Below are 52,797 nucleotides of genomic sequence, written 5' to 3'. Positions count from 1 at the left end.
CGCGCACGGCCTTGCCGTTATCCCAGGTTTCAGTGACAGCCAGCACTTCGAGATTCTGCTCGATGCGATCGGCGATCTTCAGCAGGATGTTCGAGCGATCCTGGACCGAGGTGCGGCCCCAGGCATCGGCGGCGGCATGGGCAGCGTCCAGGGCTTTTTCGACATCTTCGGCAGTGGAGCGCGGGAATTCGGCGATGGGCTGGCCATTCACCGGCGAGGTATTGGTGAAGTACTGGCCTTTGACTGGCGCGACAAACTCGCCGCCGATGTAGTTGCCGTAGCGAGACTTGAAGGAAACGATGGCGCCGGGGGTACCGGGTTGTGCGTAACGCATAGTGTTTCTCCTGGCTCTTGTTCTACTGGGGAGGACGCTTGCTGGCGTTTGTCTACTCAGAGCAAGGGCTGGGCCAGAGTGCTGGAAATGCCGATTTAGAGGGGTTGCTTGCTGGTGTTCAAGCGTGTGCGGATGATGTCTGTGGCAGGTCCGGTACAAGGGTGAGTGACACTTTGTCACGTATCTGACACAGCTCATGACCGATGGGTCGAGCAGCCATTGCAAAGCAACCTACGCTGGAGGATGCTGCGGCGATGCGGGTGCCTCGCCAAGGCCCGGGCTGCCTCCCGGAAGTCCGCACTGGAGAAGAACAACAATGCAGAACCCTCTCAGCCGTCACGCGCAGCAAGTGCTGACCGTGGCAGGGGGCAAGGCACAGGCCAGCGGACCTGCTGCCGATCCCTCGATCGCTCGCTCCTGGCTGCGTTGCCTGGAGGACTACCACCTCGATCCGGCCCTTCCCATGGCGCCGACGGTGCTGGAGCACGCGCGCATGCTCGAATGCCGCGAGCGGCTGCAGCAGGTGCTGGAGATCGCCAACGGCGAGATGAACAACCTCTACCGGCAGCTCTCCGGTGCCGGCCATGCCGTGCTGCTGACCGATTCACGCGGGGTCATCCTCAATTGCGTCACTGCCAGCGCTGAGCGTCCGACTTTCGAGCGCGCCGGCCTCTGGCTTGGCGCTGATTGGAGTGAAGCCAGCGAAGGCACCAACGGCATCGGCACCTGTGTGGTCGAACGCCAGGCGCTGACCATCCACCAGGACGAACATTTCCGCAGCCGCCACACCGGCCTGACCTGTTCCGCCAGTCCGGTGTTCGATCCACAGGGCGACCTGCTCGCCGTGCTCGATGTCTCGTCCGCACGCCATGACGTCTCGCGCCAGAGCCAGTTCCACACCATGGCCCTGGTCAACCTCTCGGCGAAGATGATCGAGAGTTGCTACTTCCTGCGTCGCTACGAGGGCGAGTGGCTGCTGCGCTTTCACCTGCAAGCCGAATATGTCGGCCTGTTCAGCGAGGGGTTGGTGGCCTTCGATGGCGGAGGCCGCATTCGCGCAGTGAACCAAAGCGCCATCAATCTGCTGGGCTCGTCCCGTGAGCGTCTGCTCGGCGAACCGGTGGAAGCCTTCTTCGATTGCCGCCTGGACGAACTGCTTGGGCGGGCCACGCCGCAGCCTGCCACCAGTTGGCCCCTGCGTACGCGCAACGGCCGTGCACTGTTCGCCGCACTGCGCGGCCAGCCGCGCAGCCTGCCCAAGCCTGTCCCGTTGGCACCGGCGAAGCCTGCACTTTCTGGCATCTGCCTGGGTGATGCCGCGTTGCAGACCGACTTCCGCCGAGCCCTGCGCGTTTATGAACGCGATGTGCCGCTGCTGATCAGTGGCGAAACCGGCTCCGGCAAGGAAGCTTTCGCCCGTGCGCTGCACCTGGCCAGTTCGCGCGCCGAAAAGCCTTTCGTTGCGCTGAACTGTGCGGCGATCCCGGAAACCCTGATCGAGAGCGAACTGTTCGGCTATCGCGGCGGCAGCTTCACCGGCGCGCGCAAGGAAGGCATGCGCGGCAAGCTGCAGCAGGCCGACGGTGGCACGCTGTTCCTCGACGAAATCGGCGATATGCCCCTGGCTCTGCAGACCCGCCTGCTACGCGTGCTGGAAGAGCGTCAGGTGGTGCCCATCGGCGGTGAGGCCCAGGCTGTGGATGTACGCATCATCAGCGCCACTCACCGAGAGCTCGAGGTGTGCGTGCAAGATGGCGCGTTCCGCGAGGACCTCTACTACCGCCTCAACGGCCTGGTACTCAACCTGCCGCCACTGCGCGAGCGCAGTGACAAGCCCGAACTGCTGCAACACCTGCTGGCCGAAGAAGCTCGCGGCCAGCGAGTCCGCGTTGACGACGAGGCTCTCCAGGCACTGCTGGACTACCACTGGCCGGGTAACGTGCGGCAACTGCGCAACGTACTGCGGACCCTCGCGGCCCTCTGCGAGGACGGCGTGATCCACCTCACCGATCTGCCCCGCGAGATCCTCCGCGCCACGTCTCCGGCCGTTCCTGTCGAACCGCCGGCAAACCCCCTGGACGACGCCGAGCGCACCGCCTTGCTCAGTGCCCTGGACAGCCAGCGCTGGCACATGACCCGCACGGCCGAGCAACTCGGCATTAGCCGCAACACCCTCTATCGCAAGCTGCGCAAGCACTCGATCGCGACGCGGGGGTAATGGCTGGGGGGAGCGAGTGCTTCGCGATATGGACCGCAGGTCTGCCCGCCGGCCCTCTCCCCAGCCCTCTCCCGCACGCGGGGGAGGAGGCTATCCGGGCAGGCCCGCAGGCCGCTCTTTGTGGGGGCGAATTCATTCGCCAAGCGGCCCGTAGGGGCACCAATCCATGGTCGATACGAAAGCCGATTTCCGGGGGACTCCGGATTTCGTATCCCCTCCTGTCCTGTCAGTACACGCCACCTGCTCCGATCACAGGCGCGGAAGCTCCCTTGAAAGCACCCGCCAGGCTCTGCAGACCGCGCATCAGGATGGTGGTGTCCACCCCCACCGCAACGAAGGCCGCGCCCAGTTCGATGTAGCGGCGCGCCAGCGCCTGGTCTGCGGAGAGGATGCCGGCGGCCTTGCCGGCTTTCTGGATGCGCAGGATCGCGTCTTCGATAGCAGCCTGCACTTCGGGGTGGCCGGGGTTGCCGCGATGGCCCATGGCGGCGGAGAGGTCGGCCGGTCCGATGAACACGCCATCCACGCCTTCGATCGCCGCAATGACGTCGAGGTTGGCCAGGCCGTCGAGATTTTCGATCTGCACCAGCAGGCACATTTGCTCGTCAGCATGCTCCAGATAGCCGGGGATGCTGTTCCAGCGCGAGGCTCGGGCCAGGGCACTGCCCACACCACGAATGCCGTTGGGCGGATAACGCATGGCACGCACCAGTTCTGCTGCTTGCTCGGCGGACTCGACCATCGGCACCAGCAGGGTCTGGGCGCCGATATCCAGCAGTTGCTTGATCAGTACCGCATCACCGATGGGTGGTCGGATGATCGGCTGGGATGGGTAGGGCGCGATGGCCTGCAACTGGGCCAGCAGGCTGCGCAGGTCGTTGGGTGCGTGTTCGCCGTCGACCAGCAGCCAATCGAAACCGGCGTTGGCCGCCAACTCGGCGCAGTAGGCGTCGGCCAGGCCTAGCCAGAGGCCGATCTGCGGCTGGCCGGATTGCAGGCGTTGCTTGAAGGTATTGATCGGCAGGTTCATGGGCACTCCTTGTTAGGGCGCCAGCTGTAGGAGCCAGCTTGCTGGCGAATGCTCCGTGCTCGGGACTTTCGCGAGCAAGCTCGCTCCTACAAGGGCGTGCGTGGCTCAGACAAACCGGCAGGCGATGGAGCCGAGCTGGTCGTAGTCGACGTGGAAGGTGTCGTCGGGGTTGGCCGACACCGGGCGCGCTCAGCACCTTTGTAGGCGCGCGGGGGGACGCCGAGTTCTTGCTCGCGAAGCTCTTGAACGGTGCCGTTCGCCAGCGAGCTGGCTCCTACAGGGGTACAACCGCTGACGCGGTTTCCAGCCAGGTATCAGAAACAGCCCAGCGGGTGGGTCTGTAGGAGCGAGCTTGCTCGCGAAGCTCTTGAGCGGTGCTGTTCACCAGCGCGCTGGCTCCTACGGACCGAGCAGCCCCCCTCCGGGAAGGGGGAGACACGCTACTGCGCAATCCGCTCCTTGAGCATCCGCGGTACCGCCCGCACGCCGGGCTGGTAGCGCTCCTGCTCCACCGCCGCCAGGGCCAGGCGCAGGACCTGATCGGCGATCAGTTCGTGCTGCTGGTACATGGAGTTCACCGGTAGCGGCAGGAAATCCAGCAACTGCGTATCGCCGAAAGTGCCCACCCGCAGTTGGTTCGGCCAGTCCCCGCGTTCACGCAGCACATCCAGCACGCCTGCCAGCAGCACGTAGGCCGTGGTGATCAGCACATCCGGCAGCTGATCCATGCGCTCCAGCAGGTCGTGCATCAGCCGGCGGCCGCACTCACGGCTGAACTCTTCACCATGCTCCATCGTCACCTTGCAATCGAGTCCGGCAACCGCCTCGCGGAAGCCGGCGCTGCGCTCGGCGCTGGTGACCAGTTCGGGCCGCGCGCCGAGCAGGGCGATATGCCGGGGCGCCGGGTGCAGCAGGCTGCGGGTCAGTTGCAGGCAGGCCTCGCGGTCGTCGCTGACCACCGAGCTGAAATGCTGCGGGTCCAATTCGCGGTCGACAGCGATCACCGGCAGTCCTTCGTCCTGCAGTCGGCGAATACTGTCGTCATCAGGCGGCAGGCAGCTGGCGACGATCAGCGCATCGCAGCGGCGCGAGCGGAACAGCTTGAGCAGCTGGCGCTCGCTTTCCGGCTCGTCGTCCGAGCTGGCGATCAGCAGTTGATAACCGCGGGCTCGGGCGCCCTGTTCGAGCAGCTTGGCCAGGCGCGCATAACTGGGGTTTTCCAGGTCCGGCAGGATGAAACCGAGGGTGCGTGTCTGTCGGCTGCGCAGCCCGGCCGCCTGGGGGTTTGGCTTGAAACCGTGCTCGTCGACCACTGCCTGCACACGCTCCACGGTCGCCGGGCTGATGCGCTTCTGCTCGGCCTTGCCGTTGATCACATAGCTGGCCGTGGTCACCGAGACGCCGGCCAGGCGAGCGATATCGCTGAGTTTCAAGTTCGCGGCTCCTGTTATGCGTATGTGTTTCATCGGGCGGGCTTCAAGAAACGAAGATTATCGAGTAACGTGCCCACTGAGTTTAGTGAAACGATTCAGCAAGTGTTCTGTCTACGCTTTAATCGATCGCCGCGACGATTGGTGATGACACGCTGAAGGCTTGGCGATAACGACAAGAAGGGCTCAAGGCCCGTGTGAGGTGATGCAATGCTCGAACTGACCGCAGGACAGGTCTCCATGGGACTGTCGGCGCCGGACAAGGCCGCTGCACTGCAAATGCTGGCCGGACAGCTCGAGGGGGATGGGCTGGTCGCGCCCGGATACCTGGCCGGGCTGCAGGCTCGCGAGGGGCAGGGCTCCACCTACCTGGGCCAGGGCATCGCCATCCCCCATGGTACCCCGCAGACCCGCGACCTGGTCCATCGTACCGGGGTGCGCCTGATGCAATTCCCCGAAGGCGTGGATTGGGGCGATGGCCAGATTGTCTACCTGGCCATTGGCATTGCCGCCAAATCCGACGAACACCTGCGCCTCCTGCAGATCCTTACCCGTGCCTTGGGCGAGGCCGACCTCGGCAGCGAACTGCGCCGCGCGCAGGGCCCGGAAGAAGTGCTCAAGCTGCTGCAGAGTGCCCCTCAGGAACTGGCCCTGGACGACCAACTGATTGGCCTTGCCGTGCCAGCCGAGGATTACGACGAACTGGTGCTGCAAGGTGCCCGCCTGCTGCGCCGGGCCGATTGCGTTGGCAGTGGCTTTGCCGCCGCCATGCTGCAGGGTGATCCATTGCCCCTGGGCGAGGGCCTGTGGTGGCTGCACAGCGACCAGGCCGTACAGCGCCCCGGTCTTGCCTATCTGACGCCCGACAAACCATTGCGCTACCTGGACCAGCCGCTCAACGGCCTGTTCTGCCTGGCCAGCCTGGGTGACGCACACTTGGCGTTGCTGGAGCGCCTCTGCGCTTTGCTGATCGAAGGCCGTGGCCGCGAACTGGCGCGCGCCACGCAGCGCCGCGCGGTGCTTGAAGCCCTCGGCGGCGAGGTCCAGCCCGACTGGCCGAGCTTGCGCCTGCCACTGGCCAATGCTCATGGCCTGCACGCCCGCCCCGCGAAGGAACTGGTTCAGCTAGCCAAGGCCTTCGAAGGCGACATTCGCGTGCGGGTGGCTGATAGCGGCGTGCCTGCGGTGTCGGCCAAGAGCCTGAGTAAGCTGCTGAGCCTCGGCGTTCGCCGTGGCCAGGTGCTCGAGATCCTCGCCGATCCCGGTATCGCCGAGCAGGCGCTGCCGGCCTTGAAGGCCGCCATCGAACAAGGCTTGGGTGAGGAGGTGGAGCCGCTGCCCGTGGGTGAGGCGCAGGCTCAGGAGCCCGAAGCGGAATCCGTGCCGGTGCAGGCGCCCCCGGCAGGCAGTCAGTTGCAAGCCGTACCGGCCGCACCGGGCATCGCCATCGGCCCGGCCCACATTCATGTGCGCAAGGAACTGGACTTCCCGCTGCGCGGCGAATCGCCGACCGTCGAGCGTGAGCGCCTGCAGCAGGCCCTGGCCCACGTGCGCGGGGATATCGAGGCGCTGGTGCTGCGCAGTGAGGTCAAGGCCATCCGCGAAATCTTCATCACCCACCTGGAAATGCTTGCCGACCCGGACCTTGGCGACGAGGTGGAGACCCGCCTGAAGCAAGGTGAAAGTGCGGCCGCCGCCTGGATGACGGTGATCGAAAGCGCTGCCGCCCAACAGGAAAGCCTGCACGATGCGCTGCTCGCCGAACGCGCCGCCGACCTGCGTGACATCGGTCGCCGGGTGCTTGGCCAGCTCTGCTGCGTGGAGGAAGTGGCGGAGCCGGACGAGCCCTACATCCTGATCATGGACGAGATGGCCCCGTCCGACGTGGCGCGACTGGATCGCAACCGCGTCGCCGGCATCCTCACGGCCCGTGGTGGCGCCACCTCCCACAGCGCTATCGTCGCCCGTGCCCTGGGCATTCCGGCGCTGGTTGGTGCCGGCGCTGGCGTACTGCTGCTGGCGCCTCAGACCCCGTTGCTGCTCGACGGCCAACGCGGTCGTCTGGTGGTCGCGCCAGATGCGGAACAGCGTGAGCGCGCACAGCAGGAACAGGAAAACCGCCAGCGGCGCCTGCACCTGGCCGAGGCCCACAAGCTGGAGCCGGCCACCACTCGCGATGGTCACGTGGTGGAGATCTGCGCCAACCTGGGCGACAGCAACGGCGCCGCCAAGGCCGTGGCCCATGGCGCCGAAGGTGTCGGCCTGCTGCGTACCGAATTCATCTTCATGGCCCATCCGCAGGCGCCGGACCTGGCGACCCAAGAGGCTGAGTACCGTCGCGTATTCGACGCCCTCGACGGCCGCCCGCTGGTGGCCCGTACCCTGGATGTGGGCGGTGACAAACCCTTGCCCTACTGGCCGGTGCCGGAAGAGGAAAACCCCTTCCTCGGTGTGCGTGGCGTGCGCCTCACCCTGCAACGCCCGCATCTGATGGAAACCCAGCTGCGTGCGCTACTGCGCGCCAGTGATGGGCGACCGCTGCGCATCATGTTCCCAATGGTCGGCAACATCGATGAGTGGCGCCAGGCCCGCGACATGACCCTGGCCCTGGTCGCGGAGATTCCCCAGGCCGATCTGCAGCTGGGCATCATGGTCGAGGTGCCCTCGGCGGCGCTGATCGCCCCGGCGCTGGCCCGCGAAGTGGATTTCTTCAGCATTGGCACCAACGACCTGACCCAGTACTGCCTGGCCATCGACCGTGGCCATCCGACCCTTTCCGCCCAGGCCGACGGCTTGCATCCGGCGGTTCTGCACCTGATCGACATGACCGTGCGCGCCGCCCATGCCCAAGGTAAATGGGTGGGCGTGTGCGGGGAGCTGGCGGGCGACCCGCTGGCCGTGCCCTTGCTGGTGGGCCTTGGCGTGAATGAGTTGAGCCTGTCCGCTGGCGGTATCGCCGAGGTCAAGGCGCGGGTGCGCGAGATCAGCCGCACCGCCGCCCGGGAACTGGCCGCAAGCGCCCTGGCCCTGGACAGCGCAGCAGCCGTGCGCGCTCTGGCGGAGCGCTTCTGATGGCACGCATCCTCACCCTTACCCTGAACCCGGCGCTTGATCTGACTCTGCGCCTGGAGCGTCTCGAACCTGGACAGGTCAATCGCAGCCTGGCCCAGGTCAGCCATGCCGCCGGCAAGGGCCTGAATGTCGCCCAGGTGCTGGCGGACCTCGGCCACCGCCTCAGCGTGGCTGGCTTCCTCGGCGCGGATAACCCGGAAGCCTTCGAGGCGCTGTTCGCTCGCCGTGGCTTCGTCGATGGTTTCGTCCGCGTCCCCGGCGAGACCCGCAGCAACATCAAGCTCGCCGAGCGCGATGGCCGCATCACCGATATCAACGGGCCCGGACCGCACGTGAGCGAGCGGGCCCAGGTCGAGCTGCTCGACCGTCTCGACCAACTCGCCCCTGGCCATGACGTCGCCGTGTTGGCGGGGAGCCTGCCTGGCGGCGTCGACCCCGCCTGGTTCGGCGAGTTGCTGCGCCGACTCAAGCGGCACGGATTGAAGGTCGCCCTGGACAGCAGCGGCGAGGCCTTGCGAGCCGGCCTGCTGGTGACGCCCTGGCTGGTCAAACCGAACACCGACGAGCTGGCCGAAATCTGTGGCCGCCCGCTGGAGGCCGGCGATGCGTTGGCCGCCGAGGCTGCGCACCTGCAGGCGCTGGGCATCGATCAGGTGGTGATCTCCCAAGGCGCCCGGGGCGTGTCCTGGTTCGGCCCCGATCTGGCGCTCCAGGCGCTGCCGCCCAAGGTTACCGTGGTCAGCACCGTCGGGGCCGGCGACACGCTGCTGGCGGGCATGGTCCATGGCCTGCTCAGCAGTTGGTCGGCCACGCACACCCTGCGCCACGCCACCGCCATCGCGGCCCAGGCGGTCACCCAGGTCGGCTTCGGCCTGGGCGACGCGGTGCAACTGCAACAGCTCGAAAGCGCCGTGCAGGTCCAGGCGCTCGCAGAACAACAAGAGGTGCCTCGATGAAACTTGCCATTGTCACTGCCTGCCCCAACGGCATGGTCACCAGCGTGCTCTGCGCGCGGTTGCTGGATGCAGCCGCCCAGCGCCTGGGCTGGAGCACCAGCGTCGAAGTCTTCGATCCGCAGCATCCGGAGAACCAGCTTCCCGCTGCCACCCTCGAAGCGGCGGACTGGATCCTCGTCGTACGAAGCGGTGACATCGATCTCAGCCGCTTCAGCGGCAAACGGATATTCCTTGCGACGCCATCCGAGGCCCTGCGCGACAGCGAGGCCTTCTTGCTGCGCGGTGCTGTCGAGGCGCGGGTGCAACAGGTCGAGCCCTTACCCGTACAGGCGGTCAGCACGCCGGCCGGCGCCACGCCCAAGGTGGTGGCGGTGACGGCCTGTCCAACCGGTGTGGCGCATACCTTCATGGCAGCCGAAGCGCTTAAGCAGGCTGCCCAGCGCCTGGGTTACGAGCTCAAGGTGGAAACCCAGGGCTCGGTGGGCGCCCGCGACCCGCTTGCGCCGGAGGCCATCGCTGCCGCTGACGTCGTGCTCCTGGCGACCGATATCGAAGTCGACACCGCACGCTTCGTCGGCAAGCGCGTGTTCCGTTGCGGAACTGGCGTGGCCCTCAAACAGGCCGAAGCCACACTCAAGCGTGCACTGACCGAAGGCCAGGTGCTGGAAGGCAAGGCGAGTGCAGAGGGCTCGACCGGCAAGGCCAAGGCTGAACCGAAAGGCGCCTACAAGCACCTGCTCACCGGCGTGTCCTACATGCTGCCGATGGTGGTGGCGGGCGGCTTGCTGATCGCACTGTCGTTCGTATTCGGCATCGAGGCGTTCAAGGAAGAAGGCACCCTGGCCGCTGTGCTGATGCAGATCGGCGGCGACGCCGCGTTCAAACTGATGGTGCCTTTGCTGGCGGGCTACATTGCCTATTCGATCGCCGACCGCCCCGGCTTGGCACCGGGCATGATCGGCGGGCTGCTTGCCAGCACCCTCGGCGCCGGTTTCATCGGCGGCATCATCGCCGGCTTCCTCGCCGGCTATTCGGCGCGGGCGATCAACCGCTGGGCCAAGCTGCCGCCAAGTGTCGAGGCGCTCAAGCCAATCCTCATCATCCCGTTGCTGTCGAGCCTGTTCACCGGGCTGGTGATGATCTACGTGGTCGGCAAGCCCGTGGCCGGCATGCTCGCCAGCCTGACGGCGTTCCTCGACAACATGGGCACCTCCAATGCCATTCTCCTCGGCCTGCTACTGGGCGGAATGATGTGCGTCGACCTCGGCGGGCCAATCAACAAGGCCGCCTATGCCTTCTCCGTCGGCCTGCTCGCCTCGCAAAGCTACGCGCCGATGGCCGCCACCATGGCAGCGGGCATGGTGCCGCCCATCGGCATGGGCATCGCCACGCTGCTGATGCGCCGCAAGTTCGCCCAAAGCGAGCGGGAGGCCGGCAAGGCGGCGCTGGTGCTGGGGCTGTGTTTCATCTCCGAGGGCGCCATTCCCTTCGCCGCCAAGGACCCGCTGCGCGTGATCCCGGCCGCGATTGCCGGTGGCGCGCTGACCGGGGCACTGTCAATGTACTTCGGCTGCAAACTGATGGCGCCCCACGGCGGGCTGTTCGTCATGCTCATCCCCAACGCGATCAACCACGCGCTGTATTACCTGCTGGCGATAGTCGCCGGCAGCCTGCTCACCGGGCTGCTCTATGCCGTGCTCAAACGCGGAGCTGAACAGGAGGTGGTGCTGGAGGGTGGACGGGTGGCCTGACTTCACTTGCCAAAGAACCCCCCCGCGGTCAGGGACCATTGGGGGTTATGGGGTAAATGGTGCCGAGGCTGCTGATCTATCTGGGCCGTCCGCTCACTGCTTCTCCACCTTTTTCGTGCGCTTGCCCACCTGCCCAGCGGTGGGTAGATGCAGGTACGCCATCACGCTTTCGGTCAACTCCTGGGCCAGTTTCACTGCCTCCTTGTTGCGCGCCATGACGCCTGCCACCAAGCCTTCGATCAAGGCGAGCACGGCGATATTGGAGCTGGTCAGTACCGGGTGATCGGCTGGGGCGAACAGTACGTGTTCGGCAATGTTGCTGAGTGGCGATGCGGGTGAGTCGGTGATCGCCAGCACCTTGGCGCCACGCTCCTTGGCGAAGCGCGCCAGCTGCAGGGTGTCGAGCGAATAGCGCGGCAGCGAGATGGCCAGCAGTACGTCCTGGTCGGTAATCGCGGCCAGGCGGTAGGCGGCGTTTTCGTTGCCGCCTTCCATGCTGATGGCGGTTGCATCGGCACAGAATGGCATCAGCGTGCCGGCGGCCAGACCGGCCATATAGGCGCTGTTGCCAAAGCCGAGGACGTAGATCCTGCGTGCGGTGATCAGGCTGGCGACGAACGCCTCGAAGGTCGCTGCGGGGTTGTTGGCGCCGGCTGTGCCGAGGTTGCGGCTGGCGATCTGAATCTGCTCATGCAACCCGAATTCGCCACCGGCGCGTTGCTCCAGCTCGTTGCGCAGCTTGTCGACCGGGGAAACCATCTGCTGCAGGGTGGTCACCAGTTCGGTCTTCAAGCCGGTATAGCCACCCAAGTCCATCACTTTGGCCAGGCGATTGACCGCCGAAGGCGAAGTGGCGGTTTGCTGGGCCAGCTCCTCGATCGTCAGGGTCGCCGCCTTCAGCGGATGGCGCAGGATGAAATCGGCGACCTTGCGCAGTGACGGTTGCAAGTTCGGCGCCATTTCCGTCAGTTTGCGCATCACAGGTGCGGCGTAGACCGTTGCATTCTTGGGTGCTGTAGGCATGGTGTTCAGCGCTTCTTCAAGTGTCTGGGAGGCGCAAGCGTCCGGCTTGGCTGGCCTGCATGAGTCTGGCTGAAGTGTATCCGAAGCCGGCCGTACAGATCCCGGCAAAGCCAGCGTGGCTGCTTGGCCGTGCACGCAACGTCCGGGGTTCGGAGCCTGCTTGCCGACGATCGGCAGATCATCCCCCGGCAAGCAGGTGGCCGCGCGTCAGTCACGTCCGGCCTAGCGCTACTTCAGGCTGCCGGCGAGAAACCGCTGCAGGCGTTCGGACTGCGGGTTGGCCAGTATCTGGCGCGGGCAGCCGCTTTCTTCGACGCGGCCTTGATGAAGGAACATCAGCTGATTGGAGACCTCGCGCGCGAAACCCATTTCATGGGTCACTACGACCATGGTGCGGCCCTCCTGCGCCAGGTCCTGCATCACTTTAAGCACTTCGCCGACCAGCTCCGGGTCCAGCGCCGAAGTGGGTTCGTCGAACAGCATCACCTCCGGCTCCATGGCCAGCGCACGGGCCATCGCCACGCGCTGCTGCTCGCCGCCGGACATGTGTGCCGGGTAGGCATCCTTGCGGTGCGACACACCAACCTTGGCCAGGTAATGCTCGGCTTTCTCGATGGCCTCCTTCTTCGGCACACCGAGCACATGGACAGGCGCTTCGATGACATTCTCCAGGGCACTCATGTGCGACCACAGATTGAAGTGCTGGAACACCATCGCCAGACGCGAGCGCATGCGCTGCAGTTGCTTGGGATCAGAAGCCTTTAGACCACCATCCTTGTTCGCCACCAGCTTCAGCTCTTCGCCATTAAGCAGAATCTTGCCGCCATGGGGCTGCTCCAGCATGTTGATGCAGCGCAGGAAGGTGCTCTTGCCGGAGCCACTCGAGCCGATGATGCTGATGACGTCACCGGCCTTGGCCGCCAGGGACACGCCCTTGAGCACTTGGTGGTTGCCATAGCGTTTGTGCAGGTTGTCGATTTCGAGTCTGTACATGGGTGCATACCTCGTGAAGTCAGTCGCTGAGCAGGCGACCGTGGCGAATAGGAATGGAGCCGGCGACTTTGGCCAGCCATAGGCCGGGCTGGGCAAAACGCAGACGCTCGCGGGCATAGAGGATGCCGTCGGTGCTGGCTCGCACCACGCTGTGGCGGTCGCTCAGCGGATCGATCACTTCAAACAAGGGGTCGCCCACCTTGACCCGTGCACCCAGCGGTTGCAGGAAGCTCACCACTCCCGGATGCGGCGCACAGGCGTACTGCGCCCCGGCAAATGGCGTGGCTTCGCAGCAGCTCTCCGGTGCGGTAGGCCAGTCACCCTCGATCAGCCCCTGTTCGGCGAGAAACGCCAGGATGGCGGCGGCACTGGCCTCGGCCTGCGCCCGGTCGGTATCGGCCATGCCACGCAATTCGAGGGTGGTAGCCATGCAGGCTGGCGGAATATTCGCGCTCGGGAAGCGTTCGGCCAGGCGCAGCCAGGGCACCGAGCAGGCTTCATCGAAGGGGGTGCCACCGTAGTTTTCGGCCAGCAGCGCGGCACCGGCATGCAGGCGTGCGGCCAGGCTCCGCAGGCTTGGCCAGTGCTGGGGCAGGGCATAGAGCAGCATGATCGACTCGAAATCGCAGTGCAGGTCGAGCACGACATCGGCGTCGCAGGCATGTTGCAGCAGCAGGCGACGCAGGCCGTCCAGCTCCGAACCGGCCGGCGGCAGGGTGGCGAGGACTTCTCCCATCAGGCGGCGGATCAGCGCGACGTTGGCGGCTGCATCACTACCCACCCGGCCCTCAAGCAGAGGGGCTAGCAGTTCGTCCAGCTCCGGGAAATCGCGGTTGAAGTTCCTGCCGCTGCCGAACTCGAAGCGGCCCTGGTGGGTCGCCTGGATCATCTGGCCGAGGCCGATGGGATTGGCCACCGGCACCAGTTCGACCACCCCGGTCAGACGGCCTTGCTCTTCCAGTTCGCCGAGGTGGCGCTTGAGTTCCACAGCCACGCGCATGCCCGGCAACTCGTCGGCATGCAGCGCGGCCTGGATATAGGCCTTGCGTGGTCCGCTGCCAAAACGGAACAGCGACAGGCTCCGCTCGCTGCCCGGGCTGCTCCAGGGCAGGACGTATTGAATGTGCTTCATGCGGTTGTCCCTTAATGCTTGCGCGGTGCCAGATACGCCAGCCAGCGGCGCTCGGCCAGCTTGAACAGACGCACCAGGATGAAGGTCAGTGCCAGGTAGAAAACGCCGGCGGTGATGAAGGCCTCGAACGGCATATAGAAGCGCGCGTTGACCGTTCGCGCAGCGCCGGTGATATCGATCAGGGTGACGATCGACGCCAGGCTGGTGGTGTGCAGCATCATGATCGCTTCATTGCTGTACTGCGGCAGCGACCGGCGCAAGGCTGAGGGCAGGAGGATGCGGCGGTATAGGGTGAAGCGCGACATGCCAGTGGCCTTGGCCGCCTCGATCTCGCCATGGGGCGTGGCCCTGAGGCTGCCGGCGACGATTTCCGCGGTGTAGGCGCTGGTGTTGATGGCAAAGGCCAGGCAGGCGCAGAAGGTGGCGTTGGACAGGTAGGGCCACAGCGCACTTTCGCGTACGGACTCGAACTGCGCTAGGCCGTAGTAGATGAGAAACAGCTGCACCAGCATCGGCGTGCCGCGGATCACATAGGTGTAGAACCAGGCTGGGAAGTTCACCAGCGGCTGCCGGGACACCCGCATCAGCCCCAGCGGTATCGCCAGCGCCAGGCCGAACGCCAGGGAGATGAGGAGGATCGACAGGGTTACCCATACGCCACCGAAGTAGAGTGGCAGGCTTGCCCAGATCACGTTGAAGTCGAAGATCATGTGTTCGCCCCCGTGCTCACAGCTCAGCGGCTTTTACGCCGACCGAATAGTGTTTTTCCAGGCAGCGCAGGGCCAGCAGGGACACGCTGGTGAGCACCAGATAGAGCGCCGCGACCGCCAGGAACCAGGTAAAGGGTTGATGGGTTGCATCCGCCGCGTTCCTGGCCTTGAACATCATGTCCTGCAGGCCGATCACCGAGAGCAGCGCGGTGGACTTGATCAGCACCAGCCAGTTGTTGGTGAAGCCGGGAATTGCGAAACGGATCATCTGCGGCACCTGGATACGCAGAAACACCTGCATGGCCCCCATGCCGTATGCCGCGCCGGCTTCCCTCTGCCCTTTGGGGATCGCCATGAAGGCGCCGCGGAAGGTTTCCGAGAGGTAGGCGCCGAAGATGAAGCCCAGGGTGCAGACGCCGGCAATGAAGGGATTGATGTCGACGTACTGGGAATGGCCGAGCAACGGCGCCACGCGATTCACCAGGTCCTGGCCGCCATAGAAGATCAGCAGGATCAGGACCAGGTCGGGGAGGCCGCGAACGACGGTCGCATAACCTTCGCCGAGCATTGCCAGCCACTTCAGCGGTGACAGGCGAAAGGCCGTGCCAATAAGGCCCAGGACAATTGCCAGCGCCATGGCGTTCATGGCCAGGCTCTGGGTCAGCCAGGCGCCATCGAGAATGGTCGAGCCGTAGCCTTGGAGCATGATGAGGGTCCTCACGCGATGCGCCGGGAGGCGCGCGAAAACGGGGAGGGCGCCTCCGATGAAGAGGCGCTGGCGTTGCCAGAGGGCAGTTACTTGCCGTAGATGTCGAACCCGAAGTACTTGGCTTGTACCTGCTGGTATTGGCCATTGGCGCGGATGGCATCGATGGCGGCGTTGAAGCGCGCGGCGGTATCGCTATCGCCTTTACGCACGGCGATGCCGGCGCCTTTGCCGAAGTATTTCGGATCGTTGAAGTCCGGGCCGACCAGGGCGAACCCCTGGCCGGCGGGGGTTTTGATAAAGCCCTCATCAATATTGATGATGTCCGCCAGGAGGGCATCCAGGCGCCCGGAGGCGAGGTCGAGGAAGGCTTCGTTCTGCGAGGCGTAGCGGACCACCTCGATGCCGGCCGGTTCGAAGCGGTCGGTCGCGTAACGGTCGTAGGTGGAGGCGCGTTGCACGCCGACTTTCCTGCCTTTCAGGTCGACCAGCGGATCTTCGATCCGGCTGCCGGCCTTCATCGCCAGCTTGCCGGGGGTCTGGTAGTACTTCTTGCTGAAGTCCACGGACTTCAGGCGGTCTTCGGTGATCGACATGGACGACAGCACGGCATCGATCTTGCGCACTTTCAGCGAGGGAATCAGGCCATCGAATTCCTGTTCGACCCACTGGCACTTGACCTGCATTTCGGCGCACAGGGCGTTGCCGATGTCATAGTCGAAACCGCTGATATTGCCCTCCGGGGTCTTGAAGCCGAAGGGTGGGTAGGCGGCTTCGATACCGATGCGCAGGGTGTCCTGGCCGGCGAGGGCCAGGGTGCTGAAGGCGGAGAGCGCCAGGGCGCCTAGAAGTGCGATTTTGTTCATCTTGTTGACTCCTTGGAGGGGCGTTTGGGTGTCGCTGCCTAAAAAATGCCCTGAGTAGGGTTTTGCGGGGCAGTGTTGGCTCAAGCGCAGCGCTAGGCAGCGCAACCTCGTTCCCAAACCTTGTGGGTACGTGATGCCCGATCTGGAGAGGTTGGCCAGGCCGGTTGCTTGAACTGTGGATATAAATGACATGTTTTGTTTCGTGAAACAATATGTTGACATTAAATATGTCATTGCGGGGTGCCTGGATCCAGCACGAAGCACGTTGCTCAGCTGTTGCGTATGCGAAGACCCCGGCGATGTCTGATAAGCAGTTGGCTGTCTCATGAAAGAAACGACACGCCAGGTCGCGCAGGGTTGCGCGGGTTTGGTTGCGGCCCAGGCGTTCAGTCGTCTGCTAATCGAGTTCCTGGCCTTGGCCAAAAGGAGGAGAGTGTATGAACCGCAAGTGCTTTCAAGGACGCTGGCACATCCTGTCCTGGGAGCAGGCCTATGACGATGGCCGACTGGTGCATCCCATGGGCACCGAGTTGGAGGGTTTCATCGAACACAGTGACTACGGGATGTTCTGAGTCATTGCCAAGGAAGGTCGCGAACCTCTGAGTGGTGGTCAGTGGTCAGCCAGCGATGCCGAAAAGGCCAGCGCATACAACAGCGACTATCTGATCGCGAGAATGACAGGTGACAGGTGGTCAGGGCCTGGTAATGGCCAAGTGCTTGCCTGGACCGCTGCAGAGCGGCTGCAACTTCTCCTGTTCTCCGCCTCGAACGGCTGCTCAGTAGGAAAGAGGGACCGCCGCCTGTCCAGGCATTTCCGTTCTGTGTCTGAGGTCGCTGGAAAATTGACGAATGTTCGTCTATAAAAAAATAGCTTTCTATCTATTTGATTTTTAAGGGGCTATAAATGTAATGCCAGCCCGTACAGAACCGATACGCGTCATGCTGATCGATTGTCGTCCCCTCGTTCTCATGGGGCTTCACGACTTGATCAATGCCAAGAAGCCCCGGATGGAAGTGTGCGCTCAGGCCACTACCTATACGAGGGCGCTGGATCTTGCCGATCAGTTGCGTCCTGATGTCATTTTTTTCAGTTTCTTTCCAGATGCGCTGGACCCGCTGGATGTCATCACGGGACTCACCCGCAGTGCCGAAACGAAAGTGTTGGTGCTCAAGGGCCTGTACGAGGCCGTCCCGGTTGCCCAGGCGATAGAGGCGGGCGCACGCGGCATCGTGCTGGCCGAAGACCCGACGGAATCGATCATCCGGGCCATCATCAAGGTCCATCGTCGAGACATCGGGCTGGATCGAGCCTGGGCCGATGGGCTTTCCGGCTATGCCGCAAGCGGGCACATCCCCTTGAAATGCAACCTGGAGCAGGCGAAACAGGCGCAGCTGACACTGCGCGAGCGGGAGCTGATTTGCGCCATCGTGGGAGACCCATCCGCCAAGTACATGAGCATCGCCGGGCGCTTGGCTTGTCGCAGAAGATGCTGTCCGAGGTGTTGCATGTCCAGCAGCCGGCCATTGCCAAGATGGAAAAGCGCACGGATATGTACATCTCCACGCTACGCAGCCACATCGAGGCCATGGGCGGACAGTTGGAGGTGATTGCGCGCTTCCCTGATGGGGCCGTGAAGATCAGCAATTTCGCGGACCTCGATGAGCGCCACGGCTGAGTTCGGCACTTCTTCGACACATCAAGGCGGAAACGAAAAAGCCCCTGAATTCGCTAGGAAAATCAGGGGCTTAGTCTTGGTTTTTGGTGGGCCGGGATAATCTGAAATGATTGTGTATCTATTTGAAAAATATAGAGATAATCCGGTTCAATTTGTTTCTGGAATGCGATTTGGAATACCGCTCTGTCGGATTTGAACTCAGGAGGCCATTGCAGGTAGCTCCATCAGTCAACCGCTGCGGTCTAACGCTTTAGTCGTCAGTCAAGTACATTCCAGTTTCTGCCTCCATCCGCACAAGGGCCTCAACCACTTGTGCCCGTTTCATGCTATGCCGCTCGGCCAGTTCATCGAGCTGAGTAATCACTGCTGTCGGAAGCATAACGTTGACTTGCTTTTTGTCTGGGTTGCGTTCGTCGAGTGCCAAACGGTGCCATCGTTTCTTGATCTCTCGGATCACTAGTTTCAGCTCGCTGGGGCCGAGCTCGGTCTGGTCGAAGAATACGAGCAGCTCGTTGTAGTTGCTGATGGGAAGCGCTCGCGAGCGTATCTTTAGCGGATGTTTCTCGATCCATTCCCAGGCACAGACACAGCGCTTCGCGCCTTCTTTCTTATCCGCGAACCACTCGAATTGAGTATCTCGGGCTGTCTGCCTACGCCAGTGGTCGTGAAGGCGCTCTATCTCCAGTGCTTTCTCTTCAATGTCCATCTGCCAAACATCAAGCATGGCAACGATCTCGCTCCGCCCGGTGAGATGAACAAGGCCGCGGGGGAGGACTCTGCCTGTAAGGTCGTTCACTCTGCGAAATAGCCAGTGATGCTGCCGCTCATCCTCGGCGATCCAGCTGAGGTACTTATCAGGGACCAAATACTGGTCTTTCTCCGAAGGGATGAGTTCTATCAGGTGAGGGTTGCGCCTCAGGGTACGGGCTATGGCGTCTCTCATCGTGGCGCCATTGCACGTGTTGCGGTCTAGGTTGAGTTGCTCGTGGCAATACAGGCAAAGCCATAACCAAATGTCATAGCGATCGTTTTGGAGCGGGTCCTGGAGTAGCTCGCTGAGCTCGTCAGAGTTATCGAATTTAAGTGTCATATGCTATCAGGATTATTTTCTTGATAAATAAAATGCATATACCGAGTAGGATTCTAAGCGGATCATATGAGAATTCTATAGGGATTCTTGAAAGATTCTAGCAATATTATAGGGTGATTCTATAGTTATTCTATGCCTAGGTTAATCAATGCATCCTCAGTATTCTCAAGGGTTCCGTCTTATCTCGCCTGCTTCAGATGGTCTCTGTCTAGGCATAACCTGATGACATCCCGTCTCGCTGGAGTCCTTGCAGGCTATGCGATTACGGTGATCGAACGTGTGCCTTGGAAAGCGTATGGTGCCGATATGCTGATGGGCACAGCGGATCTCCCTCATCCAGTTGGTATGTCGACCAGGCTATGGCACGTGCCGTGATGATGCTGGTTGGGGCGGCGGCCCACGAGGTGCAGTCCAAGTCTGAATGGGAGGGAGACTAGAGGCATGGTCGTGCCAGGTCGTCCTTGCTAGGCGAACTGTTCGTCGTGAAGGCGGTAGTAAACGGTTATTGCCAGCTTTCAGGGGGGAGCCGGCTTTGTGAGTTCACCGGCAGCACAGCCCGGCCAGGTGTTTTTTTACAAACCCTGCCAATCCCATGAACGAATACGAGGAGCCCGTTCATGAGGATCATTCGCCTGAAAGAAGTCATCGACTCGACCGGCCTGGCCCGGTCGACCATCTACAAGTACATGGGGGAGGGCGCCTTCCCCGCGCCAGTGTCACTAGGCGACCGTTGCGTCGGCTGGGTCCATAGCGAGGTCCAAGATTGGATCCTGGCCCGGATTGAAGAGCGCGACCTGGGTGCGAGGGAGGCGCAGCCCGACCCTAGCCACAGGGTTGAGTAGATCAGACAATTACCATGATGCGCCGTGATCGGCTCGTTGCCGGTCATGGCGTTTATGCCGGCTGGAGACAGCAGGTGCTCTCAGCTAACTTCCTCAGGGCATCGCTCGACAATTCTCTCGGTAGGCGTGGCAATGTTGCTCCCCATTGCCTTGTCTAGCCGGGGCGGTTCACCCGAGGCGTAGCTGGTTTTATTTATATATAGCCAGTAGACAGTATTCAACTATCAATCAATAACCATTCAGTAGGAAATTAACTAGTACCTACACAGCCCAGGCTTGGGTAGCCTGGGAATGGTCATCGGTTAAAAAGTACACAGCCCGTACCTGGTATGTCGTAAACAACCAGGTACACCACCATGACCAAGCGCACCACCTACAAGCACCTTTCTCAGTCCGATCTCGCCATCCAAATCGAACGACTCGTCCAGGCTATCGAGCGCCACGACACACTCGCATTCAGATTCAGGCAAACACGCTCAGGGTTTGACCGGATCGAACCGACCAGACTCTCTCGATACTTCGATCAAATCCAGCAGATGCTCGACCTGTTCGATGACCGCTGCGAATACCGCTACAGCGAACACCTGCAGGCTTTCTGGGAAGCCTGTCAGGACATCGGACTGGAGCGGAGTCGTACTGGTCCTGTCTGCCTGAATGAAGAGGGGGCGGCGTACCTGGACCATCACCGCAGCATGAACGTCCTGGTTGCTCGGATCCGGCATCTGAGGCGCACCAGGGATTATCGACCTAATGCCAATGACCTCCGTTATCAGGCCAGGAAGCAGGCGGACCGTGTTTGTGATTACTCAGACGCCATAAGGGAGCGCTATTCGCGTACCACCATCGTCAGGGTCGACCTCTACTACCGTTCGGAGGCTCAAGCCAGGTTGCGTGTTGAGCACGTGCTCGATGACCTGGATCGGCTGATTGCGGAGCATGAGCGCAATCCGATCTTCGACCACCTCATTGGTTACATCTGTGCGGGGGAGCAGGGCGAGGACAGGGGCTACCACATCCATGCTGCCTATTTCTTCAATGGCAACGAGGTGCGTGGAGACGTCTACAAGGCTCAGCAGATAGGTGAGCTGTGGGAGCGCATTACTCGGGGGCAGGGTAGCTTCAACAGCTGCAATCACGACAAGGAACAGTATGGTGAGCGGTGCGCTCTCGGTGTCGTACGACGAGACGATCTTAATGCCCGACGTCATGTCCACTACGTGATGCGCTACCTGGTCAAGGACGCTCAGCAGCTGCGCTTGAAACCCAAGGGGGCTCGTTGCCTGCGGATGGGGATGCTTCGATAGTCGAGCAGGGCTTGGGCGAGGATAGCGTGTCTAAGTACCTCATCCGTCGCTTGAGGGGATGATCTGTCCGCTTTGTTTACATGCGAAAAGTGGACAGGTCGCAACGGCAAGGATGCCTCGCTATGGTCGAGCCATCACCTACCCGGAGGTTCGCCGTGTTCACTTTGCTGATCTCGCCCCATGATGTCCTGATCCTCGTCTGTCAGGGAGCAGCCTTGCTTGGGCTGGCTAGGTTGGCCTATGGCGGTGAAGTCCAGTGAGTGTCCAGAACTCAGTGCCGGTGACGGTATCGGCCGTACGGGTCAGACGGCTTCATCTTGATCAGTCTGCCGGGCTGCTTCTATTGGGATCATCTGGGCTGATAATCCCTTGCGCAGGCTCATACGAACCTGCTGGCAGAAGGTGCCTGCTGGGGCCGGGGCAGTTTCCATGCGGCTCGGTCGCGTAGGCCGTGATCGCATACCAGATCGGAGCAAGTTCTCGTACTAATCTCTCAGGCATTCTAATGCTTGTAGTGCTGACAGCTACGAGGAAATGCATCGCTGCTACAGTTTGATGTGTCTGCAATTGGGCGGTTGGGGCAAGGAGAATATATGCACGTTCTGACCAGGGAGCAGGGAACATGCGAGTTGGCCTTGCTGAATGCGGAATATGCACAGGATCGTTTTTGTGAGGTTCTGTTACCGGTTCGTCGAATAGTGACGGGTGCCTGATATGCCGTGGAGTCCAGGACAACTCGTCCGCCATATAGACGATCCTGCCAAGATCGGCACGGTCACCGATCAGACCCGACTGCGTGCTTCCGGCCCCCAGTACCGCGTGAATTGGAACGGCCGCCTGGACTGGCATTATGAGGAGGAACTGGTCGCGGCTGAGTTGGACGACGACGACGTCCATGAGCTGATCCGGGAAGGGCGCTACGGGCGAGTGGACGACCTGCGGAGGCTGCTCACGCATGTCCACCTCGCGGGACGATTGGCGAACGTCGTCTACGCCATGGGGCTGACCCAGACCGACTTCTATCCGCACCAATACAAGCCGCTGCTGACCCTGCTGGATTCGCCAGTCAACGGCCTGTTGATCGCGGACGAGGTGGGCCTGGGCAAGACGATCGAAGCCGGCTTGATCTGGACCGAGCTTCGTGCCCGCTACGATATGCGCCGGCTGCTCGTCGTTTGTCCCGCGATGCTGAGGGAGAAGTGGCGGTTCGAGCTATCGTCGCGGTTCGGTCTAGATGCGCGCGTCGTAGACGCGACTGAGCTCCTGCAGGAGCTCGATTCCAGCGAGCACAGAGAGCGGGCATGGATAATTAGCTACCAGGGCATCCGTGTTCCTGGAGGTTGGGATCCCGCCGAGAGCGAAACGCCCCGTCGATCGGTTCGTGCCAGGCTCGCCGATCTCCTTTATCGCCACGCCGACCGGGAGCCGCTGCTCCATCTGGTGATTTTCGACGAAGCACACTACATGCGCAACGAAGGGACAGGCGCGTGGCGAACCGGTAGCCTGCTGCGCGACGTCAGCACGCATCAGGTGATGCTGTCGGCGACGCCGATCAACCTCGGCTCGGACGACCTGTTCAACGTACTGCGCCTACTTGATCCTGACCATTTCGAATTCCCGGACGACTTTAGGAGTGTCGTCGGGGCCAACAGGCCGGTCATTGCGGCCAGCGACGTTGTGCGCAAACCGTCAAGCGATGCTCGGCGCATTGTGGAGGCGATCTACAAGATCAAGTCGTCGCGTTACTTCGAGAAATCCGAGCGTGTCGACCGTTTGATTGAAGAGGCTGAGGCGGTCGACCAATGGACGAACGAGAGGCGTGTCGAGTTCGCGGCCAAAATCGAGCGGCTCAACTTGATCGCACACATCGTTTCTCGAACGCGAAAGCGTGAAGTGCAGACCGAGCGGATCTTGCGCGACGTCACCGTGTTCGAGGCGGAGATGTCGCCCATTGAGGCCGAGCTCTATCAGGCGATCACGGAAGGTACGCGAGAGTACGCGCTGAAAAACGGCATCGAACACGGTTTTCTCCTCAGTACGCCCCAGAGGATGGTCGCCTCCAGCCCTGCCGCACTGCTACGCACTTGGCGTGAGGATGTGGTGGACGCTGACGCGATGGCCATCGCGTCGGACGAGGCCGACGAGGACGAAGACCAGGTACGGGACGCGTCGTCGGGACTCAAGCGGTATTTGGCCAGTCGAGTACTCCGCGAGTTCGATGCCGGCGAAGTCACTCGGCAGGATTCCAAATTCGCGGAGTTGAAGGATGCTTTGAGAAAGTTCCTGGCCGAGGATCGTGAGGACAAGGCGATCGTGTTCACGACCTTCCGTGGCACGGCCCGCTATCTCGTCAATCGACTTTCCGCCGAGAACGTCGAGGCAGGTTTGCTGATGGGGGGACAGGAGTTTGACAAGGAGGCCGTGGTCAACGCGTTCCGGGAACATCGCACCTGCCGTGTGCTCGTATGCACCGACGTGGCGGCAGAGGGTGTCGATCTGCAGTTCTGCCGGCTCGTCGTCAACTATGACTTGCCGTGGAACCCGATGCGCATCGAGCAGCGTATCGGCCGTATCGACCGTATCGGGCAACAGTCGAACCGTATCCTGATCTGGAACTTCGTACACAAGGAGACCATCGACGCCCTGATCCTCACCCGTTTGGCTAAACGAATCGGGGTCTTCGAGAGCGCGCTAGGTGAAACGGAAGAGATCCTTGGCAAGGTTCGACGTCTTGAGGATGTACTGTTGTCCAAGCATCTGACGGTCGAAGAAGAAACACGCCTGATCGAGGAGGTGGCACTCGCAATCGAGAACTCCAAGCGTAAACAAGAGGAGCTAGAGCGTGAGGCGATCCAACTGGTCGCCCATGGCCAGCAGTTGCTGGCACAGATCGACGCGGCGCGTGGTGAGGGAAAAACAGTCACCCGGCACGACTTGATTCGATACGTGGACGGTTACCTCAGGACCGTTCCTGGCTGCCGGGTCGTTGCTGCACATGGCGAGCCGGACTCCTTTGACATAGGTCTGAGCCCCAGCTTGGCGGCGGAGTTAGACGAGTTCGTCAAAAAGGAGAATCTGGTCGGAAAGACCGGATTGGGATCGGGCCAGACAAGGCGTTGCCGCTTTACCGACAGAATCACCGAGAAGCCGAGGTCCGGCGAAGAGATCGTCCATCGCTTCCATCCGATCGTCCGCTTCCTGTCGCACAAGGTCGAAAACAGCGAGGATTGCTTCCCGCTCTATGCGTCCAGAGTCACTGCCGATGTCCTCACGGCGGGCCGGTACGCCGTGATGACTCGATCTGCAAGCTTTTCGGGCGTTAAGGAGGAGGAACACCTGCTCGTCGCCGCCATTCCACTGGATCGGGACACCCCCTTGGATGCTCAGGTAGCGGAGACTCTTCTCGATACGGTCCGGAAGTCGGGCGTCGACTGGCCGACAGTGGCGGTCGATGTCGCTTCGGAAGCAGGGGTTGCTGCCGTAGAGCGGTGCGAGGAGATTCTCAAAGATCGCTACAGGGCCCTCAAGGGCGAGAAGCAGCGCGAGAACCGAGATCGTGCCGACGTGCTATCGCAACTACTGGACGACCACGTCCACAAGAAGCGTGACGGATTCGAGAAACGCATCGCGGGTCACGAGACTTTCGCTTCGCTGTATGGGGGCAGCCCAGATGGCAAGCGACGCAAAGGTCTGGCGAACGCGGAGCGCAAGAAGATGGAGGATTTCCTGGCGAGGATGGAGACGCGCCGGGCAACGCTGGTCAGGAAGAGCGAGGCTTTTAAAGCGATTCCGCGCGATATCTGCGTCTTACTCGTGGAAGTAGTACGGGAGGGATAACGGCCATGAAGAGCTGGAAGGAGCAACTACGGGACGCAAAAAAGAACTTGCAGGGAAACCACTCGAAGAAGACGTCGGATGAAAAACCGACGGTCGTCGACTTCGTTCCCCCCGCCTCTTGGTTGGAAGCCTCTCCCACCAACGGGGACGACACACTACCTCTTGGCTCCAAATCATCGGTTACCCAAGGAAGTCGAGACTCCTGCAAGAAGAACCGGCCCACTGCCGCAGTGACAGTGTCCGCTCCCGCCGGTCCGCGTTCCAAGCGAGGAGGGGCCGGTGCGAATGACCAAAAGGAAGATGCAGCGAAGAATTTGCCGGGTGATCCCCCGATACCAGATGACGCGCGGTCACCCACGCAGAACCAGACCTCGCCGACGCCAGTCTTTCGACCACATGTCGATGGGGGACGCTCTTTGGCCATGCCCGGCTGGGCTGACGCCGGTAGCTCGTTGCAGCATCCCGAGTACCAGGGCGGGGCGCCCATGGTGGTCAGAATCGGGGTGGACTTCGGAACCGCCTTCACGAAAGTAGCGATTCGAGCGGGCGTCGATCTAGTCCCTGTCGACTGGTCCGCGGTCACCAGTGATGAGTCGCCAACCGGGCAATATGTGATACCCGGCTTCGTCCATCGTGCACCCGATGGTGAGTACTTCTGGCGGCGATTCGCCGAGACCGATATCCAGGGCAACCTCAAGCTCCCGCTTATCGAGATGGCAGGTTCCGACGAGTGCCCGAAGGCCACCCTGGCTTATCTCGCACTGGTCATTCGCTACGCCAGGGCGTTTCTTTATCAGCATCCTGAGGTCGGGCGAAAACTGGTCACCCGTTCGCTTCGTTGGGAGTTGAACGTCGGATGCCCCACCGAGCCACACGAGCGCCCGGCGGTCGTCGACCTTTTCCGGCGCATCGCTCGGACCGCTTGGCAACTGGCGGGAGTGAACCATCTCCAGGAATCTAGCATCACTGCCGCATGGAGGAGTGGAGAGGCGGACGTCGGCCTCGAAACGGAGCCGGGCGTCGTGCCGGAGTTCGTGGCGCAGATCGCCGGTTACCTCGGCTCGCGCCAGGTGAGTGGAGGATTGTACGCGTTGATTGACATTGGTGCGGCTACGCTTGATGTGGCGACGTTTAACGTCGTTTTGCCAAATGATCTCGACTCCTCGCCGCGAATTCCAATCTTCTTCTCCGCCGTCCGTCCGCTTGGAACGCATTACCTGAACCACAACCGTCATTCCAGGCTCGACCTAGATTTTGCATGGGACGATGCCGCGCCTGTCGAGCCTGCCGATGGATTTGCGAAACGGCACGGCAAGCGTCGGGATGATGTCGATACTGTCGACTCGGAGTTCGCGAGTCGGGTCGCGAGATGCATCGCAGGCGTAACCGATGGCACCCGTACAAACTCACGGGGAGATCCGCGAAGCTCTGCCTGGAGTGATGGGCTACCGATATTCGTCACCGGCGGTGGATCCAGTTGTGAACTCTATCGCCGGGCAATCGAAACCGGAGAGCTCGATTTGAAGCGAAGGATGTACTTGCCGAGCAATTTCCGGTTCATCGAACTGGATCCGCTTGGTGCGAGGTTCCAGCACTTCGGTATCGAAATCGGAGGTAGGCTTAGCGTCGCGATCGGTTTGACCGAGGATGCGGAAAGCATCGCACGTGTCGTTCCACATCACGATATCGGGCCGATTATGCGGCCTGGGACGGAGCGTATCGACCATACGGAGCTCTATGGCGACTGATGAATGGGCGTAAAGCCTTTTCGAATTGGGATGAATGCCGCTGCGGTCGTACGTTGCCAGATCGGCGGGATGAAATGCAGCGGCTTCAGTGTGTAAAGCACAGCCTGATTGGCCATGAGGGCTCCGCACCTCAGTGATACAGCCACGGCTGCAGGTCATCCAAGTTGGCGACGACGATCTGCTGCGCCGTAGCCTTAGCATGTACCTTGGTCGGGTCGATCTGGTAACGCTGCATCACGTATTGCACAAGAGCGCCTCGGGTTGCGATCAGCAACTGACCGTCGTGCATGCCGTAGTCGGTTTCGATGATGGCCTTCTGCTCGGGCTTAAGGCGTGAGTCCGGTTCGATCACCACATTGACAAGGCTGTTCCAGCCATTGTCTTCGTCGCGGCTATTCTCCGAAGCGTCGTCCATCAGCTCCGGAGTGCCCCGAAAGCGGCTCAGCACGAAGTCACGGTAATCTCGATTCTTCTCGCAGTAGGCACGCACATGCCAGCGGATGCCGGTGTAGATGAGAGTGTGCGGCGCGATCAGCCGAGTTTCCCCATCCGGGGTGTTGAAGGACACGTACTCGCACTCCAGGCGCAGACCCTCTCGGCACGCGCGCAGAAGAGGGCGAAGCACTTCGGGTTTAACGCTGCGATCCGGTACGCGCAGCACTTCGGTATGTGCATAGGCCAGCGCCAGACCCTCGATGTGCGGAGCGCGCTCATGGCTCTGGTTGAGCAGATGCAGGTAGGCGCTGGCGCTGTCATCGATGAACAGCGGCTTGAAGTGGCGGCTAGGCACATACCCCTTCAAATGCTTGTCATATTCCAGGTTCTTCGGCGCGTGCTCACCGATGTAGGTGTTGATGTCCTTCGACGCTTGCTGGCGGCTGATGCCGAAGCTCTGCATCAGGTGATTTGTGGTCAGGCGGCCTTCCCACCAGGCTACCGTCTCGATCAGGCGATAGCGCAGGGCCAGATCCCAGCGCACGGACTCGATTGATTGCTTGCGTTTCATCGCGCCTCCATCTGCTCGAAAACTTTACCTGTACAGGCAAACACTCTAGATACGTCCACTCACGCTACATATCTTGATTTGCACAAGCAAGCCGGCAGTCCCGGCCTATGCAGGAAGAGCGATCAAGGAGTAGCGACATGGCATTGATCAACTGTGATGAGTGCGACCGTATAGCCAGCGATCAGGCAGCGGCTTGCCTGCCCGCATTGCGGCGCCCCCATCGCGAAGCAGCCGGCGCCGGCTCAAGTGCAGTTCAGCGTACCGGTCAATCGCAGCGTCGGGTTCTGGCTGGGAGCGGGCATATTTCTGGCGCCGATAGTGTTCGTCTGGTTCCTTCTCCGCCAGGGGCATAGCACGACAAGCCGCGTAATTGGTTTTGCCTGGCTGGCTTTTGCGCTTTTTGCCATGACCGGGAGCGAGCGCAGCAACACCCGGCCAGTTGCAACCGTCAGTAGCCAGACCCAGCCTGCCAAGGTGGCTGTGCCAGCCGAGCCACTGCGGGAGTACACCGCCCAGCAATTGGCCCAGGCCTACGACCGAAACACCGTTGCGGCCGATCAGCAATTCAAGGGCGAGCGCTTCAAGGTCACCGGCGTCGTGGACTCCATCAATACCGATCTGTTCGGTAAGCCATACGTCACCTTGCGTGGGGGGTGAACCAGTTCATGGAGCCGCAGTTCAAGCTCGACAGCGATCATCGCAACTATGCTGCCGGGCTCCAGCAGGGCATGCGCATCAGTTTGATCTGCAAAGGACGCGGCGATGTGGCCAAAACGCCGATGTCCGACGAGTGCGCACCTGGAAACTGACCATGCTGGCCAAAAGCAGTGACTATGGCTTTACCCATGTTCAGGCAGTGGATAAGGTGACGGGCATCGCATCATGGCAGGCCGTGGTATCCCAGAGGTGGACGATCTACAGCGTTTTCTGCGATCGCGAACGCTGCCGTTTCAGCCCTCGACTCCGCCCTGTATCCAAATAGTGCTTCGCGCTCTTGCAGAGCGCTGGGCATAGGCTTTTGCTCATCGGTAGTCATCAGTTAGATGATTACGATGCTAAGGAGTTAAGAATGACAGCAGTGGCAGAAGACAGCAGCTACCGCAATATCCCGGAACCAGGCCAACTCGTCGAAGTTAGACGTCGGCAGTGGGTGGTGGCTGAAGTGGATGCTTCCAAGCTGGGCAGCGTGCGCCAGCATGCCGTCACGCTGGCTTCCATCGATGAGGATGCCCTTGGCGAAGAGCTCCAGGTAATCTGGGAAATCGAACCGGGCGCGCATGTCATCGAACGGGCCGGTTTGCCAGCCATCACCGGGCAGGATGACTCCGATACGCTGGAAGCCTTTCTCGATGCGGTGCGCTGGGGGGCTGCTACAAATGCTGATCGTGGCTTCCTCCAGGCACCGTTTCGAAGTGGCGTGAGCCTGCAGGACTTCCAGTTGGATCCGCTGGTCCGTGCGATCGACATGGCGCGCGTCAACCTGCTGATCGCCGACGACGTAGGTCTGGGCAAGACCATCGAAGCCGGCTTGGTCATTCAGGAAATGCTACTGCGTCATCGTGCTCGCACTGTGCTGATCGTCTGCCCTGCGTCACTGCAAGAAAAGTGGCGTGTCGAGATGATGGAGAAGTTCGGTCTGGAGTTTCGTATCGTCGATAGCGCCTACATCAAGGAGATGCGACGTGAACGCGGAATTCATGCCAATCCCTGGACCTCGTTCCCACGCCTGATCACGTCGATGGATTGGGCCAAGGCCGGCGATGGTTTGCGTGCCTTCCGCGATATCCTGCCGGTGCATGTCAGCTATCCCCGCAAGTTCGATATGTTGGTCGTCGACGAGGCCCACAACGTCGCGCCGTCAGCGAGCGCTCAATATGCTATCGAAAGCCAGCGTACTCGTTTCATCCGCACCATCGCCCCGCATTTCCAGCACCATCTGTTCCTGACTGCGACGCCGCATAACGGCTACACCGAGTCCTTCACTTCGTTGTTGGAGCTGCTTGATGATCAGCGCTTCGCCCGCAATATCATGCCGGAAGAGAAGCAGTTGTCTCAGGTGATGATCCGCCGCCTCAAGAGCGAAATCACCGACAAGGACGGGAACCTGATTTACGCACAGCGCAGGCTCGAAGCATTGCCCGTCGGCTACACCGCCAAAGAAAGAGAGATCCATCGCAAGCTGCAAGCATTCTGTGCCAGCAGGGAAACCGCGGACGAGTTGGGTGGCGTGACCGGCGCGTCCTTCGTCAACCAGCTGCTACGCAAGCGCTTGTTCTCGTCGCCGGCTGCCTTCGCGTCGACCCTGGAAAAGCATGTCGCGACCCTGGAGAGTGGTGGAACTAGCAAGGCGCGGACGGATTTGTCCGAGCGAATCTTGCTCAAGGCTATCCAGCGTGCCGAAGAGGACTACGCCAACGATGCAGACGTCGAGGTCGCGCAGCAAGAGGCCGTCGAGGAAGCCACACGCCACTCACGCCCGTTGAACGCAGAGGAGCGCATTCTGCTCGACGAGCTCAGGCACTGGGCCCAGCAGGCGATGAATCAAACCGACTCCAAGGCCAAAGCGCTGCTCGATTGGATCGGTCGGCATCTGAAGACCCATGGAGGCTGGAACGGCAAGCGCGTGATTCTCTTCACCGAGTACCGCACCACGCTCGACTGGCTACATCAGATTCTGGCGACTCATGGCTTGGGTGGCGATCGCCTGATGATCTTGCACGGCGGCATGGATCACGACGATCGAGAACAAGTGAAGGCGGCATTCCAGGCCTCTCCAGACATTTCTCCCGTGCGCATCCTGCTGGCTACCGATGCCGCTTCCGAAGGTATCGACCTGCAGAACCATTGCAACTACCTCATCCACCTGGAGATTCCGTACAACCCCAACGTAATGGAGCAGCGCAACGGTCGTATCGACCGCCATGGCCAGCGTGAGAAAGAGGTGGTGATTTGGCACCCGGTCGATGCTCGCCAAGACCAGGATGCTGTCGGTGGCCACCAGGACGATATCCTGCGTGCCTTGCGCAAGCTCGACTCCATGCGTGCCGATATGGGCAGCGTGAACCCCGTGATCGCACCGCAGATGGCTGGGCTCATCGAAGGGGCGTTGAGTGATCTGGATACTCGGCTGGCGGACGCGAAGATCGCTCAGGCCCGCCGATTTGTCAGGGCTGAAAAAGACCTCGCCAACCGGGTGGCCAAGCTACACGAGAAGTTGGTCGAGACTCGGGAGGACTTCCACCTTTCTCCCGAGCACATCCTGAAGGCGGTCGAAACCGGCTTGGCGTTGGCCGAGAAACCGGCTCTCAAGCCGCTGACATGGGCGGGGTGCGTGCCGGGTAAAGTCTTCGAGCTGCCGCCCCTGGGGGGCGCCTGGGAGCGTTGCCGCGAAGGGCTGGAGCATCCATTCACCGGCAAGATCCGGCCGGTGACCTTCGATCATGAAGTCGCCAATGGGCGAGACGACCTGGTGCTCATCCATCTCAATCATCGCTTGGTGCAGATGTGTCTGCGTCTGCTGCGTGCCGAAGTTTGGTCGCAGGAGGACAACAAGCGCTTGCACCGAGTGACGGTGCGAGCGTTGCCTGACGATCGTCTCGAGGCCCCAGCGGTCGTGGTCGTGTCGCGTTTAGTGATCACTGGCGGTAACCACCATCGTCTACATGAGGAACTGACGTTGGCTGGGGGCTATCTGCGCGAACAGGGCTTCAAGCGCGAAGAAGGCGTCACCCGGGTGCAGGCCTGGTTGGACGACGCGCAGCCGTGTCGGTTCAATGACTCGGTCTTCGCCATGTTGCGCTCTCGCTTCGCTACTGCGGGAGAGGCCATTCAGCAATCCATTGGGGCACGCTCGCGCAATCGTCTCGAGTATTTGGGCAACACCCTGGAAACCCGCAAGAACAAAGAGAAAGAAGACATTCGTGCTGTGCTGGATGAGCTGGATAGCGCCATCCGCAAGGAGCTGGGCAAGGACGAGTTGCCTGAGCAGTTTTCTTTGTTCAGTGAAGATGAGCGCACCCAGGTCCGACGCGACAACTCCGCCCTGCAAGCACGTCTCGCGCGCATTCCCGCGGAGCGGGAAGAGGAGGCCAGAGCCATCGAAGCACGCTATGCCGAACCCCAGGATCGCACCTTCCCAGTAGCCGTCACTTTCATCGTACCTGCATCGCTAGCCCAGGGAGGCCGCGCATGAATCCCCTCGATATCCACGATGAATGGTTGTCGCTGATCGAGGTCTCCGGTCCCTTTCTCGCCACGCCAGTACTCAAGCGGGTCTTCTCCACCGGTCTACCAGCTGTCGAACCGCGTATTCGACAGTACCTGCGGCAGGCTTATGACGAGTGGTCCGAGGCTCGTGACAACGACGACCCCAGGTTCACCGAACTGCATCGCGCCTGGATTCACGAGGTGCTCGCCCGCGGCCTGGAATACGACGAGACCGATAGCGGTGAGCTTCTTCTGCGAGGTGAGCGCATTCCTTCGGAGCTGCGCGTCACTCTGTCGGAACACGGTGTCACCTTGGAGCCTGACTATGCGTTGGTCTCGGGCGGCAAAAGCCAGCTGCTCGTGCAAATCTATTCGGCGGGCACGGATCTCCAGGCAGCGCTGAAATTGGATGGCTGGTCCGCCAGTCCAGCCGAGCGCATGGAGCGGCTCTGCCGAGCCAGTGGCTGTCGACTTGGTTTGGTCACCGATGGCGAGCGCTGGATGCTGGTCGATGCCCCCGTTGGTGCTGTATCGACCTTCGCAAGTTGGTATGCACGTCTCTGGGGACAAGAGCGGCTGACTCTACAGGCCTTTCTCACCCTGTTGGGTATCCGGCGCTTCTATGGCCCGGACGATGAGACTTTGCCCTTAATGCTGGACGAGTCTCTCCAGCATCAGGAGGAGGTCACCGATGCCTTGGGTGAACAAGTTCGCCGGGCTGTCGAGGTGTTGATCCAGGCACTGGGAAAGGAAGACCGAGAGCGGTCGGGGACGCTGTTGCAAGGTGTCGAGCCGACGGAGCTCTACGAAGCGGGCCTGACCATCATGATGCGTCTAGTGTTCCTGCTGTCGGCCGAGGAGCGGGGGCTCTTGCTGATGGGGGAGGAGGCGTACGAAAGCAGTTACGCCATCTCCACTTTGCGAATGCAACTGCGTAAGGAAACCGAGGAGGTACTGGAGCGGCGCAACGATGCCTGGTCACGGTTGCTTGCGACCTTCCGTGCGGTGTACGGCGGCATTGAGCATGAAACGCTGCGCCTTCCGGCATTGGGTGGTTCGCTGTTCGACCCGGATCGTTTCCCTTTCCTTGAGGGGCGTGCCAAGGGCTCTGATTGGAAGGTCGATCCGTCCCACCCGCTGCCGATCGATAACCGCACTGTGTTGCTCCTGCTGGAGGCTATCCAGCAGTATGAAGGCCGTACGCTGTCTTATCGTGCGTTGGACGTCGAGCAGATCGGCTACGTCTACGAAGGTTTGCTGGAGCGGACGGTTACGCGAACCGAACGGGTGACAGTGGAGCTGACCGGTGGCAAGGGGGCGAAGAAGACCCTTTATGCTCTGGAGGAGCTCGAAGCTCTGCACCAGAGGGGTGACGAGGTGTTGGCCGAGGGGCTGTCCGGTGCCGATGCGATCAAGCGTGGCGGAGGAGCTATCCGCAAGGATCTCGAACGCTCGGTCGACGTTGCACAGGCCAACCGTCTGCTCACCGCCTGCGCTGGAGACGAAGGCCTGCGTGATCGTGCTTTGCCATTCCTCAACCTGCTGCGTACCGATCCTTGGGGCTACCCGCTGATTTACCCTGAGGGGGCATTCATCGTCACCACGGGCAGCGATCGGCGCGAGACGGGAACGCACTACACGCCGAAATCGCTCACCGAAACCATTGTCGACGAAACGCTGACGCCGATCGTCTACAAGGGACCGGCAGAGGGAACTCCGCGTGAACAATGGGCGTTGAAGTCGCCCGCCGAACTGCTGGATCTGAAGATCTGCGATCCGGCCATGGGCTCGGGCGCCTTCCTGGTGCAAGTCTGCCGATGGCTGGCCGATCGACTCGGTGAGGCATGGTCACAGGTCGAAGCCTTTGGCGAAACCTTGAGCGTGGATGGTGAAGTTCTGGATGCAGAAGCAGCGAAGGAACCTTTGCCACGTGACAGCGAAGCACGCACGTTGATTGCGCGCCGTCTAATCGCTGAGCGTTGCCTGTACGGCGTTGATTTGAACCCGCTGGCAGTCGAGCTGGCCAAGCTATCGATCTGGTTGGTGACGCTAGCCAAGGGCCGCCCCGTTGGCTTTCTAGACCACAACTTGCGTTGTGGCGACAGTCTGTTGGGCATCCACAAACTGGAGCAGCTCACCGAACTCTCAATGACGCCGACTGGAAAAGGCCAGCAACGCTTGTTCGGACAAAACATTGAGCGCGCGATCCGCGAGGCGATTGAGCTGCGTCTGCGTTTGAAAAAAATCCCGATACGTGACATTCACGATGTAGAGGCCATGGCTCGAATAGATGCTGATGCCCGCAGACATCTCCACATTTCCGAAAAAATTGCCGATTCATTTATAGGGGAAATATTAAATCCATCTAGCAGTACGGCTCTCGACGCCATTGCTATTGAGGCTTGCCAGGCAATAGATGGTAGCCAGGACGCATATGCTGCAATAAGAAGACGGGCTTCTATTGCCTTATCTGCTGACGCCCCTGCTGGAAGGTCTGCTCGGCGTCCATTTCATTGGCCGTTGGAGTTCCCTGAGGTTTTTCTTAAGCCCAATCCTGGGTTCGATGCATTTGTTGGCAATCCTCCATATAGAGGTGGATCACGAATAACAATCGATAGTGGTGTTCGTTATCGAGATTTTATTGTTAGAGATCTTACCGAGAATTTCGTTGGTCGCGTTGATTTGTGCGTGTATTTCCTGAGGCAAGTCGCACGCTTGTCCAATAGAGAGGCCTGCTTTGGACTTGTGCTGACCAATTCAGTGGCACAAGGCCATAACCGTGATGCTGGTCTCGCAGCACTTGCTCAAAAAGGAAAATCAATATTCAGGGCAATTCGTGATTTGCCTTGGCCAGGCGCTGCAAACGTGGTTGTCTCTCTAGTTTGGATGACAAGTAACAATTGGCGTGGCAAGAAATATATAAATAGCAAAATGGTTGCGAATATATCCTCGAGCCTGTTGGAGGAAAAGGGGTTTGAAGTTTGCGAGTCAGGATGGGAGCCCCAACCCCTTGCGTCCAACAAAAAGCTATGTTTTAGAGGTGTGGAGATTCGTGGTGATGGTTTTATTCTAAGTCGGGAGCAAGTCGCAAGAATAATAGAAGATCAACCCAGTTGCAGGGAGGTCATCCGTCCATTCCTGACTGGAACAGAATTGAATTCAAATTGGCCAAAAATCCAAGAAGCATTTGTTATTTCATTTGGTGAACGAAGTTTCGAGGAGGCCAGATTTTACACGGAGTGCTGGAATATTGTTGTTGAAAAAGTCAAACCTGGCAGGGATGCAATAACCAAGCAGGTTCATGAAGAATGTTTTTGGAAGTTTTGGGATAAGAGAGCAAGACAGTTTGAAGAGGTCTCAGGTAACGCTGAATATTTGGTGAAGGCGAGAGATTCAACTGAGTGGGCTTTTGCATATGTTTCAGCGGAATGTGTTGTCAGTAGCAAGATAATAGTTTTCAAGGATGTCTCTTTGTGGCGATTTGCCTGTCTCCAGAGTGGGGTGCATAGAATTTGGTGTGAAAATGGTGCAAGCACTATTGGTCGTGCAATAACTTACAATCCTACTATTGGGTTGGAGTTTTTCCCATTTCCTGATAAGTCTGTTAGGTTGGAGGGGGTCGCTAGGAAATACTTGGAAGTTAGAGGTAATTCGATGCTCTCACTGAATGTCGGGATGAACGACCTTTATCGTTTTACTCATTCATCTTCGGCTAGTGGGTCGGAAGTTGAAACTTTCCGACAGCAAATCGTTGAATTGGATAAGGCCGTAGTCGCTGAATATGGCTGGGAAGACATTGACCTTGATCATGATTTCCACGAAGTACCATATCTGCCGGAGAGCGATCGTATCCGTTTCACCATCTCTGAGACTGCGCGCGTCGAAGTGCTGCGACGGCTGACGGAGTTGAACCGCTTGCGGTATGAGGAAGAGGTCGCTAGTGGGCTATATGGCGTCAGTACGAGAAGCGCTAAAGCCCGGACTCGGCGTGTCGTCAGCACGGCTTGCGCCACTCCGGTTCAGTCCGGGCTCGACTTCAACGCAGAGCCGATGGTAACCGCAAACGGCGTGGCCCCAATTACAAAGATTCTAGAGTTCCTCAGAGCCAATCAGGGCTGGCACGCGAGGTCCGATATCCTCTCTGCAACTGGCATTTCGGATGGACAATGGAATACCGCTATCACCGACTTGTTTACGAGCAATAAGGTCGAGCGCCAAGGTGAAAGACGCGGTGCCCGTTATCGGGCCAGGCGAGAGGGGGACAATGAGTAGTATCCGACACCGAAAGTTCGGTGTATTGGTCACGACATCTGTCGTTGCTCGGCAGGCATACGGAGAGGTCAGAGAGGATCGGCACCCGATCGTCTTCATCGCAGGTCGAGAAATCGCAGAAATATTGATCGCTAATGGTTTCAACACCGGAGAGCGTATATCGAGTTTGCTGCAGAGCGAATTTAGGGGGGGTAAAGAGTGACCATGGAAGAGAGGCAGCAAAACAGTACCCCAGATGCTTGGATAGCCGTCGATCGTGGCTTGGCGTGTGATGCTCGTTTGGCCGACAAGGTCGTCTATCTGAAGGGGAACCATCCTGCGTTGCACGAGGGGGCCTGGGTACTAGTTTTGAACCCAGTCGGCGGCATCGTGCGTGTCGGTCGTGCACTGCGTATCCGCGTCGATGCGGACGGCACTACGTTGTACTTCGACAAGGCCAAGACGATAGAGCCTGCGGTAGGGATCGGTAGCACCGGTTTACTGCCTCCGACCGCCGGCAGCATCGTGCGTGCGCCCTGGACAGATTTCGCTGAGGCTATCCCCCGTGCGCTGGGCGTCACGCTCGCCGAAATTCCGCTAATCGAGAATGAGGCCTATGTTCGCGAACTGCTGCAGTTCGCGATCATGGATGACCTTCTGGGGCCTGCTGGTGGGCCGGAGGAGCTCATCGTCGATATGAGCGTTCGCGATCGGTACCTCGTCGGCAAGCTCGCGCCGATGGAGAACTCAGAGCGCGGTGAGGATGTGGCTCCCCCGGAAAAGAATGAGGACGACGAGCCTGCGGATCTGGAGCCGAAGGCCCAGTCGAACAAGGTCGACTCTCCCCAAAAAACTGGCGGTGGTGACTCCGAAGCCGAGGAAGAGGTGGATACTGCTTCGAACCAGTCACTCGCACCGTCGAGTCTGGGATTCACTTTCTGCGTCGATGGCGATGCCGAAAGTCTCGAGGTGGTGGTGAGTTGGGGACGCTATGAGCGCTTCGACTCCGATGATCCTGCTCATGCCAAGGTGGTCAAGAAGTCGGTGCGTGACGCCGAAGGCCGGGTGATCAAGACCACCGAGCAAGTTCTCAAGGCCAAAGTCTGGCGGCGCAAACAGTCTGGCGGAACCTTTCAGCTGGCGCTGAAGGATGGAGTGATCTCTCCGGTCATCCCGGATTCGGCCTGCCCAGAAGTGCTTGTCCAAGGTACGGTTCGTTCACCGAATGAGAAGGGCGAGCGATTGGTCACGCTGTTCCTGGTGAACGGCCAAACTGAACCTGATGAGAATCGTGACATCGCCTGGGTGTTCCAGCCGGAAATCCTCGTGCGTGCCAATGGCGAAAGCGCAGTGAAGGATATATTCCGTCGCCGTCCCGCTCTGGAGGCGGATGCTGGCGCTGCGGACGATGACGATTTACGCGAGCGCTTGGCGCTGGAGATGATCTATCGCGATCGGGTCGAGTTCGCAGTGGGCCATGGCGTCGCAGTGCATGCGGTGGCTGGCCCAGATGTGGCTAGGGCAGTAGAGCTACGCACGGCGGTGATGCCGCAGTATGAAGTGCCGGTCACCGAAACGCCGGGTTTGGATCCACAGGATCGGCCAGCGATGCGCAGATTGGTCGACGAAGGTCTGTTGGATATGAAGCGGCTGGCTGATCTGGAGAAAGGCGAGCTCGTCGCTGCACTCGGGATACTGACGGAGGACTATTCGGCCTGGATCGACGATCAGCGTGCACGCATCGAAAGCGATGTGTCCGGCTATGCGCAGCAGGCCGATGAGGCGCTGAGCCACTGCGAGTCGATCCTGGTTCGTCTGCATGAGGGCGTGGGGTTGTTGGCGACGGATGACAAAGCCTTGGCGGCTTTCCGTTTCGCTAACCGAGCGATGGCGATCCAGCGGGTGCATAGCGCGTGTGCATTGCAGCGTCGCCGTGGGCGCGCTGTGGCGCTGGCGGAGTTCGATGTGCCTAAGAACCGCTCCTGGCGTCCCTTCCAGTTGGCCTTCCTGTTGCTATCCGTTCCGGGGCTGACCGATCCGAAGCATACGGATCGCACTCAGCCTCTGCAGGCCTATGCGGATCTGCTCTGGTTCCCTACGGGCGGCGGCAAGACCGAGGCCTATTTGGGCGTGGCTGCATTCACCATGGCGATTCGCCGCTTGCAAGGGAACTTGGGGGGCTACGATTCATCTCGCGGGCTGGCAGTGATCATGCGCTACACCCTGCGTTTGTTGACTTTGCAGCAGTTCCAGCGGGCTACCGCGTTGATCTGCGCGATGGAGCATATTCGTCGTGAGGCTCTCGCCACGGGCGATAAGTCACTTGGCGAGGGCGCATTCACCATCGGCCTTTGGGTCGGCAACAAGGTGACGCCAGGTACCACGGAGGATAGCCACAAGTTCATCGAGGCCATTCGAACCCCGGGGCGAAACCCCACCGGAATGGCTTCACCGGCGCAGCTGACAGGTTGCCCGTGGTGCGGAACGGAGATCGACCCGAAGAGAGATATCGAGGTCGACAAGATATCTGGGCGTACGACGATCTATTGCGGCGACAAGCTGAGTACCTGTGACTTCTCTCGTGGTCGTTCGAGCAAGCAGGCACACCCTGGATTGCCGGTGATGGTCGTGGACGAGGAGATGTATCACCGCCCACCGTCAATGATGATCGCCACGGTGGACAAGTTCGCCATGATGGCGTGGCGTGGGCAGGTACGGAACCTGTTCGGTCGGGTATCGAAGGAGTGTTCCAGACATGGATTGCTCTGGCCTGGCTCGGATTGCAATACCGGTCACAGAGCTGCCGCGGGTCGGGCGGCTGCGACGGTCAAGGCAATTTCTCCAGTGCGGCCTCCGGATCTGATCATCCAGGACGAGTTCCACCTGATCAGCGGCCCCTTGGGAACCATGGTCGGCCTCTACGAGAGCACGGTCGATGAGCTGTGTACCTGGCAGCTAGACGGTGAATCGATCCGTCCGAAGGTGATCGCCTCCACGGCTACCGTGCGCAAGGCGCAGCAGCAGGTCAACAACGTCTTCATGCGTCAGGTCTCGGTGTTCCCGCCCCATGGCTTGGACGTCGAGGACAACTTCTTCTCGGTGCAGCGGCCCATCGAGCAGAAACCCGGCCGGCGCTATCTGGGTATCTGCTCTCCGGGCAGCTCACGGCCGGCGATGTTGATCCGTGTCTACACGGCAGCGCTGACTGCGGCTCAAGCACTGTTCGATCGATTCGGCAAAGCTGCCGATCCTTACATGACCATGGTTGGCTACTTCAACTCGCTGCGAGAGCTGGGTGGCATGAAGCGTCTAGCCGAGGACGACGTGCAGACTCGTGCGTACCGTGTGCAAATGAGCATGGTGCAGCGGCCTGGCCTGGCCCAGCGCAGCGTCATGAATATCCGCGAGCTGACTTCTCGGGTTTCGAACCAGGACATCCCCAAGTATCTCGATCAGCTCGAAGTGATGTTCAAGTCCGAATGGGATCCCGACAACGGTAGGTACGTGACCAGGTGGGAGGAGGGCGATGCGCGTGCCATCGATATCGTGTTGGCGACCAACATGCTGTCGGTCGGTGTGGACGTCAATCGACTGGGCATCATGGCCGTCAACGGTCAGCCGAAAGGGACGGCGGAGTATATCCAGGCGACCAGCCGTGTAGGGCGTCAATTTCCCGGGTTGGTCTGTACCGTCCTGACGTGGGCTCGTCCACGCGATCTCTCGCATTACGAGACCTTCGAGCATTACCACGCGACGTTCTACAAACACGTCGAGGCGCAATCGGTCACTCCGTTCTCGCCGCGTGCGATGGATCGCGGTCTGACCGGGGCGATGCTGTCGCTTATCCGCGCCAAGAGCGAGGATTTCGCGCCGAACGAGGGCGCACAGAGTCTCAAACAACCGAACCAGACGGAAATGCTGGATGCCATGAGAGTGCTCGAAACGCGAGCTGACAACATCGCGGAGGCTCCAGCGAAGAAACTCGCTGGCGGCATGCTCAAGCAGCGGGCGGATCAGTGGGTGAATGAGGTGATGCAGGGCAACCGTATCTTGGCGTACGAGAAGCGTGGACCTGAGAAGGATCTGACCGTTCCCTTGATCAAGGCACCTGGAACGCATACTTGGGATAACTGGACGGTGCCCATGTCGATGCGTGAGGTCGAGCCTGGCGTTCGCTTGGTCATGAATTCGTCGAAGATCAAAGACGATATCCAGTGGAAGCCTCGCCCCGCGGCGGCTGATAAGGACGAATGAAGATGGCGTACGAAAAGACTCCCGTTGGTTCGGTACGGCCTAGCCAACTGCTGTGGACCTACGGTCCTGGTGCTCTCGTCGACTTGCCGAATCTGTCGGTCGTGACTTCCGGTATCGACGTCTGGGAGAAGGATCGTTGCCACCTGGTTATCGAGAATCGCCTGCTCGCCGCAGTGCAAAAAGCGCTCGGTCCTCAGGTCGAATCGTTACGAATGCCGCCTATCAGCAAGAACGAGTCGAATGACACGAACTCTGCAGAAGCGAATGTCGGTGTGCCAGTACGGCCTTTCCCTCGCTGGTTGCGCTGTGTGAAATGTGGGCTGCTCTCGCCTTACGACAGCGGGTTGTTCGAGTTGAAAGAAGGGTATCGCCGTCCTGAGGCGACTCGCTTCGTGCATCAGGGCTGCCGCGGCTCGAAGGGCGATCAGCCTGCGAAGGATGCGGATGCCGTTCCTGCACGTTTCCTTTTGGCTTGCAAGAATGGGCATCTGGACGACTTCCCTTGGCAGTGGTTCGTCCACAGTGGCCCCAACGATTGCAAAGGTACGCTGCGCTTCTTCGAAAGCGGCGCATCCCTTCAGACCGAGAACCTCTGGGTCAAATGCGACGCTTGCGGTGCGGCGCGCAACATGGCCCATGCATTCGGACAGCTCGGTAAGGAGAACCTGCCGGGCTGTCGTGGGCGGCATCCTCATTTGGATCATTACGATCCAGATTGTGATGCCGAACCTCGGGCCGTGCTGTTGGGGGCTACCAATAGCTGGTTTCCGGTTTCCCTGTCTGCGTTGGCGATACCTCAAGCAAAGAACGGACTAGCACAGCTGCTGGAGGATGGTTGGAGCTTCTTCAGCGATCTGGATTCCCTCGAAGAGGTACCCCTGGCTATTAAGCTGTTGAAGAAGACGGGAGCATTGCCTGGAATAGAGCAGTATTCGGCAGAAGCCATTTGGGCTGGCATCGAGGCTCATCGTTCTGGAGATGGCGAGAGTGTCACCGAGGCTGACATCAAAGGCCCCGAGTGGCGGGTGCTGATCGACCCGGTGCCGGTGAATGACTATCCGCACTTCTTATCCGAGGCAGTGGCTGTTCCTCAGGGTTTCCAAGGCAAGATCGCCAGGGTGTTGCTGTTGAAGCGTCTGCGCGAGGTGAACGCCTTGCTTGGCTTCACGCGAGTCGAGGCGCCTGACGACTCCGGTGGCGGTGGGGCTGGACCGATCCAGGCGCCACTGTCCCGTGCGAAGCCCGATTGGGTCCCCGCGAATCAGGTGCATGGAGAAGGCATCTTCATTCAGTTCGACGAGCAGTCGATAGCGGAGTGGGAGCAGAGTGCCGACGTTCAGGCTGCCGATGCGAGGCTGCGCGGTGGGCATAAAGGTTGGCGAAACTCCCGTCATCTTTGTCCTCCAGATGACGGCTATCCAGGTGCTCGCTACGTGATGCTGCACACTCTGGCGCATCTGCTGATTCGGGAGTTGGCATTGGAGTGCGGATACAACGCGGCCAGCATCAGAGAGCGGATCTATGCCGAGGTGAATGAGGATGGTAGCCAGTGCGGCTTCATCATCTACACGGCCGCTGCGGACTCCGATGGCACCTTGGGTGGATTGGTCGAACTGGGCAAACCCGAGAACCTGGAGCGCCTACTGGTTCAGGCTTTGCGGCGTGCGCGCATTTGCTCCTCCGATCCCCTGTGCGCGGAACATGATCCCCGGAAAGACCGTAGTTTGCATACAGCGGCGTGCCATGCATGTTCCTTCGTCGCGGAGACTTCGTGCGAGCGTGGCAACCGATATCTCGATCGGGCGATGGTCGTGCCGACTTTTGAGAATGCCAAAGCGGCATTCTTTCCGGATGCTTGAGATGCGAGAGCTACTGGCGGCGGTGTCCGAGTTGGTTTCCATAGTCTCCTATGACCGCGTAGCCGCCTTGGCGGCGAAGGTCAGAGGAATGCAAGTCGCGAAGGCAGGAGATCTGAGAGCGGGATCACTGTCCGCGAAGGCTGACAACGCGCTCAAGGGACTGATCGGCGCCTGGCAGGCGTCGACCGTCAGTGGCGAGACGTTGGCTGCAATGCTCCTGGCAGCTGCACATGCGTTTCGTCATGCAGAGAGTCGGCAGAGGGTCGAGCTGGTATGGACTGGGCCGACGACCGAGCTTGTTCCTGCTCGGCGAACCGAGCAGGCTTTGATGCAGGTGATCGATGCTGCTCAGCAGCGGTTGTTCATCACCAGCTACGTCGCTTACGACATCGAGTCGATCGCCAAGGCACTGAAGTCAGCGGCAGAGCGTGGCGTGAAGATCAGGTTCCTGATGGAGCTCTCGAGCGTACAGGGTGGCAAAGTCAGCATCGACCCTATCGGTAACCTGAAGAAAATCGTCCCTGACGCGCTTTTCTATGTCTGGAAAAACAAGGATGCCGCGTTCGTCAATGGCAGCGTGCACGCGAAGGTCGCGGTGGCGGATGGAGCGTATTGCTTCATCACTAGTGCCAATCTGACCGGATATGCAATGGATCAGAACATGGAGGCCGGAGTCTTGATCTCGGGTGATCCATTGCCAGACCAGCTTCATCGACATCTGGAAGCCTTGGCGATGACGGGGGTGATCGTTCCAGCCGACGATTGAATGTCGGGGGAGGGGTAATGTCGCGTAGCGACATCATGCGTGCGGTCAAGCGTGCTCATACTGGGCCGGAAATCATCGTTCGCAAAGCGTTGCATGCTCTGGGGCTCAGGTTCCGTTTGCATCGTCGGGATCTCCCCGGCTCGCCGGACATAGTCCTGCCGCGATTCCGGACGGTGGTGCTCGTGCATGGATGTTTCTGGCATCGACATCCTGGTTGCCGTTACGCAAGCACGCCGAAGAGCAGGCAGGAATATTGGCTTCCCAAGTTCAAGGCCAATATCGAGCGGGATGCAAAGAAAGAAGCCCAGCTGTGTGAGCTGGGCTGGAGGGTGATCGTCGTTTGGGAGTGCGAAACCAAACAACGAGAAAGCTTGATAGATCGTCTTAGGCGCGAATTTGCTCTTGCGGAAGGCTGTCCACGTGACGCATCAAGCTGATGCCGATTATCTCTCCGAGTCTTACGGGGACCGCATTACCGATCATTCGCCCCACCGCCTTGAAGGTGATTTTTTCCGGCTCCATGAACACGTAGTCTTGAGGGAACGACTGCAGGATGGCGGCTTCGCGTAGAGAGATCGCCCTTGCTTGAGTCGGGTGCCCAAACCGGCCATTGCCGAATCCGTAACACAAGGTGGTCATGGTTGGACCAGGTTGATCGCCTCGCATGCGCCCATAGACACTAGGATAAGTCTTCCCACTGGCTTTCCGATGGCAGGAGGCGACCAGCTCTTTAGGCCAATCTTTCCAGCTTCCCCCTGGCTTGGAATGCAGGATGCGTTTCATGTTGAGCGGCGTCAGGGTGGCGGCACGATGCAAAGGGTCATTCGGGTCGCAATCGCCTGCCGCAATGCGAGGCAGGTTGCCGATGACTTCTTCCACCGTGACCGGTCTGCCGGAGTGGGTAGGAGATATCAATTCGATGGAGCCCAGCTTCGAGGCCAATAGCACGTGTCGGCGCCGGTTTTGCGGCAAGCCGTAATCTACGCAGGAGACGCGATCGGCCCATACTTCGTAACCCTGCTCTCTCAGATTCTCGACGAAGTCCTGATAGACCTGGTGCTTGGTCACATCGGGCACGTTCTCCATGGTCACCAACTCGGGCTGGACCTCCCTGATTAGCCGCGCAAAATGGTAAAGCAATGGCCATTTGCGGTCGGTGCTGGTGTCCTTACCTTGGTTGTAGCTGGAGAAGGGCTGGCAGGGGGCGCAGCCAGCAAGCAGGCGATATCGGCTGTCGCCATACCAAGCGGTTAGCTCTTCAGCCGTAACGGATTGGACGTCTTTGGCAACGAATGCTGCGTCGTTGTTCTCTTGGTAGGCGTATTCGCATTGGCGCTCGATGTCGTACCCCGCGTGCACGGTTATGCCGGCTTTGCGCATGCCGGCGGTAAGGCCGCCGGCACCACAGAAAAGGTCTATTGCATCGATCATTTGGGGTAGGCCCTCCTAGCGGAGGGAATTCTAGCCTGAACCTACACCAAGATCGAGCACCTAATTGCAAACCTGCCATTATGCCGTGGTATCTCACCTGGCTCGGTCCTCGGATTTTCGCTCAGTCCCAGCAGTGGGCTACCTGTTGGCTTGGAAGGTTCTACGCAGTATCAGTTTCAGCCTGATGCGAGCTGCAACGGGATCCAATCCAGGCATCAATATCCCCATTGAGTCGTAATAGCGAGGTGCGTTGCATGTTCCTCTGATCGACTCTGCGAGCTATTTCGGCTCGTGCCGTCGGATTCAAAAAGTATTGTGGGGGATCGACGACGCGCTGAAGGCTCCAATGCCGCTGCACACCGATCCGTAGGGGGCATGCTGCAGACTCCCTTTTCGAGTAGCGCGGGGTGGCGTGATGAGGTGGCGTGGGCTATTCGTGAATCGGCGGCTGTTTGAGTCGTAATCGAAGGGAGATGTGGGATGGGGGTCTTCAAGTCCGCGCATGAGCAACTGGAATCTATCTACGGCAAGTTGAACCCATTGCAGAGCGGTACTGGAGTTCGTTGTACGGACGATGCAAAGGGCCATGTCACGCTCTACTCGAAAAACCTGGCACCAGGGAACCTGGCTGAGCTGGCGTTTGAGATTGAAACGATGGCGTTACGAGCAAAAAAGACTCCGACAGACGCTAAGGACTTCATCGAGAGACTGCGTCTCGCTACTGGGCAACCAGTGAGCATCAACCCAAGGTGGAAATGGCCGCGGGTCGGTTTATCCAAACCAGAGCATGTTGATCTCGTTGTGAAGGAGCTGAAGACATACTTCGGGCTCAGGGAAGACGAGCTGGGTTAGTCGCCGCAGAGATGGGTGTTTGACGACTCGGTAGGGGAGGGGATGCACTGGCGCTGGAGGAGGCTGCTGAATGAATAGGCCGATCACGGTGAAGGCGTTGGAAGAGCTGGGACGGGTACGGTTGTCGAAGCACTTTTTCATGCGTGATTTCCTGTATTCGGAAATCAGCCAGGTCGAGAGTATCCCAAATGTTCCGGATTACCCCGACAAAGCCATCGAGGCAGGACGGCAACTGTGCGACCAGTTGCTGGAGCCCTTGCAGCAGCGCTTCGGTCGCGTCGCCATTCGTTCGGCCTATCGCAGCCCGGCGGTGAACGCCAAAGGGGCGGAGAATGGCAACCAATACAGCTGCGCCGCCAACGAGAAAAACTTTGCCGCGCACATCTGGGATTACTCGGACAGCGACGGATATTTGGGTGCCACGGCCTGCATCGTCGTGCCGGCATTGCTGCCCTGGTACGAGCAGCGTGGCGATTGGACGCCGCTGGCCTGGTGGATCCACGAAAATCTGCCGTATGCCAGTCAGTTCTGGTTCCCCAAACTGGCGGCCTTCAATCTGCGCTGGAGTGCCAACCCGGCGACCCGGCAGAGTATTGGCACCTATGTCGTCAATCCGCATACCGGCGACAAGAAGGCGCTGGTCAAGGACGGCACCTCGACTCTGACCGCGCAGCAGCGGGAGCGCATCATCCAACCCTGGCTCGCCAGCCTCGCCTGACACGGGGAAGATCAGTGCGAATAGTTGACGCATCGATCCGCCGCCAGCCTGTAAAAAACCGCCGAATGCAATTAGCGGCACAGAACCTGCCCCAATAGTTGTCCTGTGTGGGCGCCCAGTATTTGTCTGTCAAGTTGCGCGACATATCCTTTCGACGTGCCTGGTTGGAAGCCGGCAGGGAAGGACTCCGCAAGGCCACGGACGGCCGTCACAAACAGGCCGGATCAGGTTCTGGAGGTGCGGGATGGAGTTCAGTGCGCATGCTGTTCAACGTTGCCACCAACGGGGTATTCGCCCGCTTCAGGTTGAGTGGTTGATCGACCACGGTGCCCAAACCTGGAATCGCGGCGCCCGCGTCTTCTACTTCGACCGCGAGTGTTTCCACTGCCTGTTGTTGGGCCTGTCGCCAGCTGAGCGGCAACTGGCAGAAAAGGCCAGGAACTCTTATGTGGTGGTGATCGGGGATTGCATCGTCACCGTCGGCCATCGCCAGACGTCCTTCTGCGTACGCAAATCGAAGGCTCACTACCGTCGCCGGTTGACTTCGTGCGGTCAGGAGCACAGGGCGGCCTGAAGTGAAGTAGCTAACGTTAATACTCACCGGATCAGCCGGAGGAAGCCGTGTAACTCGTGCTGGCACGGGCCGAGACGTTGTGTGAGGCTTGCACGTAGTCAGGAGATGTCTTGCGCGAATTGCGGGTCGGAAACCTGTCGCCCGCATCGCGCATGCTGCTGAATGTACTGAGCAGAACGGTGTAATAACCTCTGCTCCGTTTACGAAAAAATAAACCGAGTCAGGAGGCCTGGCGGCCTCCTATCTTCGAGTTCTATTCACACGGGTTGCGTGCCATCCCGCGTCAGATCGAAGGATCCGATCATTCGTTCTCCTCATCCCAGGCTTCACTTCCGGGAGCCACCGGCGCACCACCTTTTTCCGAGGCCCACGGGTTACCCACTGGATCCTCCTTGAACTTCGGGCCACGGCCGGCGGCGTAGGCCACCGCATTGCCGTTGTAGTCCTCGTCGAGGTAGAAGTTGTAAGTGAGGGCATAGTCACCCTGATCGCCATTGCCGGCATAAAAGCCCTTTTCATAGGTCTTGGAGCCGACCGATGAACAGACACGCGAAGCACTGCATTCAATCAGGAACTTGCCTTCGATTTCCCTCACCCGCCGGGTGCCGTCATCGGCGGTGTAGACCTCGCTGTAGCTCGGCTGGGTGTTGGGGATGGTGCAGTCCCGGTACCTGGTCATGACGCCCTTGGTTTTCTCGGTGGCGCAGGGTTGGTAGTCAACACCGAGGACGTACTCAGCGGCCATGGCAGGAAGAGTTGCAACAGCTAGCGTGGTCAGAACAGCCAGTTTGATCATTTTCAAGTTGGTATACCTTTTGAGGATGATTCACTTCTTGAACTTGACGACGATACGGTTATCGATCGGGTGTTTCGCGATCTCGTCGTCCGGCTTGAGGGTGACCAGGTTGTTCAGCTGTCCCGGCACTCCAGGTGAGCTGAGCTACTTCTTGTAGATGACCCTGAGCCTCTGATTCACGTAGTCCTTCAGGATTTCGTAGTCAGGGTTGTAGGTGGCCAGGGTATGTCCCAGGCCTGCGGCGATACCGAGCGTTGCCACGGTCAGCGTGGCGGGTGCTGAGATGACGCCGAATGCGGCTCCTAGTGCGCCGCCTTGTACCAGCGCGTTTTTCACGTCGCTTTTGACCCGACACTTCATCCCCAGGCTTTCAATCTTGGTTTCGACCAGTTTGATGCCGGCCATGAAGTTGCCCCTGAGGCCGTTGATCTCGAAGGACGCTTTGCTGCGCACGAGACTTTCAATCTGCGCTTCGTTCAGTCCAGTGATGACGTTCATGCTGTTCTGCGCTCCCTGCTCGGGCATTGGTGTTGGAAGAAAAGTTGAATATCAACCTTTAAGGTTGAGTCTCGGTTTGTGAAGTCCTTCATGTCAATGGGTTGATGCCCAACCATCCAGGTTGATCTGGAGGGGCGGCATGTCGAAAACTGATTCGAAGGAGTTGGCGGAACTGGTGGGCCAGGCGATTGCTCGCCAGCGTGCGCGTTGCGAGCTGAGCCAGGAGCAGGTTGCGGAGCGGCTGGGGATAGGGAGCGAGGCCGTATCCCGCATCGAGCGTGGGATCGTTATGCCCAATGTCGAGCGTCTGGTCGAACTGGCGGCCATCTTTGGCTGCGAAACCGCCGACCTGCTGACGGCGGGGAGCTCACGCCCTGCGGACCAGACACGTAGGCTCTATGACTTGCTGTCCCGGCTGGAGGCGCAAGACCGTGAGCTCGTGATGGACATGGTAGAGCGTCTGGTCACTCGGCTCGGCCATGACTGAATGTTGAATCACGGCGACTGCTGGGCTGGCTCGGAAGCCTCCTCAGTCCCTGGCTCATCGAACAGGGCCCCGCAGCGCAGGCACAAACACCCGAACCCGGCGAAGTGATATTTGGCGACATCCTCGGCCACGCGTGATGCTTGGGGATGGGCGTGCGTGATGGCAGCCAGCCCATTGATCAGCGCGTTGCTCCCTTGGGCGGAGGTGCTTGCATTCTCAGCCTGAGCCCCCTGCAGTGCGCTGTTGGCCAGGCTGACTAGCATGGCGATGCCCTTCGCCGCGTCTTGGGTCAGGATGGCCTTGGACTCGCAGATCAAGCAGCGTCTGATCATGGTTCTTCCTCCTGGTAACAGCGGCCATGTACACGGCCGCTGGCGGTGATTGAATGTCGTCGCTGGGGCTCTCAGGTGGGATTGCCCTGGTCGGGGCGCAGCAGTCTGAGCACGCGACTCAGCATCCAGCAGGCCAGGACCACGGCGAGTAACAGCGGTGGAAAGCGCAGCATGAGCAGAATGCTCAATACCAACACGCTGGCGGCGGCGAGCGCGCCAATGAAGAGGAACAGGTGGAGTAGGAATCGAAGTAGGGGCATGGTGTGTCTCCGGGGATTCCTGCCTGGCTGATGCATGCAGCGCAGGCAGGGGATTCAGTGGGGCTGCGAGGCGAGGGCTTCCAGCTTGCCCGCGAGGGATTTGGGCGCCGGCGGTGAATCAAGCTGGCCAGCCGAGCTGGCAGGTTCTGGGGAGGTGAAGAACTCCTCGATCACGGCGTGACTGTCCTCTTCGCTGTCCTCGAAGGCGCCATTGCCGAAGCCCCGGCGGGCTGCCTCATCCAGCGCCCCTTGGTCGAAGCCTGCTGCTTGTCGTTGCGCCTTGAGTTCGCTCGCCTGCTGCAGCGCTTCGGCCATGTCCAGGCCGCTGCGTACCGTGAGGTCGACGTAGAAGATCGGCGTGCCGTGGCTCTGGCGAGTTGACTTGCCGCGCAGGCGTAGCTCCAACGGCAGGCAGGCCAGGCGATTGCCGGAGATGGCCTGGAAGTAGTGCAGGCGAGCAGCGAGGGTGCGGATGCTATTGAAGCCGGTGGTGCGGAACACGAAGGTGCCCAGCGGATCCTCATCACCAATGACCACGTTCAGTCGGCCATAGGGCTTGCAGGCGCCACCCTTGGCCAGCGGGCAGGCATCCGGCGAAGGGCAGGGCAGCGACTGCATCCCATCCTGGGTGATGCGCTTGCAGGTGTCGCCATTACCGACGCACAGCGGCCGTCCGGACTGCCTATCGAAGAGTGTGTAGTCGGCCCGAAAATTCAGCTCCGGCTCGTTGAACAGCAGGCGTACCGGGATACTGCGCAGTTTGTCTTCCTTACCTTGGCGCAGCTCGTCGTTCAGCGGGTGGAGCAACCAGCCATCCCTGCTTTGCACCTGGGAGGTGATGGTGAACTGGTCATCTTTCTCCGGCAGGCGCTTACCGTTCTTCTCGATGACCTTACCGATGGAGATGCGACCGAGCGCGGGCGGAATGAGCGCGAGACCTTTCAACATGGTAATTCTCCTAAAAACGAAAAAAGGCCACTGGGCGTGCGCCCTAGTGGCCAAGAGGGGATGAGGGAGGTGGATCAGTTAATCAGGAAGCGTCGGCTGCCTTCCTTGCGCTTGGCGTAACGGACTTGCAGGTAGGGCTTTTCTTTCAGCAGGCGCTCCACATCGAGCACGGAGCTGTCTTTGGCTTTCTTCCAGCTGACGAAGCCGTGGCTGAAGTCTGCCCGAGTGGCCTCGCCCATGGCCTGCTGCAGCAGCTGCTTGAGTTGGGCCTCGCGCGTTTCCTTCTCGCTGATGGACTGGCGCACGGCCTTGAGCTCTAGGTAGGCAGCCGCCAACCCGGCATGGGAGCTGAAGTCGACGGTTTGGCCGTTGTCTTCTGGGTAGAGGCAGCGCAGGGCCGCTTCAGCGGAAGCGGTGCCGTCGGCCGGCGGGGGGGTATCGGACTCCACGTACTGCCAGAACTTGCGCTCCAGCTCGATCAGCCGAGCGATCATCTGCTCGTCCCGTTCGATGCGGTGAATTTCCAGCGTCTGGCCGCCGAGCAACACGGCCACGTCCGCCGCCTGCTTGCCGGTGACAGCGAGTTGGTGCATCACCTGCAGTTGCACATACTCGGGCACGCCCTCTTTCCAGAGGCGTGCCCCGTTTATGCCGGCGGTCTTGCATTCGAGGATTTGTACATCTTCGGCCCCGATCACCTCGCGGTCGATGTTGGCCAGCATCCAGGGCAGCGCCGGATCCGGATGCTGCAACACGGCATTGATGCGTCGGACCTTGTGCTTGGTGCGCTTGCTGTAATGCCAGGCCACGATGGGTTCCAGCACGTTGCCCCAATAGGCGGGGCTTTCCTCATCTTGAGGATCGGCTTTCGGCAGTGTGGTGTCGCGGCCGGTCTTCTCCAGCCACAGCTCCAGCTGCGACTTGTAGGGATTGAGGCCAACGGCGGCGGCGGCATCCGAGCTGCCGATGCCCTGCTTGCGCACCGCCAGCCAGTCTTCGCGGGGCAGTTCCTTGGTGCTAATCAGGCGCAGTGCTGGGCGCGCCTTGCCCTTGCTGCTCAATGGAGTCGCTTTCATCGCGTTCACCTTGCGGACATAGAAACGCCCGATCAGCGGCGAGGCTGACCGGGCGTCATGGGGGTGGAGGAAGTAAGGAGTCAGGCGACCAATTGCAGAGCGGTGTCCAGCGCGCGTTGCTTGATCTGCGCACCCTGACCGAACCAAGCCGAGTCCATGCGGTACTCGTTGCTGCGGGCACGGCGTTCGTGGTCAACGTACTCGGTCACGGCGTTGAGCAGCCCCCAAGCGGTACCGCGAGCCGAGTCCAGTTGACTGCCCCGGCCACGGCCTTCGTACAGCTCCTGGACTTTGCGCAGGGCGCGCTCGTTGGGCAGCACTTCCGGCAAGGCGGAGGTCGGCGTGGTTTCGCACAGCACGTTCATGAAGAAGCCCAGTGCCTCATGCCACTGCACCTTGCGCTCGGCCAACGCGCGCATGCGGTACATGAAGTCGTCCCAGCCTGAGACGGCGATGCCCAGCTGCTTCTTCACTGCCTTCGGATCGAAGCGGGTGTTGTGCGGCACCTTGATCGCTCGGCTGGTGCCATCCAGAGCGATGGTCAGAGTGTTGTTGCAGACCACACGCACGGTGGTCGGCGTGGCCGTAGTGGCTAGGGTGCCGTCGCACGAGGTGGCCAGTAGCAGATAGCCGTTCACCTGGTCGTTGCCCTTCAGGGCTGCACCTTGCCCGGTACGTGCCAGCGCCCAGAACTTTCGACCGCCCTTGAGCACACCGGCCGTTTCCAGCTCGTAGCCGGAGACCTCGGTCAGATCCCGGTAGAACTCCATCACTTCCCGAGGTTGCACCGTGTGGTAGCGCTGGGAAACCACCGACAGCGGCGCCTTGGTATCCGAGCGGTAGAGCACCTTCTGCTCGGGGAAGGAGTGGATGGCGCCCAGATGGCCAACGGCATCCGACTTGAAGTGCACGGGGCTCTCCAGTATTTGCCAGTCCATGCCCGCTTCGCGCTGCCAGACTTCGATGGGTTGCTTCTGGGTGAGTTGATTGCCCAGGCCATGCCACGGAGTGGCGCCAGCGTAGGCCATGGTTTCGACGAGATGTGCCATTCTTGAGATTCCTTTTGGGTGCAGGCCGGCATAAAGCGCTGCGCGAGGCGCAGCACCGACCGGACGAATGAAATGAGGAGAGGGGGGCGCCGGACTAGGCCGGCAGGTTGAAGCGATGTCCGCAGAGCAGGCAGAGGTTATGGGCCAGGAAGTGGCGGTCGAGCGATTCGCCCAATTGGGCGCCGAGCGCACAGCCACTAACACCGCCAGCCAGTCCACCAAGGATGGCGCCCGACACGGTTCCGAGCGTGATGCCGATGGGCCCGGCGAAAGCACCGAGCGCTGCGCCGGCCTGACCACCAGCGAGGGCAGTGCTGACGCCACGCGCAATACCACCGACGGTGCCGATGGCCGCGCCGACTTTCATGGCGTGGTGGAAGGAAGCGACTTTTGGGGAGTGGCAGCGAGGGCACTGCAATGACATGGTTAGAAGCTCCTTGGTAGGGGTGTCATTGCTGTTATGTAGGGCTGAGATTTTTTCGAATCGAATTGCTGTGTCGTGTGCATCAGAACTAAGGCTGTGACGGCGGCAGTCGACCGATTCTGTTGAAAAATCCGACTTTGGCGGGAGCTGTCTCTGTAGCTCAAAAAATGACCGATTCTGGCGCTTCTACGAAAATTCTAACGCGCCATCGACCCAAGCTGTGTAAAACGTCGCCTGCGTACTTGCAATGCCGTCGACAGGTTTCATCGCCGAGGCGGTTCATGTAGCGTTC

General features: G+C 60.4%; 42 protein-coding genes and 2 pseudogenes. 22 read left to right on the top strand and 22 right to left on the bottom strand.

From position 1 onward, the window contains the following. Positions 1 to 334 (bottom strand): aldehyde dehydrogenase family protein (locus tag J7302_RS21870; protein ID WP_215379632.1); only part of this gene is annotated, 334 nt, incomplete at its 3' end. Between the two features lie 316 nt (positions 335 to 650). Between J7302_RS21870 and J7302_RS21865 the strand changes: the two genes are divergently transcribed. Further along, positions 651 to 2,552 carry a sigma-54-dependent Fis family transcriptional regulator gene (locus J7302_RS21865; protein WP_215379629.1) on the top strand — a complete coding sequence of 634 codons (1,902 nt, stop codon included), beginning with the start codon at positions 651 to 653 and terminating at the stop codon, positions 2,550 to 2,552. 226 nt (positions 2,553 to 2,778) lie between these two features. On the opposite strand, the gene hpaI is transcribed toward J7302_RS21865, so the two are convergent. The 3 genes and pseudogenes from hpaI to cra form a co-directional block, all read right to left on the bottom strand. Beyond that, positions 2,779 to 3,582 (bottom strand): 4-hydroxy-2-oxoheptanedioate aldolase, encoded by an 804-nt coding sequence (gene hpaI, locus J7302_RS21860; protein WP_215379626.1) that lies wholly within the window; start codon positions 3,580 to 3,582, stop codon positions 2,779 to 2,781. 105 nt (positions 3,583 to 3,687) lie between these two features. Further along, a pseudogene (locus J7302_RS26675) lies at positions 3,688 to 3,768 on the bottom strand (hypothetical protein); the annotation flags it as partial. A 254-nt stretch (positions 3,769 to 4,022) separates the two neighbouring features. Further along, a complete protein-coding gene (gene cra, locus J7302_RS21855) occupies positions 4,023 to 5,015 on the bottom strand; it encodes a catabolite repressor/activator (protein ID WP_215379623.1) in 993 nt (330 codons plus the stop codon). 207 nt (positions 5,016 to 5,222) lie between these two features. Here cra and ptsP point away from each other — a divergent pair, with 207 nt between their 5' ends. The 3 genes from ptsP to J7302_RS21840 are packed head-to-tail and all read left to right on the top strand — an operon-like array spanning position 5,223 to position 10,791. Next, a complete protein-coding gene (ptsP, locus tag J7302_RS21850; RefSeq protein ID WP_215379621.1) occupies positions 5,223 to 8,084 on the top strand; it encodes a phosphoenolpyruvate--protein phosphotransferase in 2,862 nt (953 codons plus the stop codon). After that, on the top strand, positions 8,084 to 9,040 hold the full coding sequence (gene pfkB / locus J7302_RS21845) for a 1-phosphofructokinase (protein ID WP_215379619.1): 957 nt from the start codon (positions 8,084 to 8,086) through the stop codon (positions 9,038 to 9,040). Before ptsP ends, pfkB begins: the two co-directional genes overlap by 1 nt. Next, positions 9,037 to 10,791, top strand: coding sequence for a PTS fructose-like transporter subunit IIB (locus J7302_RS21840; protein ID WP_215379616.1), 1,755 nt, complete (start codon positions 9,037 to 9,039; stop codon positions 10,789 to 10,791). The genes pfkB and J7302_RS21840 overlap by 4 nt, the downstream gene beginning before the upstream one ends. A gap of 93 nt (positions 10,792 to 10,884) precedes the next feature. Here J7302_RS21840 and J7302_RS21835 read toward each other — a convergent pair whose 3' ends face one another. The 6 genes from J7302_RS21835 to J7302_RS21810 all read right to left on the bottom strand — a co-directional run bounded on the left by J7302_RS21835 (position 10,885) and on the right by J7302_RS21810 (position 16,221). Continuing rightward, the gene (locus tag J7302_RS21835) at positions 10,885 to 11,814 is read right to left on the bottom strand and encodes a MurR/RpiR family transcriptional regulator (RefSeq protein ID WP_215379613.1); all 930 of its coding nucleotides are present in this window, start codon (positions 11,812 to 11,814) and stop codon (positions 10,885 to 10,887) included. Between the two features lie 228 nt (positions 11,815 to 12,042). After that, on the bottom strand, positions 12,043 to 12,807 hold the full coding sequence (locus tag J7302_RS21830; protein ID WP_215379610.1) for an ABC transporter ATP-binding protein: 765 nt from the start codon (positions 12,805 to 12,807) through the stop codon (positions 12,043 to 12,045). Between the two features lie 19 nt (positions 12,808 to 12,826). Then, a complete protein-coding gene (locus tag J7302_RS21825; protein WP_215379607.1) occupies positions 12,827 to 13,939 on the bottom strand; it encodes a succinylglutamate desuccinylase/aspartoacylase family protein in 1,113 nt (370 codons plus the stop codon). Between the two features lie 11 nt (positions 13,940 to 13,950). Then, positions 13,951 to 14,649 (bottom strand): ABC transporter permease, encoded by a 699-nt coding sequence (locus J7302_RS21820; RefSeq protein WP_215379605.1) that lies wholly within the window; start codon positions 14,647 to 14,649, stop codon positions 13,951 to 13,953. 16 nt (positions 14,650 to 14,665) lie between these two features. Beyond that, the gene (locus tag J7302_RS21815; protein ID WP_215379603.1) at positions 14,666 to 15,355 is read right to left on the bottom strand and encodes an ABC transporter permease; all 690 of its coding nucleotides are present in this window, start codon (positions 15,353 to 15,355) and stop codon (positions 14,666 to 14,668) included. A gap of 89 nt (positions 15,356 to 15,444) precedes the next feature. Further along, positions 15,445 to 16,221, bottom strand: a complete 777-nt coding sequence (locus tag J7302_RS21810) for an ABC transporter substrate-binding protein (RefSeq protein WP_215379601.1) — start codon at positions 16,219 to 16,221, stop codon at positions 15,445 to 15,447. 437 nt (positions 16,222 to 16,658) lie between these two features. Here J7302_RS21810 and J7302_RS26670 point away from each other — a divergent pair, with 437 nt between their 5' ends. The 3 genes and pseudogenes from J7302_RS26670 to J7302_RS21795 all read left to right on the top strand — a co-directional run bounded on the left by J7302_RS26670 (position 16,659) and on the right by J7302_RS21795 (position 17,897). Then, positions 16,659 to 16,793 carry a lipocalin-like domain-containing protein gene (locus J7302_RS26670; protein ID WP_251702191.1) on the top strand — a complete coding sequence of 45 codons (135 nt, stop codon included), beginning with the start codon at positions 16,659 to 16,661 and terminating at the stop codon, positions 16,791 to 16,793. A 337-nt stretch (positions 16,794 to 17,130) separates the two neighbouring features. After that, positions 17,131 to 17,694, top strand: a pseudogene (locus J7302_RS26665) (DNA-binding response regulator); the annotation flags it as partial. Then, a complete protein-coding gene (locus tag J7302_RS21795) occupies positions 17,583 to 17,897 on the top strand; it encodes an XRE family transcriptional regulator (RefSeq protein WP_394359105.1) in 315 nt (104 codons plus the stop codon). The pseudogene J7302_RS26665 and the gene J7302_RS21795, both read left to right, overlap by 112 nt. Positions 17,898 to 18,147: 250 nt before the next feature. Here J7302_RS21795 and J7302_RS21790 read toward each other — a convergent pair whose 3' ends face one another. Next, positions 18,148 to 18,840, bottom strand: coding sequence for a hypothetical protein (locus J7302_RS21790; RefSeq protein ID WP_215379595.1), 693 nt, complete (start codon positions 18,838 to 18,840; stop codon positions 18,148 to 18,150). Positions 18,841 to 19,604: 764 nt separating this feature from the next. On the opposite strand from J7302_RS21790, the gene J7302_RS21785 reads away from it, so the two are divergent. From J7302_RS21785 to J7302_RS21770, 4 genes are all read left to right on the top strand, one after another. Continuing rightward, positions 19,605 to 19,829 carry a helix-turn-helix transcriptional regulator gene (locus tag J7302_RS21785; protein ID WP_215379592.1) on the top strand — a complete coding sequence of 75 codons (225 nt, stop codon included), beginning with the start codon at positions 19,605 to 19,607 and terminating at the stop codon, positions 19,827 to 19,829. Positions 19,830 to 20,185: 356 nt separating this feature from the next. Further along, entirely contained in the window at positions 20,186 to 21,133 is a 948-nt protein-coding gene (locus J7302_RS21780) for a YagK/YfjJ domain-containing protein (RefSeq protein WP_215379590.1), read from the top strand. 714 nt (positions 21,134 to 21,847) lie between these two features. After that, positions 21,848 to 24,970 carry a DISARM system SNF2-like helicase DrmD gene (gene drmD, locus J7302_RS21775; protein ID WP_215379587.1) on the top strand — a complete coding sequence of 1,041 codons (3,123 nt, stop codon included), beginning with the start codon at positions 21,848 to 21,850 and terminating at the stop codon, positions 24,968 to 24,970. A 5-nt stretch (positions 24,971 to 24,975) separates the two neighbouring features. Next, positions 24,976 to 26,718: a hypothetical protein gene (locus J7302_RS21770; RefSeq protein ID WP_215379583.1), complete on the top strand. Its 1,743-nt coding sequence runs from the start codon at positions 24,976 to 24,978 to the stop codon at positions 26,716 to 26,718. A 130-nt stretch (positions 26,719 to 26,848) separates the two neighbouring features. On the opposite strand, the gene J7302_RS21765 is transcribed toward J7302_RS21770, so the two are convergent. After that, the gene (locus J7302_RS21765; protein ID WP_215379580.1) at positions 26,849 to 27,724 is read right to left on the bottom strand and encodes a helix-turn-helix transcriptional regulator; all 876 of its coding nucleotides are present in this window, start codon (positions 27,722 to 27,724) and stop codon (positions 26,849 to 26,851) included. A 246-nt stretch (positions 27,725 to 27,970) separates the two neighbouring features. Here J7302_RS21765 and J7302_RS21760 point away from each other — a divergent pair, with 246 nt between their 5' ends. The 8 genes from J7302_RS21760 (at position 27,971) to J7302_RS21725 (ending at position 43,497) form a co-directional block, all read left to right on the top strand. Beyond that, positions 27,971 to 28,381 carry an OB-fold putative lipoprotein gene (locus J7302_RS21760; RefSeq protein ID WP_215379577.1) on the top strand — a complete coding sequence of 137 codons (411 nt, stop codon included), beginning with the start codon at positions 27,971 to 27,973 and terminating at the stop codon, positions 28,379 to 28,381. An 8-nt stretch (positions 28,382 to 28,389) separates the two neighbouring features. Then, positions 28,390 to 28,533: a hypothetical protein gene (locus J7302_RS21755; RefSeq protein WP_215379575.1), complete on the top strand. Its 144-nt coding sequence runs from the start codon at positions 28,390 to 28,392 to the stop codon at positions 28,531 to 28,533. A gap of 260 nt (positions 28,534 to 28,793) precedes the next feature. Beyond that, positions 28,794 to 31,916 (top strand): DISARM system SNF2-like helicase DrmD, encoded by a 3,123-nt coding sequence (gene drmD / locus J7302_RS21750; RefSeq protein ID WP_215379572.1) that lies wholly within the window; start codon positions 28,794 to 28,796, stop codon positions 31,914 to 31,916. Continuing rightward, positions 31,913 to 36,202, top strand: a complete 4,290-nt coding sequence (locus tag J7302_RS21745) for an Eco57I restriction-modification methylase domain-containing protein (RefSeq protein ID WP_215379570.1) — start codon at positions 31,913 to 31,915, stop codon at positions 36,200 to 36,202. The genes drmD (J7302_RS21750) and J7302_RS21745 overlap by 4 nt, the downstream gene beginning before the upstream one ends. 204 nt (positions 36,203 to 36,406) lie before the next feature. After that, on the top strand, positions 36,407 to 40,435 hold the full coding sequence (drmA, locus tag J7302_RS21740) for a DISARM system helicase DrmA (protein WP_215379567.1): 4,029 nt from the start codon (positions 36,407 to 36,409) through the stop codon (positions 40,433 to 40,435). A gap of 2 nt (positions 40,436 to 40,437) precedes the next feature. Then, positions 40,438 to 42,294 carry a DUF1998 domain-containing protein gene (gene drmB, locus J7302_RS21735; RefSeq protein ID WP_215379564.1) on the top strand — a complete coding sequence of 619 codons (1,857 nt, stop codon included), beginning with the start codon at positions 40,438 to 40,440 and terminating at the stop codon, positions 42,292 to 42,294. 1 nt (position 42,295) lies between these two features. Continuing rightward, the gene (gene drmC, locus J7302_RS21730; RefSeq protein ID WP_215379557.1) at positions 42,296 to 43,060 is read left to right on the top strand and encodes a DISARM system phospholipase D-like protein DrmC; all 765 of its coding nucleotides are present in this window, start codon (positions 42,296 to 42,298) and stop codon (positions 43,058 to 43,060) included. A gap of 17 nt (positions 43,061 to 43,077) precedes the next feature. After that, the gene (locus J7302_RS21725) at positions 43,078 to 43,497 is read left to right on the top strand and encodes a very short patch repair endonuclease (protein WP_215379552.1); all 420 of its coding nucleotides are present in this window, start codon (positions 43,078 to 43,080) and stop codon (positions 43,495 to 43,497) included. Here J7302_RS21725 and J7302_RS21720 read toward each other — a convergent pair. Further along, positions 43,445 to 44,491, bottom strand: a complete 1,047-nt coding sequence (locus J7302_RS21720; RefSeq protein WP_215379548.1) for a DNA cytosine methyltransferase — start codon at positions 44,489 to 44,491, stop codon at positions 43,445 to 43,447. The genes J7302_RS21725 and J7302_RS21720 overlap by 53 nt on opposite strands. A gap of 480 nt (positions 44,492 to 44,971) precedes the next feature. Between J7302_RS21720 and J7302_RS21715 the strand changes: the two genes are divergently transcribed. Beyond that, positions 44,972 to 45,343 (top strand): hypothetical protein, encoded by a 372-nt coding sequence (locus J7302_RS21715; RefSeq protein ID WP_215379545.1) that lies wholly within the window; start codon positions 44,972 to 44,974, stop codon positions 45,341 to 45,343. Positions 45,344 to 45,413: 70 nt separating this feature from the next. Beyond that, a complete protein-coding gene (locus J7302_RS21710) occupies positions 45,414 to 46,061 on the top strand; it encodes a peptidase M15 (RefSeq protein WP_215379542.1) in 648 nt (215 codons plus the stop codon). Between the two features lie 208 nt (positions 46,062 to 46,269). On the opposite strand, the gene J7302_RS21705 is transcribed toward J7302_RS21710, so the two are convergent. The 3 genes from J7302_RS21705 to J7302_RS21695 form a co-directional block, all read right to left on the bottom strand. Then, positions 46,270 to 46,548 carry a hypothetical protein gene (locus tag J7302_RS21705; RefSeq protein ID WP_215379539.1) on the bottom strand — a complete coding sequence of 93 codons (279 nt, stop codon included), beginning with the start codon at positions 46,546 to 46,548 and terminating at the stop codon, positions 46,270 to 46,272. Between the two features lie 388 nt (positions 46,549 to 46,936). Continuing rightward, complete coding sequence (locus J7302_RS21700) at positions 46,937 to 47,437, bottom strand: hypothetical protein (RefSeq protein WP_215379533.1); 501 nt, start codon at positions 47,435 to 47,437, stop codon at positions 46,937 to 46,939. 138 nt (positions 47,438 to 47,575) lie between these two features. Continuing rightward, positions 47,576 to 47,929 (bottom strand): hypothetical protein, encoded by a 354-nt coding sequence (locus J7302_RS21695; protein WP_215379529.1) that lies wholly within the window; start codon positions 47,927 to 47,929, stop codon positions 47,576 to 47,578. Between the two features lie 139 nt (positions 47,930 to 48,068). Between J7302_RS21695 and J7302_RS21690 the strand changes: the two genes are divergently transcribed. Next, complete coding sequence (locus tag J7302_RS21690) at positions 48,069 to 48,416, top strand: helix-turn-helix domain-containing protein (RefSeq protein ID WP_215379527.1); 348 nt, start codon at positions 48,069 to 48,071, stop codon at positions 48,414 to 48,416. Positions 48,417 to 48,424: 8 nt separating this feature from the next. Here J7302_RS21690 and J7302_RS21685 read toward each other — a convergent pair whose 3' ends face one another. The 6 genes from J7302_RS21685 to J7302_RS26660 all read right to left on the bottom strand — a co-directional run bounded on the left by J7302_RS21685 (position 48,425) and on the right by J7302_RS26660 (position 52,505). Then, positions 48,425 to 48,748 (bottom strand): hypothetical protein, encoded by a 324-nt coding sequence (locus J7302_RS21685; protein ID WP_215379525.1) that lies wholly within the window; start codon positions 48,746 to 48,748, stop codon positions 48,425 to 48,427. A 71-nt stretch (positions 48,749 to 48,819) separates the two neighbouring features. Further along, entirely contained in the window at positions 48,820 to 49,008 is a 189-nt protein-coding gene (locus J7302_RS21680) for a hypothetical protein (RefSeq protein ID WP_215379523.1), read from the bottom strand. Positions 49,009 to 49,062: 54 nt separating this feature from the next. Then, positions 49,063 to 49,956 (bottom strand): recombination directionality factor, encoded by an 894-nt coding sequence (locus J7302_RS21675; RefSeq protein ID WP_215379517.1) that lies wholly within the window; start codon positions 49,954 to 49,956, stop codon positions 49,063 to 49,065. A gap of 74 nt (positions 49,957 to 50,030) precedes the next feature. Continuing rightward, on the bottom strand, positions 50,031 to 51,032 hold the full coding sequence (locus J7302_RS21670) for a YqaJ viral recombinase family nuclease (protein ID WP_215379511.1): 1,002 nt from the start codon (positions 51,030 to 51,032) through the stop codon (positions 50,031 to 50,033). Positions 51,033 to 51,112: 80 nt separating this feature from the next. Further along, positions 51,113 to 52,081, bottom strand: a complete 969-nt coding sequence (locus tag J7302_RS21665; RefSeq protein WP_215379509.1) for a DUF932 domain-containing protein — start codon at positions 52,079 to 52,081, stop codon at positions 51,113 to 51,115. A gap of 94 nt (positions 52,082 to 52,175) precedes the next feature. Further along, positions 52,176 to 52,505 (bottom strand): hypothetical protein, encoded by a 330-nt coding sequence (locus J7302_RS26660; RefSeq protein ID WP_251702190.1) that lies wholly within the window; start codon positions 52,503 to 52,505, stop codon positions 52,176 to 52,178. Between the last annotated feature and the right edge of the window lie 292 nt (positions 52,506 to 52,797).

Origin of the sequence: Metapseudomonas boanensis, from assembly GCF_018704125.1 — a bacterium.
GTDB lineage: Bacteria > Pseudomonadota > Gammaproteobacteria > Pseudomonadales > Pseudomonadaceae > Metapseudomonas > Metapseudomonas boanensis.
Note: the sequence above shows the minus strand (reverse complement) of the source record. Positions and strands in the feature narration are given on the sequence as shown.

What these genes read in the sequence shown, in the direction of transcription:
- J7302_RS21865 (WP_215379629.1), top strand. Translation starts at nt 651, where the DNA reads ATGCAGAACCCTCTCAGCCGTCACGCGCAGCAAGTGCTGACCGTGGCA.
- hpaI (WP_215379626.1), bottom strand. Translation starts at nt 3,582, where the DNA reads ATGAACCTGCCGATCAATACCTTCAAGCAACGCCTGCAATCCGGCCAG.
- ptsP (WP_215379621.1), top strand. Translation starts at nt 5,223, where the DNA reads ATGCTCGAACTGACCGCAGGACAGGTCTCCATGGGACTGTCGGCGCCG.
- pfkB (WP_215379619.1), top strand. Translation starts at nt 8,084, where the DNA reads ATGGCACGCATCCTCACCCTTACCCTGAACCCGGCGCTTGATCTGACT.
- J7302_RS21840 (WP_215379616.1), top strand. Translation starts at nt 9,037, where the DNA reads ATGAAACTTGCCATTGTCACTGCCTGCCCCAACGGCATGGTCACCAGC.
- J7302_RS21835 (WP_215379613.1), bottom strand. Translation starts at nt 11,814, where the DNA reads ATGCCTACAGCACCCAAGAATGCAACGGTCTACGCCGCACCTGTGATG.
- J7302_RS21830 (WP_215379610.1), bottom strand. Translation starts at nt 12,807, where the DNA reads ATGTACAGACTCGAAATCGACAACCTGCACAAACGCTATGGCAACCAC.
- J7302_RS21825 (WP_215379607.1), bottom strand. Translation starts at nt 13,939, where the DNA reads ATGAAGCACATTCAATACGTCCTGCCCTGGAGCAGCCCGGGCAGCGAG.
- J7302_RS21820 (WP_215379605.1), bottom strand. Translation starts at nt 14,649, where the DNA reads ATGATCTTCGACTTCAACGTGATCTGGGCAAGCCTGCCACTCTACTTC.
- J7302_RS21815 (WP_215379603.1), bottom strand. Translation starts at nt 15,355, where the DNA reads ATGCTCCAAGGCTACGGCTCGACCATTCTCGATGGCGCCTGGCTGACC.
- J7302_RS21810 (WP_215379601.1), bottom strand. Translation starts at nt 16,221, where the DNA reads ATGAACAAAATCGCACTTCTAGGCGCCCTGGCGCTCTCCGCCTTCAGC.
- J7302_RS26670 (WP_251702191.1), top strand. Translation starts at nt 16,659, where the DNA reads ATGAACCGCAAGTGCTTTCAAGGACGCTGGCACATCCTGTCCTGGGAG.
- J7302_RS21795 (WP_394359105.1), top strand. Translation starts at nt 17,583, where the DNA reads ATGCAACCTGGAGCAGGCGAAACAGGCGCAGCTGACACTGCGCGAGCG.
- J7302_RS21790 (WP_215379595.1), bottom strand. Translation starts at nt 18,840, where the DNA reads ATGAGAGACGCCATAGCCCGTACCCTGAGGCGCAACCCTCACCTGATA.
- J7302_RS21785 (WP_215379592.1), top strand. Translation starts at nt 19,605, where the DNA reads ATGAGGATCATTCGCCTGAAAGAAGTCATCGACTCGACCGGCCTGGCC.
- J7302_RS21780 (WP_215379590.1), top strand. Translation starts at nt 20,186, where the DNA reads ATGACCAAGCGCACCACCTACAAGCACCTTTCTCAGTCCGATCTCGCC.
- drmD (WP_215379587.1), top strand. Translation starts at nt 21,848, where the DNA reads ATGCCGTGGAGTCCAGGACAACTCGTCCGCCATATAGACGATCCTGCC.
- J7302_RS21770 (WP_215379583.1), top strand. Translation starts at nt 24,976, where the DNA reads ATGAAGAGCTGGAAGGAGCAACTACGGGACGCAAAAAAGAACTTGCAG.
- J7302_RS21765 (WP_215379580.1), bottom strand. Translation starts at nt 27,724, where the DNA reads ATGAAACGCAAGCAATCAATCGAGTCCGTGCGCTGGGATCTGGCCCTG.
- J7302_RS21755 (WP_215379575.1), top strand. Translation starts at nt 28,390, where the DNA reads ATGGAGCCGCAGTTCAAGCTCGACAGCGATCATCGCAACTATGCTGCC.
- drmD (WP_215379572.1), top strand. Translation starts at nt 28,794, where the DNA reads ATGACAGCAGTGGCAGAAGACAGCAGCTACCGCAATATCCCGGAACCA.
- J7302_RS21745 (WP_215379570.1), top strand. Translation starts at nt 31,913, where the DNA reads ATGAATCCCCTCGATATCCACGATGAATGGTTGTCGCTGATCGAGGTC.
- drmA (WP_215379567.1), top strand. Translation starts at nt 36,407, where the DNA reads ATGGAAGAGAGGCAGCAAAACAGTACCCCAGATGCTTGGATAGCCGTC.
- drmB (WP_215379564.1), top strand. Translation starts at nt 40,438, where the DNA reads ATGGCGTACGAAAAGACTCCCGTTGGTTCGGTACGGCCTAGCCAACTG.
- drmC (WP_215379557.1), top strand. Translation starts at nt 42,296, where the DNA reads ATGCGAGAGCTACTGGCGGCGGTGTCCGAGTTGGTTTCCATAGTCTCC.
- J7302_RS21725 (WP_215379552.1), top strand. Translation starts at nt 43,078, where the DNA reads ATGTCGCGTAGCGACATCATGCGTGCGGTCAAGCGTGCTCATACTGGG.
- J7302_RS21720 (WP_215379548.1), bottom strand. Translation starts at nt 44,491, where the DNA reads ATGATCGATGCAATAGACCTTTTCTGTGGTGCCGGCGGCCTTACCGCC.
- J7302_RS21715 (WP_215379545.1), top strand. Translation starts at nt 44,972, where the DNA reads ATGGGGGTCTTCAAGTCCGCGCATGAGCAACTGGAATCTATCTACGGC.
- J7302_RS21710 (WP_215379542.1), top strand. Translation starts at nt 45,414, where the DNA reads ATGAATAGGCCGATCACGGTGAAGGCGTTGGAAGAGCTGGGACGGGTA.
- J7302_RS21705 (WP_215379539.1), bottom strand. Translation starts at nt 46,548, where the DNA reads ATGGCCGACGGTGACGATGCAATCCCCGATCACCACCACATAAGAGTT.
- J7302_RS21695 (WP_215379529.1), bottom strand. Translation starts at nt 47,929, where the DNA reads ATGAACGTCATCACTGGACTGAACGAAGCGCAGATTGAAAGTCTCGTG.
- J7302_RS21690 (WP_215379527.1), top strand. Translation starts at nt 48,069, where the DNA reads ATGTCGAAAACTGATTCGAAGGAGTTGGCGGAACTGGTGGGCCAGGCG.
- J7302_RS21685 (WP_215379525.1), bottom strand. Translation starts at nt 48,748, where the DNA reads ATGATCAGACGCTGCTTGATCTGCGAGTCCAAGGCCATCCTGACCCAA.
- J7302_RS21680 (WP_215379523.1), bottom strand. Translation starts at nt 49,008, where the DNA reads ATGCCCCTACTTCGATTCCTACTCCACCTGTTCCTCTTCATTGGCGCG.
- J7302_RS21675 (WP_215379517.1), bottom strand. Translation starts at nt 49,956, where the DNA reads ATGTTGAAAGGTCTCGCGCTCATTCCGCCCGCGCTCGGTCGCATCTCC.
- J7302_RS21670 (WP_215379511.1), bottom strand. Translation starts at nt 51,032, where the DNA reads ATGAAAGCGACTCCATTGAGCAGCAAGGGCAAGGCGCGCCCAGCACTG.
- J7302_RS21665 (WP_215379509.1), bottom strand. Translation starts at nt 52,081, where the DNA reads ATGGCACATCTCGTCGAAACCATGGCCTACGCTGGCGCCACTCCGTGG.
- J7302_RS26660 (WP_251702190.1), bottom strand. Translation starts at nt 52,505, where the DNA reads ATGTCATTGCAGTGCCCTCGCTGCCACTCCCCAAAAGTCGCTTCCTTC.